Raw genomic sequence first — 44,533 nt, 5'->3', positions numbered from 1 at the left:
AATATGACGAGTAAGTCAGGAAGCATGCTCTCTAAGCAATAACCAAATGGTTTTGCAAGGTGAGGAAGAATTATCCTTCGCTAACTATTCTTAATTCTATTTTAGCATTAGGATATCTCGATTAAACATTGTAATTAAAATTAAATAAAAATAAATATGCTTAGACACCTGAAAATCTGGGTCTAAACATATTATACGAGGTGATTAAAGATGAAGCGAGGATTAGTAACTAGTACAATTGCACCACTAATGCTAAAGCCTAATTTTCATACAGAAACTGCAGACGAAGCCTTATGTGGTATGGTTTTAGAAATATTAGAAGAGCATAAAGAGGACTGGTACTATTGTAAAACGGGCTATAATTATATGGGATATGTTCACAAAAACAATATATGTGTAGATAACGAAGAGGCAAAAAAATGGGAGAAAGAAGCAAAGAACATAATACTCCATAGATACGTGGATGTTATGGCAAAGCCCAAATATCAGTCGCATATTATTCATAATTTAGTTAAAGGCTCAGTAATTAAATTAACTAAAAATACTAGCGAGGCTTGGTCGAAAATAATATTACCAGACAAAAGGGAAGGCTGGATAAAGACCACATATATAGGCGAATATGTGGCTACATTTAAAAATATTCCAGAGGAAAAGCTTAGAGAAAATTTAGTGAGTACTGCTTTAGACTATCTAGGAACCCAATATAGATGGGGTGGAAAATCTCATTTAGGAATAGACTGTTCAGGATTATGCTCCATATCTTATCTAATAAATGGTGCAAAAATATATAGGGATGCTCAAATCAAAGAAGGCTATGACATGAGAGAAATATCTAAGGAAGAGTTAAAAAAGGGAGACCTTATATTTTTCCCAGGTCATGTAGCCATGTATTTAGGTCATGACAAATATGTACATTCATCTTCTAGCGTTCATGGGGTACGAATAAATAGCTTAAACCCAGAGGATTCTGATTATAAAGAAGATTTAGCTAAAACCATTACAAAATACGGGAGTATATTTAATAGTCAATAGAAAGGGATAACAATACTCTAGGAGGTGATTAGTTGATATCCAATAATAGCTTTAAAAACTTAGGAGTAATTTCCTGTAGTGGAGAAATGTTTATAAATGAAAAAGAAGATTTCTATAATGGCTGGGGACAGGGGATAAGTATAAACAATGTAGGAGAAATAGTTCTTAATGAAGGACAATTAGGAGGAATATACCAATCACCCATAATAAATACAGAGGATTTTAAGGATTTAATTTGCTCCTGGAATGGATTAGCAGAAGATAAAAGTGAAATAGAGCTTTTTATTCAAATAAAGCAGAAAGAAAAGTGGTCAGGCTGGCTAACCTATGGTAAATGGTGGTCAAATGGTAATGAAGGCAGTATGAAAAATCAAAAGGATAATTTAGCACTAATTGATGTAGATTTAGTTAAAGTACTGGGAGAAGGAAAAGGAAATGGATTTAGGTATAAAATAAGACTTAAAAGACAAGAAGAGGCCATTGCAAGTCCCAAAATCAGGCTTATAGCAATTGCCTTAAACCTAGATAATGTAACAGAACAAACTTCTATAGAATATAAGGATTTGGAAAGAGAGCTAGATTTGCCACAGCGTTCTCAAATGATAGTCCCAGAGGTAGGAAGTGTCATATGTAGCCCTACATCTCTTTCTATGGTATTAGAATACTATGGACACTTTGAAGAAACAGAGAAGGTTGCAAAGGGAGTATTTGATTATGGGGCAGAGATTTATGGGAACTGGAGCTATAATGTAGCTTATGCAGGCACTAAGGGATTTAAAGCCTATGTAGCTAGATATAAGGAATTAAGTCAAATAAAGAGGATGATTAATAAAGGAATACCTTTAGTTGCTTCCATAAAAACTAAAACAGCAGAAGAGCTTCAAGGATCGCCACAAGGCTACCCTAGTGGGCATTTAGTTGTTATAAGGGGCTTTAAGATAAAGAATGAGATAGAGTATATTATAGTAAACGATCCAGCAGCCTTGGATAATGAAAGTGTAAGAAAAGAATATATAAGTAGCCAGTTTTTAAAGGCCTGGAACGGTGTTGTGTATTGTGTTTTCCCAAGGTAAATTTGTTAGCATTAAAACAAGGAGGAAACTGTGATGAAGATATTTATTTCAGTAGATATGGAAGGAATATGGGGGGTAGTATCTCCAGCCCATATTAATAGTGGAACTAAGGAATATGAACGTATGAGAAGGCTTATGACTAAGGAAGCCAATATAGTAATTGAAGAGGCCTTCAATAATGGAGCAACTGAAGTTATAGTCAATGATTCTCACGATAATATGGATAATCTATTAATAGAAGAGCTAGATCCTAGGGCACAGCTTATAAGCGGATCTCCCAAGCCACTTAGTATGATGCAGGGCATAGACAATACCTTTGATGGTATTATCTACATAGGCTATCATTCTAGATGTGGCACACCAAATGGAGTGTTTAATCATACATACATGGGCTCTACCATATCAAGTATAGCCATCAATAGAAAAGAGATGGGGGAATGTGGAATAAATGCAGGGGTTGGAGGATATTTTGGAGTACCTATATTAGCTATTGCTGGCGATGATTTATTAGCAGAGCAAGCCTTAGAAGAGATAGGTGCTGTTGAAACCATAGCTGTAAAAAAAGCTCTAGGAAGATATACTGCGCATAACTTATCCTACAATGATTTGAAAAAAACATATAGCGAAAAGCTTAAAAAAGCATTTTCAAATATAAAAGACTATCCAATAATAAAATATAAAGATAATATTATTATGGATATAGAATTTTTTACAGAAGTAAAGGCAGAAAATGTAATGCTACTGCCAGAAGCTAAGAGAATAAATGAAAGGACTATTAGAATAGAATCAGATGATTATTTAGAATTATTTATGAAATTTAGAGCATGTATGACTTTAGCAGGAGCTATTAAGTAAGGGGGGGGGTTCCCCCTTTCTTTGATTACATAGAGGTATGTTTATAGTATTTGTATTTTATACAAGAAATGTGGTAAAGTATTAATGAAATATTTTAAAAGGGTGAAGGAAGTGCTTATAGAAAATATTAATCGATACATAGAAGGAGCAAAGGGAGAAGTATCCCTTGTACTTAAAGATTTAACTAATGATAAGTGGATATATACCTTAAATGGAAACAAGCCTGTTCAATCTGCCAGCACCATAAAAGTATTAATAATGGTAGAAGCTTTGAACCAAGTATTACAAGGGAAATACAGCTTAAATCAAATCATAGATATAAGGGAAGAGTATAAGGTAAAATACAGCATAATAACCGACATGACCTTAAAGTCATACCCTTATTTAGACCTTATAATTCTTATGAATATAGTAAGTGATAATACAGCTACAAATATATTAATAGATTTGTTAGGATATGAGAATATTAATGAAATGGCTAGGAAGCTTGGACTTAAAAATACTGTATTGAGAAGAAAAATGGAAGAGTTTAAAGCTATAAAAGAAGGGAGAGACAACTATACTAGTGCTATGGACATGGGGGTTATAATGGAAAGCCTGTATAGAAATTTGATCTTAACTCCTGAAATGTGTAGTTTAGCTCTGGATATACTAAAGCGTCAAAAGTATAAGGATGTTCTCCTTAGACTTATTTCAGAAGATGTAAAAATAGCACATAAAACAGGAGGACTTAGAAACCTTAGCCATGACATAGGAATTTTTTATTTAGATAGTGTTGATTATCTTCTGGGTGTATTTGTTACGGAAGCAGAAAGTGATGTAGAGGCAAAGGAGATAATAGGAAAAATATCTAAGGTCGTATATAATTATTTTACTACTCCTAATAAAGAGTAAATTGAATCTTATAAAAAATGGGTTGAAAGGCTAGATAATATATTAGCCATTTTTATAATAAATAATATTTAATTATGATTATGGGTATGAATATAAAGTAAAACTTTAGAAGAGGAGATGTTTCAAATGAAAATTGCAGTATTAGAGCCCCTGGGAATACCAGAAGCTGAAGTTAGAGCTATTGCCAAGCCTATCATTGACAAAGGGCATGAACTCATAATATATAAGGATAAAAGGGCAGAAGCAGAGGTACTAAAGGAAAGAGTTAAGGACATGGACGTACTAGTACTAGCAAATATGCCATTAAAAGGTGAAATTATACTATCAAATGAGAAAATAAAAATGATTTCAGTAGCATTTACAGGAGTAGACCATGTGAACTTAAAGGTATGCAAAGAAAATAATATTATTGTATCAAATTCAGCTGGATATAGCACCCCATCAGTTGCTGAATTGACCTATGGTTTAATCATATCCCTACTTAGAAATATAGTGCCACTAGATAAAGCAACCAGGGAAGGAAAAACCATGGCAGGATTTACCCAAATAGATTTAAGTGGTAAAACTCTAGGTGTTATAGGAACAGGAGCCATAGGACAAAGAGTGGCAGAAATAGGCTTAGCCTTTGGATGTAGAGTATTGGCTTACAATAGAAGTGAAAATGAAAGCCTTATAAAGCAAGGAGTTACCTATATGTCCTTAGAAGAGCTATTAAAAGAAAGCCATATATTAACTATTCATCTACCATTAACAGACAATACAAGAGGGCTAATAGACAAAGATAAAATAAAGCTAATGAAGAAGGATGCACTACTTATAAATACAGCCAGAGGGCCTATTGTAGATAATCAAGCTTTAGCAGAAGCATTAAAGAATGGAGAAATAGCAGGAGCGGGTATAGATGTATTTGACATGGAGCCACCGCTTCCATCAGATTATCCATTACTCAATTCTCCAAATACAGTTTTAGCTCCACACATAGGCTTTGCAACTAAAGAAGCTATGAAGAGAAGAGCAGAGATTACCTTTGATAATATACTCCGTTGGCTTGAAGGAAGTCCACAAAACAGAGTGATATAGAAAAAATGACCTCGGAGTCATAAATTATTTATAAAAAATACTCTTAAGGAAGCTTATTCCCTAAGAGTATTTTGCTTTTAAAAAGCTTAAATTATTTACTATAGAGCTCAATAATCTTTAATATAACCTTAACTGCACTTTCCATAGATTCAGTACATATAAATTCATATTTTCCATGGAAATTATGACCACCAGTAAATAAATTAGGACAAGGCAAACCCATATAAGAAAGCCTAGAACCATCTGTTCCACCACGAATCGGTTTTATTTTTGGAGTTATTCCTAGCTCCTCCATTGCGCTTTTAGCAGTGTCCACAATATGCATTACTGGCTCTATTTTTTCCTTCATATTGTAATACTGATCCTTTATTTCTAACTGAATAGTATTTTCTCCATATTTAGAATTTAAGAAATAGACTGCATTTTCCATAAGAGCCTTTTTCTCTTCAAACTTATCTTTAAAATGATCTCTAATAATATAGCCCATGTTAGTTTTTTCTACATCACCACTGATGGATGTAAGATGGAAAAATCCTTCATAGCCTTCTGTATATTCAGGCTTTTGATTTTCAGGTAATAAAGAGTTTAATTCCATGGCTATTTCCATAGAGTTAATCATCTTATTTTTAGAAGCTCCAGGGTGAACATTTCGCCCGTAAATAGTGAGCTTAACTCCAGCAGCATTAAAGTTTTCATATTCAAGCTCGCCTAACTCACCACCATCAACAGTATAAGCAAAATCTGCACCGAATTTATCCACATTGAAATAATCTGCCCCTCTACCTACTTCCTCATCAGGTGTAAAAGCAACCTTAATAGCTCCATGCTCCATATGAGGATTTTGAACTAAATACTCTATTGCAGTCATTATTTCTGCTATACCAGCCTTATCATCTGCCCCTAATAAAGTAGTACCATCTGTAGTTATTAAAGTTTTCCCTATGTATTTTTTCAACTCTGGGAAATCCTTAGGGGATAGGATTACATTGTTTTCTTTGTTTAATACAATGTCCTCACCATTATAGTCTTGGATTATTTGAGGATTAACATTTTCTCCAGACATATCAGGACTAGTATCCATATGAGCAATAAATCCTATAGTAGGAACCTCCTTATTAACATTAGCTGGAAGAGTAGCCATTACATAGCAGTTTTCATCTACAGAAGCATCATCAAGACCTAGGGCCTTCAATTCTTCTACTAAAAGCTTTGCAAGATTAAACTGAGACTTAGTGCTAGGAAAATCAGCGGAGTCAAATTCAGATTTTGTATCTATTTTTATATACCTTAAAAATTTGTCTACAACCTTACTCAAAACTATCACTCCTCATAACATTATTATTTTCAGACTAATACTTAATAAGTATTATACTGCATTTAGCGAAATAATTGAAGAAATAATTAGGGAAATAAATTCAGACAACATGTTCTGAATTACGACCATATTTGACAACAAAAATGTTATAATTATAAAAGTAATTTTATTAATGAATTTCATCATAGAATTAGTTATGGCATAAATATTAAATTAATTAATTTTTAGAAAAAGTCTAAGGAAGGAGGGGGAAATGGACAAATATTTTAAATCTAATGCATTTACAACCTTTGAACAAAGTAAAAAAGCCAAAAATAAATGTAAAAAAACAATAATTTTTTTGTCGATTCCAAGTATCATATTAGGGATTTTATTGAATGATATTATTTTTTCAGCCACTTTTGTATTAATGCTCATTGGTATATTTTCATTGCTGATTTCAATTGTCATTTTATTCTTAGAGTCTCATTCCAATAATGAGAAAGGAATCTCTACATGGAACGACAATTATTTCATAGCTTTTAGAGACAAGGATGTACTTATTTCAAGACCATATTGTGCAGGAATTGAAAATGGAGCCGACTCCATGAAATATAATAATGAAAAAGGATTACTTATTGCTAAGATAAACATACCGTATGATCAAATAAAGGAAATTGAATTAGAGGAAAGAGAATTTGGCAGCTTAGAATATGGTATTTGGAAAGCACGAATATTGAATCTAAAACTATATGACTCCCGCTCTTACCATGTTTATCCTACACATTTTTCAAGCACTATGATGGATTTTATAGAAAAGTTATTTGGAGCAAAGCTACAGTATCATATTTCAAGAGATTATCTTAATCAATTTTATGGCAAGGATAAAGTATCGCCTTTAAAAAAACTGCTTTAATGGGAGGAAAAAATGACTAAAAGTTTATTTTTATTGTGTTTAGCTGGATTAGGCTTAGGCGTAATCATTTTCATATTTATAATTAATAAAATCATGAAAACAAAAATAGTAATATTTGATATTATTGTAATTGTTGCATTTGGTATATCTTCTATAGTTTCTGGGACATTAGGCTATTTAAGTTATGAAAAAGGTATAAATTTACATAAAGACAATATATACAAAGCAGTTCAAAATCTAAAATCTGGGGATTTTGATGAAGCATTGAAAAAGGCTGATAACATTTTACATATGGAAAAAAACAATGTTGAAGCTATACAGATAAAAGCCATTGTAAATAATCTTACAGGTAACTATAAAGAGGCAGAGATAGCTGTTTTAAGCTTTATAAAGGCTAACGATATAGACCCAATCAAAGATAAAAGGCTTGAGCAGCTTTTAAAGATGATAAAAGTTGGACAAGGAGAAATTGATGAAGATACTTATATTTCATTAGGAATACCTAAAAATGAAAATGAATATGTAATAAGCGAAGAAAAAAAACAAGAAATCATTCAAAAATTATCAGATGAAGCTATGAAATCTTTTACTAATTTAAAGCTTCCATCTCAAAAGAAAATTGAGATGCTAGATAAAATAATTGAAATAGAAAAAGCACTTATAGACAATAACAATGATAAGAAAGTAGAAGAAGAAATACTTCGGTTATCCATTGAAAATGAAAAGGATGTTGAAATTAATAAGCTTGCAGTAAAGATACTTCTACAAAGTGGTAACTTCGAGCAAGCGGCTAAAACCATGGAGAAAGTAATTATCAACGAAAACACTTTGGAAAACAAATTAATATTATCCGACATTTATGCAAATTATTTAAAAGAATATACAGACACTGACAAAATACCACAAGACAGCATATTTGCAACAGCAGCAACAGATGATGAAATAAAAAAGCTGGAAGAAGTAATGTTAAGAAAACAGGGAGAAATAGCGGAACTAGAAAATAAAATAGAAGAAGAAAAAAATCAAAAGAAAGCAATAAAGCTTGAGGAAAATAAGGAAAAGCTTCAAAATGAAATAAATGATTTAGAAAAGAGAATTGCAGCTACACCTTTGAAGAAAGTTATAAATTATATTGAAGCTCAAAAACCGTTTTTAGGGAAGAATAGTCCTGATTACGAATTACAATTATCTAAACTATACTTTGCCGCTGATAAAAAAGAACAAGCTAAAAAGCATTTACAAAAGGCCTTAAAAATCGTTTCGAAATTAGAGACTAAATCAGAGGTTACAAAAGAATTACAAGAAATAAACAATCTTTATGAACAAGGTACAAACCTTATTGATGATTTTAGAATACCTTCAAAGGTCAATAATGTAGTCAATAATTTAAACAATGGTTTCATACCTGCAACTGATATGAATTTGAATGGAGAATTTGGAAATTTCGTAGTTTCATATATAAAATATAGCAAAGCAGATGTGTTTATTAGCCAAGTGGATACTAGTAATTATCCTCAAATATCCGCATACGTTAATGTTAGTGAAGACAAGCAAGGATTTTGGAAGAACAAATCTGACTTTGCTCAAAAGGATTTTATTATTGAAGACACAGGTTTATCTATAGATAATTTTACTGTTAATAAAAATGTATCCAAAAACATTGATATAGCTTTGGTATTTGATAAGAGTGGAAGTATGGAAGGACGACCTATAGATGATGCTAAAGCTGCAGGAAAAAACTTTATAGACAATATTGATGATAGTCAAAGAGTTGCAATAGTAACCTTTGATACTAGTGCTTATGTTGAAAATTCTTTAACATCACAAAAGGATTCACTTTCTAATTCTATAAACAACATAGTTGCCAACGGAGGAACGAGTATTTACAAAGGCTTAGAAACAGCTGTAGATTTGTTAGGAAACACCATGGGAAGCAAAGCTATTATTTTGCTCTCCGATGGCAGGGATAGCAATAGTACCCCTATAAAAGATACTATTAACGCTGCTAAACGCGCAGGCATATCTGTATATACAGTTGGTTTTGGTGATGTTGACGATGAATATTTAAGGGGGATTGCAGAGGGTACTGGAGGCAAATACCTTAAAGCAAATACTACAACAGAACTTGTAGATATTTACTCTGTTCTTCAAAAATACATAACGAATAACTATATAATAAATTATAATGTTGAAGAAAACCAAGATATAAAAGACAGAAATTTACTTGTAAAATTAAAAAATATTCAAGGGGAAGGAAGCAAGGATTATATAGTTGGCAGTTCAAAAAAAGAAGTTGGAAAAGATGAAGACAATGGGGACCAAGAACAAGAGAATGAAATAGGGAAAGTAGATCTAGTTTCTACAGAAGAATTTATGCTTACTTCAGTAACTAATGGGAGTATATTAGGTACTGATACTAAAAAAGAAATTTTCATAGAAATAAATGGTGTAAATATTCCAAAAAATACTAGAATAAGGTTTGGGAACAAAGAAGCCGTTTCTGTTACCTACGAGAATGATAGAAAAATAAAGGCAAAACTCCCTCAAGATATGATTGAAGGAGAATATGACATTATAGGCATTACACCAGAAGGGAAGGTTTCAAAGCTAGAGAATGCTTTGTCAATATACAATACTGGAACTTTAACATCGCTTAAAGTTGGAAATCTTAAAATAAAGGCTAATAATATCCAAAAGATAAATGAAACAAAATATATGGCTAAGGGCAATGTAATAATTAATGGAGTACTTAGAGTAAATGGGGATTTAGATATCACAGCTCTTAATAAAACATCTAAAGACAATGAATATGCAGCAGGGGATGTAGAAAGTGCTAGCAAAATATATATAGCCTTTGAAAAGGACAACCATAGTTTTATAGGAGGACTTTTAGAAGGAAAAGAGTGGATTATTACAAATGGGAAGTTCAATATATCTTCAAATAATAAAGAGAGAAATAAAACCGTACTGAAACGTAGTTCTGCATTCAATCTAGACATAGTTATGTTCAACTTAGAAGTTGGCACCATATATATAGCGCCAGATGGTTTAGAATTTACTGCCGCAAAGTTTGCTTTAAATGACTTAGGCGGAAAAGATGACAGGGATAAAGGTAACACCAATTTGATAAAAGGTATAGTTAAATCCAATAAGTTCCTCCCTGTAAGCGGCGAGGCAACATTTAGGGTAACCGAAAAAGACATACTTACAAAGGCAGCTTTCAAATTGAAATTCGGTGGCAAAGATGGCCTAAAGATACCATATTTAAAAGCAGTTTTTGCTCAAGAAGCAGGTATTACCTTAGATACTATAGGACCTGTTAGAAAATTCGAGATATCAGGAAAATGTGGACTCCCCTTTTTAAATGTTTCAGCATTTAGCTTCACCTATAATGGATATAGTAAAAAACTTATTATGCCCAATGAATTAACTGTTAAGCTTAGTCTGAAGGAAGGAATTCCTTTAAATGCAACCGGTAATGTTACTCTAAAATCCCTTGGACTTGGAGTAGGCACTATGTATGATGCTATAGAGAAGAACAATTGGAAGGATTTGTCTGTTGTAGGCGTAGGGGATATTGGTTTCAATTTAAGCCCAGTATCATTGCCCTTAGTAGGGAAAATAGATGTATTAACTTTTTCGGACATAAAAGCTTCAGCAAAACTAAATTTAGATAGATTATCTTTAGGAGGAAAAGTTAAAGTACTTGGAATACAACTGGCAGAGGGAACTGCCACTTATGAAGACAAAGATAATAACAAAAGTTTTCTAATTAACACTAAAGGAGAGATAAAGCTTGAATTATTAGTTGCGGGATTCCGTGTTGATGGAGACTATATCCTGTCCGTAAGTAGTGATGGATTTATTTCTGACGGAAAAGTAAATGGCTATTTTCATAATTACTTAAAGGATGTAAAAGGTCAGGGACAAGGCAGTATAAGAATAACTGTTAATAAGGATATAACTACTTTTACAATAATTTTAAAATCAAATGATGATATGTTTAAATTTCGTGTTGCTATGGATAATAATGCCAGCATTTTGAATTTAAAAGAAAAATTCCAAGTGGAATGTAATTAGGAGGAGCAGACATTGAAGAAACATCTTAGTATTATATTTGTTATTTTGTTAATATTGATAAATATTTCTACTGTACATGCTACTGAAAAAAAATTAGAAGTCCCAATAAAGGAGAACATGGAAAGTGCTGTATTTCTAATAAATTGGGAAAAAAATGTGGATGCAGATGTTGTTTTGATAAAGCCCGATGGCAGTACAATGACTAAAGCAGAATTAAATAATGCTTATGTGAAGGAAAAAAATAATGTGCTGATAGTAATAAACAATCCAGAAATAGGAGATTGGCAGGTAATAGTCAAAGGAGAAGATACGGGAAAGGTTACTGTATCCTTAAACGAAATAGAAGAAATATTTGAAATAAGTCAGTTTGTTGTAGAGAAAATTGATGATACAAAATTTAATCTTAAGTGGTCTACAAAAAATATTGAGGACCGTTCAATATCTATTCATGTATATGTGGATGAAGACAATGAAGGCTATAATGGGATAGAAGTCAGCAAATTTACTGGAGACATTAGTGGAAGTAGAGAAATAACAATAGACAAATTAGATTGGGGAAATTATTACTTTTATATTAAGGTTGTAGATAGCTTAGGCATAGACGATTATTTATATTCAGATGAAGCCTTTGAGATAATAAGCCCAAACGTACCAGTGAAAATTTCCGCTGTGAAGGCTTCTGTAGTTGAGGATAATATAAAGATTCAATGGGAAAAACCAGACAATAATTTAAGAAATAAATATAGAATAATGATTTTTAAAGAAGGTAGTAATAAGCCATTTTATACTGAAGAAACTGAACAAAACGAATTTATTACACCTTCTATAGAAGGAGATAAGGTTCAGATAGCTGTGGCTGCTTTAGGAAGAAATAATGTATTAGGAAAATACGAAAAAATATTAGTGGATATGAACAAATCAAAGAATATTAAAGCCAGTGTTAATTTTCCTGAGAATCACATTATAAATACAATGATATTACCAGTACCATTAGAAATGGAAAAGGGCTATAAGGCTAGTATTTATATAAATGGAGAAATGATTAAAGAAAATGTTTTAGAAAGTGGTACAATTACTTTCCAATTAAATGACGGACCTAATGATTTAGCTATTATTGTGGAGGACAATCAAGGCAATGGAAAGATTTTTGCAAAAGAACTATATGTGGATACTTATCCACCACAATTGTACGTCAGTAAGGATTATCAGGGGATATCTACAGCAGAAGGAAGTATTGTATTATCAGGTGAAGTAGAACCAAATTCAAAGTTGTTTTTAAATGATAAAGAAATTGAATACCAAGATAACGGAGTCTTCGTATATAATATGTCTTTATCTATAGGTAAAAATGAAATAGTATTAAAGGCAGTAGATATTGCGGGTAATACTTCATACTACTATGGGAACGTAAACAAAACTATGGGAGCTGAAATTGTATATTATATTATTCTTATTTTTTCAATCATAGTGACTATTATTTTAATGATATTTATATTTATTAAGAAGAAAAAGCAAGAAAGAAGCGGAGGAAATAAGGATGAGGAGTAAAGTTAAATTTATATTATTAGGTATAAGTATTTTGTGTTTTGGATATTTTGCCTACGCATATAACCAGATTTCTGGATTTAAACTTTTATTTATGGACTCGCAAAAAGGAGCTTTTTATTTAAAAACCTATAAGATTTTCTTGATAGTGGGAATAGTATTAACTATTGCTACAGTGTATTATTTTGTGAAGGATAATAGGACAAGTAAAAACTTTAAAACTTTATTAAAATTATTGTTTAAATAAATAATACCAAGGGTAATATAATAATAGATAATTGAAAACAATTATCAATTAAACAAACTACCCCTAAAAAATAATTCCCCCCTTTACTACAGGGTCCCCCACCCTGTAGTTTTTCTTTTTTAAAAGTAACATAATTGTAATTAAAATGTAATCTTATGGTTCTTAAATAACTGATAAAACCTGATATAATATAATCAATAAGCTACGGAGGTAGAGATATGGTAAAAAAAGTAGTGTTGTTCATTGCAACCATTGCTTCAATGACTATTTTTGTAGTAACAGGTATATTATTGCTTAGGGGCATGGGGAACTATAGTACTGTTATGGCGTTTTCCGATAATGAAACGAGTATTATATTTGAGGATAAATATATTGAAGGCTATGAGAAGCCTATTATAGAAGAGGGAAAAATACTTCTTCCAATTAATTTTTTAAAGGATTATATCTATTCTGATATTGAACACAGCAATGAATATGATAGGCTATATGTAAATATAGATAAACCTATTTTCAGTCTTGAAACAGAGGAACTGACTAATAGAATTAAAGATGGAATAAAACTAAACTTTCTAACAGAAAAAATTGAAAATATAAGCTATTTAAACATAATAGGCTTAGAAAAAATTTTTAATATAAAGACTGAATATAATAAAGAAAACAATGTGCTTATAATAGATAGGATAAAGGAAATGGCTTATACAGGCCAAGTTAAAAAAGGAACCAATTTAAGGCTGTCTAAATCTCCAATTGGAGAAAAAATATATAAACTAGAAAAAAATGAAAAGGCAGTTGTGTTTGAAAAAGATGGAAAATGGGTAAAAGCAAGAACAAACAATGGATATATAGGATATGCACTTCAAAAAAATCTAGAGATTTCAGAAGAAAATATAGAAATAAATTATAAGCTAAATGAAATAAGAGAAGCTCAAAAAACAAATGAAAGGATAAATCTAGTATGGACTCATATATCTAAATATTCACCAGATTTATCTAAAGAACAGGTTATTGAAGGATTAGACATAATATCTCCTACTTGGTTTTCTATATCAAGTGATAATGGATTTTTAGTTAATAATGGAGATATTAAGTATTCAAATGATGCACATGAAAAGGGATACAGAGTATGGGGGTTGATTGACAATAGCTTTGATAAGGATTTGACTAAGGGACTTCTCCTAGATGAAAAAGCACAAGAAAATGTAATAAACCAAATACTAGTTTATGCAAGTATATATAATTTAGACGGGATAAACATAGACTTTGAAAATGTATATTATGAGAATAAGGACAATTTTACACTATTTGTAGACAAGCTTACGAAGGCTCTTAAAGAGCAAAATCTAGTAGTTTCAATAGACATGACAGTACCCTCATCCAGCGAAACCTGGTCTAAGTTTTACGACAGAGAAAAACTTGGGCAAATAGTAGACTATTGTATGGTAATGACATATGATGAACACTGGTCATCAAGTCCAATTAGTGGCTCCGTGGCGTCCATAGAATGGGTAGAAAAGGGATTACAGAATACGCTAAAGTATATACCAAATGAAAAGCTTATAATGGGGATTCCTTTTTATACTAGAGAGTGGGAAGAAACTAAGGATAATAATGGAAGGGTTAAAGTTAAATCTAAGGCTTTTTCTATGGAAGGAGTAAATAATATAATAAAGGAAAACAATTCACAGGTAATATGGCTTGAAGAAACAGGACAGCATTATACAGAGTATATTAAAGATGGTAAGAAATATAGGATATGGTTAGAGGATGAAAAATCCATAGAGCTTAAATCCTCCTTAGTTCATAAATATGATCTAGCAGGAGTAGCATCATGGAGAAAGGGCTTTGAAACAGAAAATATATGGCCAGTTTTAAACAGGATATTAAAGGAAGATAGCAGTAAATTGGTTAAAAACAAATAATCATATCAAAAATTGTCAAATAAAGCAAGAAAATAGTGGAATAAAAATAGGTAAAAATATTGTATTTCTCACCAAAAAATGTTACTATATATAACATGTGTGGTTATTTTATCAAAAAATGGTATTTAGCTATATTTAGCCTTTGTTTTCTATTTTATTATAAGGAAGTGATTGTTCATGAACAAGGAGCGTTTTGATAATTTAAAAGATTTGATTATAAAAAAACAGGATGAATTGAATAAGTTTTTAGAAAGCGAAAATGTTAACAAATCTAAGGCCCTAGAACTAAGCCTTGAATTGGACAAGCTTATATATGAATTTTATGTTTATAAAAATCAAGCAAACTAATTTGCAAATTTAAGATTTTTACTTAAAAATAAAATTATATAATTCCTATATAAATGCCACAATAAAAAACAAAAGCTCTTTGGATGTATAACAGTCCAAAGAGCTTATCTTTGTAGTAAAATAGTTTTTCTTATTCAATATAGTTATCCCAGTACAACATCTAAAAACATCATTATTACAAACCCAATAAGAACTCCATAGGTAGCCTGTCTTTCATAGCCATTTTTATGAGTTTCGGGTATAACCTCGTCACTAATAACGAACAGCATTGCACCAGCTGCAAAGGCCAATATAAGAGGTAATAAAGGTCTTGCAATATTTACAAGCATCAGCCCTATGAAGGCTCCTATAGGCTCTACTAAGCCAGTTAGCAAGGCAATAGTAAAGGCTTTTTTTGTAGAATATTTCTCTCTTACTAGAGCCAGTGCTACTGCTAAGCCTTCAGGAAGGTTTTGAAGAGTTATACCAATAGCAAGAATAATACCATTAGATACATTCTCATCACCAAACCCTACACCTACTGCTAAGCCCTCAGGAAAGTTATGAATAGTTATAGCTATAATAAATAGCCACATTCTTGCTAAAGAAGATTTATTTCCTTCTTCACGCTTATCTAAAAGATGCACATGAGGAGAGTGCTTATCTGCAAAATCTAAGAACATTCCTCCAAGAATTATTCCTATTGCAGTAATACCAGCACCCTTGATACCCCCGCCACCAGCTTCAATAGCAGGTATGATTAAAGAAAATGACGTAGCAGCAAGCATTACCCCTGCTGCAAAACCTAGCATAGTATCTAAGGTTTTAGAGGATACATTTTTAGTAAAGAAAATAGGAATAGCCCCTATTCCAGTAGAAAATCCTGCTAATATGCTAGTGATAATACCAATGATTATAACATTTTCAGAATTAATAAATTTTGTAATACAATTCCCCTTTCTTATGTAGTTAATTACTGAAATATGAATCAGAACATAATAATATCCTTATAATTCTTTTATTCCCTATACTTAAACATTATATCAAAAAGTTCACAATTATAATATAATTTGATAATATTTAAATAGATATTGAAAGGAGCTGGTGATATGCCTAATAACCTTTATAAAGTATTAGTCGTTGATGATGATATTGAGATATGCAATATGATAGAGATGTTTTTAAAAAAAGAAATGTTTAGTGTAGTCAAGGCTCATGATGGTGAAGCTGCTCTTAGTAAATTTGCAGAAGAGATGCCAGACATGGTCATACTTGATATAATGCTGCCTAAAATAGATGGTTATGATATATGCAGAGAAATAAAAAAAATAAGCCATGTACCTATAATCATGCTTACTGCAAAAGGAGATACCTTTGATAAGGTATTAGGTCTTAGATTAGGGGCAGACGACTATATAGTAAAGCCCTTTGAGCCAGAGGAGCTTATTGCCAGAATAAGAGCTGTTTTAAGGAGAACCTCTCCGAAGAAACATAGAGATGAGGGGAAAATCATATTCCCATCTCTTATGATAGATATGAATGACTATAGTATAAAAATAAATGATGAGGCTATGAGTATACCTAAAAAGGAAATGGAGCTGCTGCATTTTTTAGCCTCGAACCCTAATAAGCTTTTTACACGAGAGCAGCTTATAGAACAAATATGGGGATACGATTATTTAGGTGAGACTAGGACTGTTGATGTTCATATAAAAAGACTTAGGGAAAAGCTTAAATCAGTTGATGATAAATATGAAATAAAAACAGTGTGGGGAGTTGGATATAAATTTGAGGTGAAAAAAAATGTTTAATACAGTATTTAAAAAGCTAGTATTAGTATACTTAATTGTGATAGTGGTCATATTTGCTGTATTAGGCATATCATTGATGAAAATGTTTGAAAACTACTACTTTGACAAAAAAAGTCAGGTCCTTATTGATGAAGGGCAAAAGCTAAATTTAACAGTAGTAAAATATCTTAACGGTCAAGTAACATATGAAAGACTTGGGTTGGAGCTAGAAGCTATAGAAAGATTTTTAAACACTAAAATATGGGTTATAGATAAAATGGGATATGTCTATGGTGTGTCAAGTAAGTCAGAGACAAAATGGATTGGTAGACAGCTTTCTGAAGAAGATATAATCAATGTATTAAAGGGAAATGTAATAACAAAGCGAAATGGATACGATGAGTATTTTGGCAGCCCTGTAATGACAGTCGGCATCCCAATATTTGTAAATGGGAAAGTGGAAAATGGTATATTTATGCACTCACCAATATATGAGATTAAAGAAACCCTTAATGAAGTATACAAAATTATACTTTACTCTATTGGAATATCTTTTTTTATAGCCACAACAATGCTTTATACAATATCTCAAAAAATTTCAAGGCCTATAAAAGAAATAAACCAGATAACTAAGGTAATAGCTTCAGGAGAATTTCATAAGAGAGTATCTATCAAATCAAAAGATGAGCTAGGACAACTAGCCAGCTCCTTTAATCACATGGCGGAAGAGCTAAGTAAGCTAGAGAACATGAGGAGAGGATTTATTGCAGATGTATCTCATGAATTAAGAACCCCCTTAACCTTGATAAAAGGCTATACTAAAGGTCTTATGGATGTAGAATTACCTGAAAATAAAAAGGATGAATATTTTAAAATAATCTGTGAAGAAACAGATAGACTAACTGAGTTAATAAACAATCTTCTTGACTTGTCTAGAATGGAGTCAGGAAGTAATACCCTAAATATAGAAAGCTTTAATATAAATGAATTGATCAGAAGAAATATATTGAAATTTAGCAATGGGTTGGAAAAAAAGAATATCCATGTAGAAATAGAGTTTAAGAAAGAACCCTTATGGGTAGCTGCAGATAGAGAGAGTATTTCACAGGTAATAGCTAATTTAATAGACAATGCAGTTAAATTTATGAACAACGAGGATACCTTAACCATTGATACATGCATTAAAGATAATAAGGCCCTAATATCTATTAAAGATACTGGAATAGGCATACCTGATGATGAGATAAAAAACATATGGGAGAGATTTTATAAAGGGGACAAATCAAGATCAAGGCAAGTTAAGGGAACTGGTCTTGGACTTGCCATAGTAAAGGAAATAATTAAAAGCCATAATGAAGACATAATAGTAGAAAGTAAGGTTGGAGAAGGAACTAGGTTTAGTTTTACATTAAGACTTTCAGAAAAGCTGTAGAAAAAACACTGCTCTAAGATTATTTAATCTTAAAGCAGTGTTTTCTTACTTACTTTCATCAGTTTTGTCACCTATTCTACTTAAGCTACCGCCCCTAGCAGCAGCTACAGGTACTGCAAACATAATACCTGTATTTGGCTGTGACATATCTCCACCACATATTTTTTCGATTTCGTCCATTACAGTGTCTAATTTTTCTTTTCCTTCTATTAAGGTAAAAAGAGTTTTATTATTTGCAATATCTGTATCTAAAGCCTTCATAACACTGCCGATTAATGGTATCTCCTTGCCGATACTTTTTCGAAGTCTTCCAGCACCAACAGAATCAATAATTGTAGCACCAGATATGCCGATTTCCTTCATTTTTCTAAGTATTTCTTTTAAGCACTCTGGCTTATTAAAAACTACAAATAAAAGATACATACTAACACCTCTTTTAAGCTGATATTTGTTTAATAAAGAATAAGAGAGCTCTAATTTTTGACCATACTATACTAAATAGTATATTGTCTTTAGCTAGTTTTAGCAAATGATTTCTTTAAAAGTGGAGGACTAATCATAGTTGTAGTCAGTATCATAAATATTATAGCCGCAAATAGTCCCTTATGAACTACTCCAAGTCTCAATCCAATATCCGTAATAATTAAAGCAACCTCACCTCTAGGTATCATGCCTAAGCCAATCTGTAGGGATTCCCTTTTATTAAACTTTAAAAGTCTGGCTACAAATCCACATCCAATGAGCTTGCCTAATATTGCAGCTACCATTAAAACTACTCCAAAGCCTAGGTCATTTAGCATATGTGTTATATCTACTTCCATACCAGTTACAACGAAAAATATGGGAGTAAAGAGAAGATAAGAAAGCTCCTGCATTTTATAGGATATTTTTTGTTTGAAGGGCGTGCTAGAAATCATTATTCCAGCTAAATAAGCACCGGTTATAGCAGCAACCCCCATTTCATCAGCAATAAATGAAAATAGCAAACAAAATATTAACCCTATTCCAGCTATACGTTCTGTAGTGTTTTTGAAGCTGAAAAATTTGCTTGACAGCTTGACTACTAAAAATCCTAGGACTAAAGCTAATATGAAAAAGCCTACTAGCTTTACCAATACCAACCAAATGCTTTGTCCTTCCCCTGGACTAATAAAGCCGGCAACTAATGATAGCATTATAATGCCAACAACGTCATCAATTACAGCGGCACTAAGGATTGTAATCCCTTGCTTTGTTCTCAATTTATCAATCTCTCTTAAGGTTTCTACAGTTATACTTACGCTTGTAGCAGCTAGTATTATACCAATAAAAAAGCTTTCTCCAGCATCATTTCCAAATAATAAGCTAGCACCCATGCCAAAGGCTATAGGAACAATAACTCCTCCCATGGCAATGATAAAAGATGACTTGCCAGCACTTATCATTTCATCAATATCAGTTTCTAACCCTGCAATAAACATAAGAAGTACGACGCCTAAGTCTGCCAAATGAATAAAAGTTTCCGAAGGCTCTACCAGCTTAAAAAGTGATGGACCGATTAAAATACCGAAAATGAGCTGGCCAAGAACTGCTGGTTGGTTTATTTTCCTACATAAATAACCACCGAAAGCTCCTGCAGCTAAAATTATTGCAAGTTGATATAAAAACATAAATACACCCCTTAAATAAATAATACTAAAATAATTATGTTGTTATTTATATAAAATTCTACATAAATATACAAATACCTTTGGATACAAACTACAGATATTAAGGGGATGCTTTGTAAATACTTGTAGGAAAAAAGTTTACAATTTATTCATATTTTATTAAAACTTTATGTCTATAATATAATTAAAGAAGGGTAAGATTTAAACAAAGACAATATTTAAAGGAGGTTATTTAATATGGACAACTTTAACCCAAATTTTAATATGGATGATTACGGAAAGAAATACGAAAAGAAATATAAAAGAAGCAGATTGATAAATATTATTCTCCTTTCCATACTTATTGGAGTAATTATAGGAGGGGCCTTTACTTACGGTATACTACAAACTCAGCCTATGGATATTACGAAGCCTGTAGAAGCAGCATCTTCACAGAATAATACCAGCATTACTAATACTTCTGAAGGGCAACCAGTAGCTAGCCAATGGTATACTAGTCCTGTAGTGAATGTGGCAGAAGAAGTTCTTCCTTCAATAGTCATGATTAAAAACAAAGTAAATGTCAATAGAGGCTATGAAATACTTCAAGTGGACAAAGGCACAGGCTCAGGAATCATTTACAGACAAGATGGATATATAATTACAAATCAGCATGTTATAGATGGTGCTACAGAGCTAATAGTTATACTAAATGATGGCACAGAGTATAAAGGCAAAGTTTTAGGCCAGGATTTAAAAACCGACCTAGCAGTAGTAAAAGTTGAGGCTAAAAACCTTCCAGCTGCTAAAATTGGAGATTCAGATAAGCTGAGAGTAGGAGAGCTAGCAGTTGCCATAGGCAACCCCGCAGGTGAAGAATTTTCTGGTTCAGTAACTGCAGGTATAATAAGTGCATTGAATCGTTCTCTAAATGTAGGAGAGAAGAAAATGAAGCTTATACAAACTGATGCAGCTATTAACCCTGGAAACAGTGGTGGAGCATTAGTTAATCAAAATGGTGAAGTTATTGGAATAAATAGCGTGAAGCTTTCATCACCAGAAATTGAAGGCATGGGATTTGCAATCCCAATTAATGATGCATTACCTATAATAAACGAGCTAATGCAAAATGGATATGTTAAAAGGCCTTGGATAGGTATAGGTATTTCAAATATTACAGAATCCATATCTAAACAATATAACCTCCCTGTTGGAGTCTATATAGGAAGAGTATATTTTGGAAGCCCTGCTGAAAAGGCTGGATTAAAGCCTAATGACGTAATCATTAAGATAGATGAAGAAAAAATAGAGAATATAGAGGATTTATCACATATTATTGAAAATCACAAGGCAGAAGACGTGATTAGACTAACTATATATAGAGATGGCAAGTATATGGATATTGATGTAACACTAGATATTATGCCCCCTACAGAATAGAATCCCCATAAGCTATTCTGATAATATAATTACAACATAATAAATACAATAGAAATATATTGCAAATAGCATAAGTGAATAAGCAATATTTCTATTGTATTTTTTCATATTAACTCTTTTTTATTTAATATATAAAGTATTAAATAGCCTACAACAATAAAAGCCAGTGAAAAAACAACTTCAAAAATTAATCTTCTCATAAATATCTCCTCTTATGAAAATGTTTATTTAGAATAGTATTAGCAATATAAGAGCAAAATATAAATAACAAAAGCTTATACCTCCCGTCTCAGAACCACAGCTAACAACTATAACATCTTTATCAGGAGCTGAAAATCTATGAAAACCTTTATAGAAGTAGTAGTGCAAACCCTACTGGCATTCTTTTCTATCTTATATTTAGCTAGAATACTGGGAAGACAGCAGGTATCGCAATTAACCTTTCATGAATACATAAATGGGATTACTTTTGGTTCTATTGCTGCTGCATTAGCTACAGATACGGAACAAAGAACCTGGCAGCATTTGGTTGGTCTTGTTCTATTTGCAGCCTTGACATTTCTTGTGTCATATATAACTATGAAAAGTAGAAGCATAAGTAAGGTTTTAGAAGGAGAGCCTGTACTAGTTATTCAAAATGGGAAAATATTAGAAAAAAATCTAAGACGAACCAGATATCATATGGATGAGCTTAATGTACTCCTAAGACAATCAGGATGCTTTTCTCCAGATGAAGTTCAATATGGGCTTCTAGAAATAAATGGGGGATTAAGCATAATAAAAAGAGGAGATAAAAGAAATGTAACTATAGGTGATTTGAATCTTAAACCTAGCCTTGAAGCAATACCCACTGAACTAGTCATAGGAGGACAAATAATATATGAAAATCTAAGTAAAATGAAAATGGATGGTAAAGCATTGTTAAACGAATTAAAGAAGCATGGTGTGAAAAGGATTGATGAAGTAATGTATGCAAGCATGGACTATAATAGGAAAGTATATGTAGATAAATTTGAAGATAATCTATCAGAAAAAATAGATATGAGTGAGAATAATAAAGGTGTTTAGCTAGATAATTTCCTTGACAAAATTATAAAATAAAACTATAATGTAATAAAATTCAAATTTAAAGCAATGACAGGACGAGTAAATTAGGAACGATCGAAAGAGAGAGGTTGCCGTGGCTGGAAGCACCTTAGATTAGTCTAATTGAAAACTACCCTTGAGTTGTATCTGAAACCAGTATTTCTGGATAAGGATTTCCGTTGATAACGTTACAATTACTTGAGTGGGATTTTATATAATATAAAATCCTAATTAGGGTGGTACCGTGGGATTAAGCTCTCGCCCCTAGATAAGATATCTAGGAGTGAGAGCTTTTTATTTAAATTTAAAAATAGGATTAAATAATTATAAGGAGGTTTTGAAATGTCAAAGATAAATATTACATTACCCGATGGTTCTATTAGACAGTACGAAAGAGGAGTAAAGATAGTAGACATTGCAAGGGATATAAGTGAGGGTCTTGCAAGAGTAGTATTAGGAGCAGAAGTAAATGGTGAATTATTTGGACTAGAGGATAAAGTAAATGAAGATTCAAATATACAATTGTTAAAATTTGAAGACGAGGGTGGTCGTGAAGTATTTAGACATACAAGTGCTCACATGCTAGCTCAAGCAGTTAAAAGACTTTTTCCAGATGCTAAGTTAGCTATTGGCCCTGCTATTAAGGATGGCTTTTACTATGACATAGATGTAGAGCATAGATTTACTCCAGAGGATTTAGAACTAATTGAAACAGAAATGGCAAAAATAGCAAAGGAAGATTTAGAGATAAAGAAATTTGTTCTTCCGAGAAATGAAGCATTAGAGTACGTAAAAAAAGAGGGAGAAATATACAAAGTAGAATTAATAGAGGACTTACCAGAAGACTCAGTTATTTCCTTCTATCAGCAAGGAGATTTTGTTGACCTTTGTAAAGGGCCACATCTTCAAAGCACCAAGAAAGTAAAGGCTATTAAGCTTACAAGCATAGCAGGAGCATATTGGAGAGGTGACGAAAAAAGACCTATGCTTCAAAGAATTTATGGAACATCCTTTGAAAAACAGAAGGATTTAGATGCATATCTAGAATTTCTTGAAGAAGCAAAGAAAAGAGATCATAGAAAGCTAGGCAGAGAGCTAGATTTATTTAGCATGCATGGAGAAGGACCTGGGTTTCCATTTTTCCACCCAAAAGGAATGATACTATGGAATACTATACAGGACTTTTGGAAGAAAGAGCATGTTAAGAGAGGCTATGGAGAGGTCAAGACTCCCCTTATACTAAATGAACAGCTTTGGCATCAATCAGGTCACTGGGATCATTACAAAGAAAACATGTACTTCACAAAAATTGATGAAGGTGAGTATGCTATTAAGCCTATGAACTGTCCAGGAGCAATGCTAATATATAAATCAAAGATGTATAGCTACAGAGACCTTCCGTTAAGATGGGCAGAGCTAGGCCAGGTTCATCGACATGAGCTAGCAGGAGCATTACATGGACTTATGAGAGTAAGGACCTTTATTCAGGATGATGCTCACCTATTCATGCTGCCAGAGCAGGTAAAGGAAGAACTAATAAAAGTAATAGATTTAGCTGATTATATGTATCAGGTGTTTGGATTTAAATATCATGTAGAGCTTTCCACAAGACCAGAGAATTCAATGGGAACAGAAGAGCAATGGGAAAGAGCTACAAACAATTTAAGAGAAGCCTTAGAAGAGAAAGGTATTGAATATATAATCAATGAAGGTGATGGAGCGTTTTATGGTCCGAAGATAGACTTCCACTTAGAAGATAGCATAGGCCGTACATGGCAATGCGCTACTATACAATTAGACTTCCAGATGCCTGAAAGATTTGACTTGACATATATAGGTCAGGATAATGAAAAGCATAGACCTGTAATGATTCATAGAACTATATTGGGAAGCATGGAAAGATTTATTGGAGTCTTAATAGAGCATTATGCAGGGAAGTTCCCTGTATGGATATCACCAGTTCAAGTAAGCATACTACCTATATCAGATAAATTTAATGAATATGCTTATAGTATTCAGAAAAAGCTTGAAGAAAAGGATGTAAGAGTAGAAGTAGATGATAGGGCAGAAAAGATAGGGTTCAAAATAAGAGAAGCACAGCTTGCTAAAACTCCATATATGCTAATAGTAGGAGAAAAAGAGGCTGAGAATAATTCGGTTTCAGTAAGGGTTAGAGACCAAGGAGATATAGGCTCTATGGAAGTGCAAGACTTTATAGATAGAATAATAAAAGAAATAGAAGATAAAAAATAACTAAAGCGGCCATTTTGGCCGCTTTAGTTATTCATAAAGAAAAATCAAAGGGTATTGTTTACAACAATATTAAGTGGTACAATATATGAGACTATATATATAGGTAAGAACTCGTCAAAAAAATTTGAAAGGAAACTCTACATGAACCTGATAATATTATTTGAAAAAGATTTTATTAGCGAAAATAAAGTATGCTTAAAAGACCGTAGATTGAACCATGTACTATCTGTTCATAGGGCAAGTGTAGGAGATACATTAAGAGTAGGACTGTTAAACGGGAAAATAGGACAAGGGCTTATCACTTTCCTAAATGATAAAGAGATGGAAATGGAAATAGAGCTAAAAGAAGAAAGCCCGCCATCATTGAATGTTCAGCTAATACTTGCTATGCCTAGGCCTAAAGCACTTAAAAGGATAATACAAGATGTGACTACTATGGGGATAAAAAAAATATATATAATTAAAACCTGGAGAGTAGAAAAAAGCTTTTGGAGTAGTCCTGTGCTAAAAGAAGAAGCTCTATTTGAAAATATGGTACTAGGACTTGAGCAGGGCAAAGATACTGTACTTCCCAGTATAGAGATTATAAAGCTATTCAAACCCTTTGTAGAGGATAGGGTCTCCCATATAATCAAGGGAACAAAAGCATTAGTAGCTCACCCAGTAGCAGAAAGGAAATGTCCTAAAAATATTAATGAGCCTATAACCTTAGCCATAGGACCGGAAGGAGGATTTATTCCTTATGAAATAGACATGTTAAAGGCACATGGATTTGAAGCAGTTAGTTTAGGTGAAAGAATATTGAGAGTAGAGACTTCAATACCAGTAATATTAGGTAGACTTTGTAAATAAGCTTATATAAAACTTCACATGACATGCGGAGGTAAATACTATATGAATAGGGTATTAAATGTTGGACTAGACATAGGTTCAACTACAGTAAAGATGGTTGTATTAGATGAAAGAGCTAATGTATTGTATAAAAAATACTTAAGACATTTCTCTGATATAAAAAACACAGTAATTTCTATGCTTGAGGAAGCTAAGGCGATATTTGGGAAAAATAAAATTACAATGATGATTACAGGTTCCGGGGGACTTTCTATTTCCAAAAAATTAGCCGTTCCATTTATTCAAGAGGTTATAGCTTGTACAAACACTATAGAAAGTTATATTCCCTATACAGATGTGGCAATAGAATTAGGTGGAGAAGATGCTAAAATAACTTACTTAGGGGATTCCATAGAGCAAAGAATGAATGGAACCTGTGCAGGTGGGACAGGTGCTTTTATAGATCAAATGGCAGCTCTTTTGCAGACAGATGCAGAAGGCTTAAATGAGCTTGCAAAAAATCATAGAACCATATATCCTGTTGCATCCAGATGTGGCGTATTTGCTAAAACCGATATACAACCACTATTAAACGAGGGAGCTTCTAAAGAAGATATAGCTGCATCTGTACTTCAAGCTGTAGTAAATCAAACTATAAGCGGCTTAGCACAAGGTAAGCCAATAAAAGGAAATGTAGCATTTCTAGGAGGACCTCTTTACTTTATGTCAGAGCTAAGAAATAGGTTTGTAGAAACACTACACTTAGAAAAAGACAGCATTATATTTCCTGATGATTCTCAATACTATGTAGCTATGGGTGCGGCTTTGACTTCAAGAAATGAAGAAGAAATACCCTTTGAGTGCTTATACGAAAGAATACCAGACATAAACAGATTAGATGTAGACGAAGAAAATATTTTGACTCCACTATTTAAAGATGAAAGGGAATACAATGATTTTAAAGAGCGACATAGTGCGCATAAGGTAAAGAGAGTATCTATAGAAAGCTATAGTGGCAATGCATATTTAGGCATAGATGCAGGCTCTACAACAACAAAGGTAGCTCTAATAGATGGAGATGGAGGCTTGTTATATTCCTTTTATGGAAGCAACATGGGTAGCCCACTTCAATCAACTATGGAGGCTTTAAAGGATTTGTACGGGAATTTGAACAATAATATAAAGGTTGTTAATTCGGCAGTAACTGGTTATGGGGAGCATTTAATAAAATCTGCTTTAAAAATAGATATTGGTGAGATTGAAACAGTGGCACACTATAAAGCAGCAGAATTTTTTCAGCCTGGTGTGGACTTTGTACTAGATATAGGTGGCCAGGACATGAAGAGTTTAAAAATCCATGATGGCGTCATAGACTCTATTATGCTTAATGAAGCGTGTTCTTCAGGATGTGGCTCATTTATAGAGACCTTTGCAAATTCTTTGAACATGGATGTAAAGGATTTTGCTATGGAGGGTATAAAGGCTAGAAATCCTGTAGACCTAGGGACACGATGTACAGTATTTATGAATTCTAGGGTCAAGCAAGCACAAAAAGAAGGAGCAGAAGTTAGTGACATATCTGCTGGAATATCTGTATCAGTAATTAAAAATGCATTATATAAGGTAATCAGACTTAGAAGTGCTGATGATTTAGGAGAAAAGATTGTAGTTCAAGGGGGAACCTTCTACAATGAAGCAGTTCTTAGAGCCATGGAGCTTATAGCAGGAAAAGAGGTTGTAAGACCAGATATAGCAGGTATTATGGGGGCTTTTGGTGCTGCTTTAATAGCAAAGGACAGATACAAAAATGGATATAAAACAAAGCTTTTGATGAAGGAAGAATTAAATAGATTTACCTCTGAAACTTCTATGAGAAGATGTGAGTTTTGTGGTAATCACTGTTTGCTTACAATAAACCATTTTTCAGATGGACGAGAATATATTTCAGGAAATAGATGTGAAAGAGGAGCAGGTATTGAAAAATTAGAGAATGATGTACCTAATCTTTATGAATATAAATATAAAAGACTTTTTAGCTATAAGCCCTTAAAGACAGAAGAAGCACCTAGAGGAACTATAGGTATACCTAGGGTGTTAAATATGTATGAAGATTATCCATTCTGGTTTACATTCTTTACGGAGCTAGGCTATAGAGTAGTGTTATCTGGTCGTTCTACTAAAAAAATATACGAGCTAGGTATGGAAACTATACCATCAGAATCAGTTTGCTATCCAGGTAAGCTAGTTCATGGACATATAACAGACTTAATAAATAAAGGCGTAAAAAAGATATTTTATCCATGTATAGCACACAATGTAATAGAGGATGAAACTGCTGGTAACCACTATAACTGTCCTATAGTAACCTCATACCCAGAAACCATATATGCAAATGTAGATGAGGTCAGAAGCGAAGGAATTACTTTTTACCATCCATTTATGCCTATAGATAATTCTAATAGGCTTAAGAAAAGAATATATGAGAGGCTAGGGATAGAAGGCTTAAGCAAGAGTGAAATATCTCATGCTGTAGATAAAGCATATACTGAGCTTGAAAGATATAAAGAGGATGTTAGAAGGAAAGGCGAGGAAGCAATTGAATATATAAATAAGCATAACATTAAAGGCATATTGCTTGCTGGTCGCCCTTATCATATAGATCCAGAGATAAATCATGGTATACCAGAAATGATAAAATCCTATGGCTTTGCAGTTCTCTCAGAGGATGCAATATGTCATCTAGATGAAGTAGAGAGACCAACTAGAGTGGTAGATCAGTGGGTATATCATTCAAGAATGTATAGAGCAGCCACATATGTAGCTAAACAAAAAAACATAGAATTAGTCCAGCTTAATTCCTTTGGCTGTGGATTAGATGCTGTAACTACTGATCAGGTACAAGAAATATTAGAGAGATTTGGCAAAATATATACTGTAATAAAAATAGATGAAATAAACAACCTAGGAGCAGTTAGGATACGTATCCGTTCACTAATGGCCGCTATTGGAGAAAGAGAAAAAAGAGATTTCCAGCCTGAGGAGCTATATAGTATGTCTAAAAGGGTCATATTTACTGAAGAAATGAAGGAGAATCATACTATTTTGTCACCTCAAATGTCTCCTATTCATTTTCAGTTCTTACAGACTGGATTTAGAAAAGCGGGCTATAATATCGAAATATTACCATCAGTAGATAAAAAAGCCATAGATGAAGGCTTAAGATATGTTCACAATGATGCTTGCTATCCATCTATTATAACTGTTGGACAGATAATGGAAGCATTAAAGTCTGGAAAATATGACATAAACAATACTTCTGTTATTATATCTCAAACAGGAGGAGGCTGTAGAGCTACAAATTACATTGCCTTTATAAGAAAAGCATTAAAGGATGCAGGAATGGAGCATGTACCCGTAATTTCATTTAATGCTATTGGACTTGAGAAAAATCCTGGCTTTAAGATAACTATTCCAATGCTAAATAGTCTAATGATGGGTCTAGTATATGGAGACTTATTGATGAGAGTTCTTTACAAGGTAAGACCTTATGAAAAGGTAAAAGGCTCTGCCGATAGACTTTACCAATATTGGGCCGATAGATGTATGGAAACTCTTGAAAAAGGCAAGTTTAAGGAGTTTAAGGAAAACATTTATAGCATAGTAAGTGACTTTGACAGCTTAGAAATTCATGAAAACATGATTAAGCCTAAGGTTGGTGTAGTAGGAGAGATATTAGTTAAATTCCATCCAACTGCAAACAATGATATAGTAGGCATACTTGAAGCAGAAGGTGCAGAAGCGGTAGTTCCAGATTTAATAGACTTTTTTCTATACAATGCTTTGAACAGTAAAGTAAGATATAAAGAGCTATCTGGGAGCTTTAAATCATCACTTCTTGGTAGTTTATCAGTAGAGGCAATAGAGTTCTATAGAAAGGACATGAAAAAGGCTTTAATGAATAGCAAAAGATTTACACCACCAGTATCAATAGAGGAATTAGCAGAAAGCGCTGAGAAACACTTATCCTTATGTAACCAAACAGGAGAAGGCTGGTTTTTAACTGCTGAAATGGTAGAACTAATAAACAGTGGGGTTCCTAATATAGTATGCTTGCAGCCTTTTGCTTGTCTTCCAAACCATATAACAGGTAAGGGCATGATAAAAGAATTGAGAAGAGCCTATCCACAGTCAAATATTGCGGCTATAGACTATGATCCAGGTGCTAGTGAAGTAAATCAGCTAAATCGTATAAAGCTAATGCTGTCGGTAGCAGTAAGAAATCTTGAAAAAGAAGAAGTAAAAAAAGCTCAAGAAGAGGCTGCTTATACTTATTAAAACAATTGAGACTTTGTTATAACTAATAGGGGCGGGTACATATACCAGCCCCTATTCCTATTCAAAGCATGGGAAAAGAACCCCAAATTTCACCATATCGAGGACCACGGATTTACATAAACCAGCTATTAGGTTAAACTAATTATGATAAGATTATATTATTATATTAGACAGAAGACATATGTTAACCAAATACCTTAATATTATACTAATATCTTCGAATGTATAAATGATACCCATAAAAAGAGGTGGTACAATGCTTTTTAACAACACTCTAGAGGATAGAGTAGAAGAAGCCAAAACTAATCCAGAAGAAATGAATAAATTGATAGAAGAATACAAGCCCTTTATAGCAAATGCTGTTCAAAAAAGAACAGGAGGCTTTTTAAAATATGGACATGATGACGAGCTGACTATAGGTATGCTAGCTTTTAAAGAGGCAATAGAATCTTATAATAGAACAAAGGGAAAATTTTTAAGCTTTGCAAAGCATGTTATCAATCTTAGGATGATAGATTATTATAGAAAAACTAAAAGAGAAGGAAATTTAGTTTCACTAGAGATGGTTAGCCAGCAGGATGATGAAAATATTATAGACATTGGAATGATTAAGTCAGTAGAAGAACATAAGGCTAAGGAGGAAAATGAAGCTAGAAGGTTTGAAATACTCCAATATAAGGAGGAATTAAAGGGTTGGGAAATAGAATTTAATGATTTAGTAAAGGCATCACCAAAGCAGGAAAAGCTGAGAGAGCTTTATAAAGAAATTGCAAGGATTATTATAGAAAACCAGAAGCTTTTTGATTTCCTATTGTCTAAAAAAAGGCTGCCAATAAAAGAAATTGAAGATTTTACTAAGATACACCGAAAAAAAATAGAAAGAGGTCGAATATATATAATAGCATTAATAGTAGCTATGAAAGGTGATTATACTTACATAAAAGAATATGCAAACTGGAGGTGATATTGTGCGAGGTATAGTAATGGAGAAAAACAATAATGGATTAATTATATTGACTGAAGATGGTCAGTTTTTAGAAGTCCAAAATTATAGTCAATCAGTTGAAATTGGACAAGAAATAGAAACAGGAGTTATTAGAGAAAACAATTTTGGAGCCTATAGAAAAATAGCCTCAATAGCCGCTGCAATAATATTATTTTTTACAGGGGGATATGGAATACTTGGACACTACATGGTTCATGGCTATGTAGACGTAGATATCAACCCAAGCGTAGAGCTTTCATATAATTTATATAAAAGAGTAATTAGCATAAAAGGTCTCAATGGGGCCGGAGAAGATCTAATAGTTGAAGTAAATGATTATAAGAATAAGCACATACAAGCAGTAGTAAATAAAGTCATAGACAGAGCAGTTGAAGAAAAGTATATAAAAAATAATGAAATAAACACCGTTTTAATTACTATAACGGAAAAGGGTAGCAGTATAAATGAGAAGGCTGTATATGAAAAGATAGAGAACCATATGAGAAATTCATCAATTGAGGCAGAGGTAGTAGTTATTAAAAGTGATAAGAAAACCTATGAAGATGCTAAAAAGAATAATATATCTCCTGGAAGATTAAGCTTAATAGAAAAAGCTAAAAGTGTAAATCAGAACTTATCACAAGACGAAATTAAAGATAAATCAGTAAAGGAAATAATGAGCATGATAAATAAAGCAAAGGAAGAGTTAAAAGAACAAGAAAACCTTGACAAAAAAGATGAAAAGCAAATAAAAGAACAGGAAAAATATATCAAGAAAATTGAAAAAGAGATTGAGAAAGAAGAAAAGGAAAGGATAAAAAAAGAGGAAAAGGATAAAAAAGATAATAATAAGAAGAAGCAAGACAATGACGACGATGACGATGATGACGATGATGACGATGATGACGATGATGATGACAAAGAAAAAAAAGGCAAGAGTAAAGAAAAATCTGATAAGGATAAAGAAAAAGAAATAAAGGATAGAGAAAAAGAATTAAAAGAAAAAGAGAAAGAAATAAGAGAAAAAGAAAAGGAAATTAACAAGGATAAACAAGAAGACTCTAAAAGAAAGAATTATGATGATGATGACGATGATGATGACGATGACGATGACGATGACGATGACGATGATGATGATTAAGAAATAAGGAATTAAAAAAAGCTCGCTAGAAAGCTTTAAAAAAATATGAATATTTTCACAAACTCAAGCCCTGGCACAAGCTAGGGCTTTTCTGAAGTATATATTGGTTTATATTGTGTAGGGTTTATAGCATTGACATAATAATTGCCAATGCCACAAGAAAAACAACAATGGCAATTACACCGTATAATACCTTTTTTCTTATGAAGAAAATCTTAGCCATAGCATCACCCCTCATATACATTTACTAGGGTACATTATTCCGTATTATAATCTATTTTAAATGATAAAGATATATTCCTACAATATGTAAATTGTTTAGATTTACATATTGTAGGAAAGTATATTATAATATAATAGTGTAGAATGAAATAGATAGGAGGAGGAATTAATGAATACTAGAATTATAACTGATAGTGCTTGTGATTTATCACCTGAAATAATTAAAAGGTTTGGTATAGACGTATTGCCAATATTGGTTTACCTAGGAGATGAGGAATACAGGGATGGAGAGACATTAAAGCCAGAAGAGCTTTATAATAACATGCGTGAAGGGAAGGTTTATACAACTGCACAAATCCCCCCTCAAATGTTCAAAGAAAAATTTGAAGAGTATGCTAAAAACGGTGAGGCCTGTATATATATAGCATTTTCATCAGGGCTATCAGGTACATATCAGTCTTCGCTTATGGCTAAAAATGAGGTACTAGAAGATTACCCAGATTTTGATATTACTATAATAGATACAAAATGTGCTTCTGGTGGCTTTGGATTAGTAGTATTAAAGGCAGCACAGATGGTTATGGAGGGCTTACCAAAGGAGGAAATAGTAAAAACAGCAGAATTTTATTCTGAACACATGGAACACATTTTTACAGTAGATGACTTAGAATATCTTTATAGAGGAGGAAGAGTAAGTAAAACTTCTGCCTTTGTGGGGACCTTACTAAACATTAAGCCTATATTGCATGTGGAAGATGGAAAGCTAGTTCCTATAGAGAAGATTAGAGGAAGAAACAAGGTATTAAAAAGAATGATGGAGATAATAGAAGAACGAGGAGTAGACTTAAGCAGACAAACAATAGGTATTACCCATGGGGATGACCTAGAAGTCGCTATAAAAGCAAAGGAAATGATAGAGGAAAGATTTAAATGTACTGATTTTGTTATAGGCACTATAGGCTGTGCCGTAGGAGCACATTCAGGCCCAGGCACATTGTCCTTGTTCTTCTTAAACAAAATGGAGTAGAAAAAAGGATAAAAAAATTTCCTAAGAGAAACACTCCAAAGCCTTTATAAATAAATATGCAAGTTTAAATTTTACATAATTCAGGCAAAGACTTCTTTGTGAACCTTAAAACAAAGAAGTCTTTATTTTTCTAAAATTTTTGTAATAATTGTTGATGTGATTATATTATAAACAGGTGAAATACATGCTCATAAGGAAAATAATAATAAAAAGGAGTTTTGATAAAAAAATAACAATATGGTATACTCAATGTATTAAATTTATCTAAGCAAGAAGATTTATAAATTAAAATCAAGAATAACGCACATCTACAATTGTTAAAAAAATAACGAAGGAGGTTAATCATGATAAATATAAATATTTGTATAGGAAGCGCATGTCATCTTAAAGGAGCTTATAATGTTATAAAAGGACTACAGCAGATTATCGAAAACAGGAAGTTAGAAGATAAAATAGCAGTAAAGGCCGCATTCTGTTTAGGGGAGTGCACAAAAGCTGTTTCTGTAAAGATTGATGACGATAAAGTAATATCAGTAGGGGAGGAATCAGTAGAAGAGTTTTTTGAACAGCATGTAGTTAGGAGGCTATAAAATGAAATTTATTAATTTTTCTAGAGAAAACTGTAACAACTGCTATAGATGCTTAAGAACTTGTCCTTCAAAAGCCATAACAATTTTAGAGGATCATGCTGAAATAGTTGATGATTTGTGCATTTCATGTGGAAAATGTCAGGTTGTATGCCAAAAGGATGCCTTGCATATTAAAAGTAGCATAAATCAAGTAAAGGAAGCAATACAAAGTAACAGGAGAGTAATAGCAAGCTTGGCACCATCATTTGCTGGAGCATTCAATATGAATGATGAACACCAAATAGTAACAGCTTTAAAATTACTTGGTTTTGAAATGGTGGAAGAAACAGCTATCGGTGCAGAAATAGTGATAGATTATTATAAAAAATACTACGACGAAGGTAAGTACGCAAATCTAATCACTACTAGCTGTCCTTCCGTTAACAACTTTATTGAGAAATATTATCCTCCCCTGACTAAATATATGATACCAGTAGTATCACCAATGGTTGCCCATGGTAAGCTGTTAAAGCACAGCTATGGAATGGACAGCGTAGTAGTTTTCATAGGTCCATGTCTTGCAAAAAAAATGGAGGCAGAAGAATTTCAGCATAGTGGTATAATAGATTTTGTTTTAACATTTGAAGATTTAACAGATTGGCTGAAAGAGGAGAACATAATACTAAAAGACCTTCGGCCTCAACCCTTTAATCATGTTTCATATAAGAGAGGAAGCTCGTTTCCTACAAAAGGTAGCTTATTTGAAGAAAATGGCTTTATCAAAAACAATTATGAGCTTATGAAAATAAATGGCGTAGAAGGATGTAGGGAATTCTTAGATTGTCTAATTAACAATAATATTACAGGTATATTTGCTGAGTTAAATATATGCAACAGTAGCTGTATAGATGGACCAGGAATGCCCAAGGATAATACTAATTATTTTGTTAGAAAGGATAAAATAAAGAAATATGTAGATAAAAAGAAAACTTATACCCAAGAGGAAATAGAATACAATTACTCAAATATTGATTTTTCTAAGAGATTCTTTAATAGAAAGGCATATAGGAAAACTGCTACAGAAGAGGAATTAAGGGGAATACTAGCCAAAATGGGGAAACACAAACCTGAAGATGAGTTAAATTGCAATGCATGCGGATATCTTTCTTGTAGAGAAAAAGCAGAGTCAGTATTTGAAGGAATGTCTGATGTGAATATGTGCTTACCATTTATGAGGGCAGAAGCGGAAAGTTTGAGAAATGTTATTTTTGAAAATAGTCCTAATATTATATTTCTTCTGGATGAAGAGCTCTGTGTAAAAGAATTTAATCCAAAATCAGAAAAAGCTTTCAGAGTAAGTGCTGAAGCTATAAAAGGGAAACCAATATCAAGCATAATAGATGATAATATTTTTAAAAACGTTGTATTTAAAAAGGATAATTTAATAGGACACAAGGTAATATATTCTGAATATGATTTAGTTTTAATAGTTAGCACAACATACTTAGAGAAGGAAAAAATTTTAATGGTAATAATGACAGATGTTACCTTAGCAGAAAAAAACAAGGAACAGCTAGTTAGAGTAAAAGAAAAAACATTAAATGCTGCACAAGAGGTAATAGAAAAGCAAATGAGAGTAGCTCAGGAGATAGCAAGCTTATTAGGTGAGACTACAGCAGAAACTAAGGTTATATTAACTAAACTGAAAGATATAGCTTTAGATGGAGCAGGTGATATATAATGAGTGATTACTTCATAGATGTTTCGTATGACAGTTTAAATAAATATGGAGAAGAACTTTGTGGAGATAAGGTAGAAGTCATAAATACTGACAATGGTATCATCGTAGTACTTGCTGACGGACTAGGAAGTGGAGTAAAGGCAAATATACTAGCTACTATGACAACTAAAATAGCAGGGACTCTGTTAAAGGAAGGAGTTAGCATATCAGAAACAGTAGACACGATAGCAAACACCTTACCAGTATGCAATGTAAGAAAACTTGCATATTCGACTTTTGGAATAATTAAAATACAAAATGATAGAACCGCACATATGATTGAATATGACAATCCACCTATATTTTTTATTAGAGATAATAAGGAAAAGATAATTGAAAAAAAAGAAACTATAATAAACGACAAGAAAATAATGGAAAGCTATGTGAAGCTAGAAGAGGGAGATGTATTAACTCTAGTTAGCGATGGAGTAATACACGCAGGCGTAGGAGGAATATTGAACTTAGGATGGCAAAGAGACAATGTATCGGATTATCTTAAGAAGCAAATTAAAATTAACAAGAGTGCTAAGGCTATATCAAAAAATCTTATAGATACTTGTAAATGCTTGTATGCTAGCAAACCAGGGGATGATACAACAGTAGTTACTATAAAAATAAGACCTTCTGAAATAATAGATTTATTTACGGGACCACCAGAAAATCAAGAAAATGACTGTAAATTAGTACATGAATTCATGAAGGGTGAGGGTAAAAAAATAGTTTGTGGAGGAACAGCAGCAAAAATAGTAGGCAGAGAGCTGAATCGTGAAATTCAAGTAGATTTAGATACAATGACAGTAGATGTTCCTCCTATGGCAAGGATAAATGGAATAGATTTAGTAACTGAAGGAGTCCTAACCCTTAGCAAGGTAGTAGAAAAAATAAAAAAATATGTAGGTAATTCTAACAGCAAGGATACCATTTATAATTTGAATGGAGTAGATGGAGCGTCACGTATAGCTAAAATGCTTATAGATGATTGTACACATTTAAATCTTTGGGTGGGGAAGGCTATTAACCCAGCTCACCAAAACCCTAGCTTACCAGTAGACTTGAGTATAAAGCTTAATGTAGTAAATGAATTATCAGTATTAATGGAAAGTATGGGTAAAAAGGTAAAAATCAATCACATCTAAAACTGCAACAGAGGAGGAGACTTGAGTGAGAAAATTTGAAAATCAGGTTCAGCTTATTAAATATGAAGTTCTTAGAGAAGTATCAAAGCTAGCAATGGAAGGAAAATTAAATGAAGGTATAGACAGCATTTCAGAAATGATAGACCCAGGGCCAGAACCAAGAACCAGATGCTGTATACATAAAGAAAGAGCTATTACTGCTGATAGAGTAAGGATAGCTTTAGGTGGAGATAAAACTAATGATAATGTAATAGAAGTAATCTCATCTGCTTGTGACGGGTGTCCAATCAATCGCTTTGTGGTGACAGAAGCCTGCAGAGGCTGTTTAGCCCATAGGTGCCAGGATGCATGTCCTGTTGATGCAATATATATTACAGGACAAAGAGCGTATATAAATCAAAACAAATGCATAGAATGTGGAAAATGTAAAGAAGCCTGCCCATACAATGCTATTTCAGATGTAATGCGTCCCTGCAAAAGAGTATGTCCTGCTTCTGCGCTATCAATTAGCGAGGATAAAAAAGCTGTTATAGATAATGAGAAATGTATACAGTGTGGAGCATGCGTATATCAGTGTCCATTTGGAGCAATAGCTGATAAATCCAGTATAGTAGATATAATAGAGCTACTTAAAGAAGCCAAAAAAGATAATAATACTATAGTATATGCAGTTATAGCTCCTTCAATATCAAGTCAGTTTACATATGCTAAAATTGGACAGGTAGTAAATGGGATAAAAAAACTAGGATTTCATAGCATAATAGAAGCTGCTCTAGGCGCAGATATAGTGGCAAAACATGAAGCACATGAATTTGCACAAAACATAGAAGTTCAAAAAATCATGACAAGCTCATGCTGTCCTGCCTTTGTCTCCTATATCAAAAAAAACTACCCTATGCTTGAAGATAAAATATCTAATTCTGTGTCACCAATGATAGCAACTGCAAGGCTAATTAAAAACACCCATAAAAATGCAAAAGTAGTTTTTATAGGGCCATGCACAGCGAAGAAGATGGAAATAAAGCAAAAAGATTTAATAGGAAGCGTAGATTTTGTCATGACATTTGAAGAATTAGCTGCAATGCTAGATGCAGCTGAAATAAAGATTGAGTATTGTAGTGAAGAAGTACTTGATAATGCCTCCTTTTACGGAAGAATTTTTGCTAGAACAGGTGGACTTTCAGAAGCAGTTAGACATGTAATAGAAGAGGATAATGTTAATGTAGTCTACAAGCCTGTAAGCTGTGATGGGATAAAGGAATGTGATAGGTCATTGAAAATGGCCAGAGCAAACAAGCTAGATGCAAATTTTATCGAGGGTATGGCTTGTGTAGGAGGATGTATTGGTGGTGCTGCTTCGCTTCATCACGGTCCGAAGGATAGAAATGAAGTTGATAAATACGGAAAGCTTGCAATAGAAAAAGGAGTTAATGACAGTTTGAGAATTTTCCATATGAATAATCTACAACTCGAAAGAAATATATAAATATATATTACAAAACTAAAAGGGCATGAACAAAAGGAAAATATGTTCATTTGCCCTTTATAGAAAAACTAATGATAACAAATTAAATTAGGAGGCAAATATATGACTGCAACTATAATGAATATTGTTAATAAAATAAATGGAGTCTTGTGGGGACCAATAATGATGTTTATATTATTAGGAACAGGCTTGATGTTCACCATAAGACTAAGATTTTTACAGGTGACAAAGCTAGGAACAGCAATAAAAGAGATATTTGGCAAAGGAGAAAACAAATCAGATGCAGAGGGCCTGTCTTCATTTCAGTCCCTTACAACAGCAATAGCTGCTCAAGTAGGTACAGGAAATCTTGCTGGAGTTGCCACAGCTATAGCTTCAGGAGGGCCTGGGGCTATATTTTGGATGTGGGTAAGCGGCTTCTTAGGTATGGGAACTATATTTGCAGAAGCAGTATTAGCACAGCTGTTTAATGAAAGTAAGGATGGTGTCCTTACCGGAGGACCAGCATACTACATAAGTAAAGGATTAAAAAATAAATTTTTAGCAGGATTTTTTGCAGTTACTATAATTATTGCTCTTGGAATAATGGGAAATATTGTGCAATCAAATTCAATAGCTACAGCAATAATAAATGCAGCTCCTAGAGTACCTGCTATAGTTATAGGAATAGGGATAGCAATATTAGCAGGATTGATTTTCATAGGAGGAATAGGGCGTATAGGTTCATTTACAGAGAAGGTAGTACCTATAATGGCAGCTCTATATATACTAGGAGGATTAGTAATAGTATTCATTAATATAAACATGCTTTTACCAGCACTAAAGATGATAATCTATGGTGCTTTTAACCCAAGAGCTGCTACTGGCGGTCTAATAGGAGTAACAGTAAAGGAAAGTCTTAGATATGGAATAGCCAGAGGCTTATTTTCAAATGAAGCAGGCATGGGCTCAACTCCTCATGCTCATGCAGTAGCAAAAGTAGAGCATCCAGTACAGCAAGGATTAGTATCTATAATTGGAGTAATAGTAGATACTGGAATAGTGTGTACTATTACAGCTTTAGTTGTATTAACTACAGGGGTGCTAGGCTCAGGCTTAACAGGTGCTGCACTGACACAGGAAGGCTTTCGTGTAGGCTTAAGTGGTATTACTAGTAACTTTGGTATTCAATTTATAGCAGTCTGTTTGTTTTTCTTTGCTTTTTCTACTATAATAGGCTGGTATTTTTTTGGAGAACAAAATATAAAATATCTATTCGGTAACAAAGGGATTAAATATTATAGAATTTTAGTTTTAGCAGGAATAATTATAGGAGCCACACTAGAAGTAGAGCTTGTTTGGAACTTAGCAGATATGTTTAACGCCCTTATGGTAATCCCGAACCTTATAGGCTTAATAGGATTATCATCCCTTGTTGTAAAATCCTTAAATGAGTATATAGAGAAATATGAAAAAAGACTTAGGTAAAGAAATAGCTTATTCCATATACTTTTAAATATATAATTGTCTTAGTTCCCCTTTTTTAAATGCTTGAATTGTGCTATGATATGACTGATAGGTCATAAATCATTTATATAAAAAGGGGGAGTTAAATTGCCAAAGAACACATTTTTTAATTTACCCAAAAACAAAATGGAAAAAATAATAGAAGTAGCTCTAGAAGAGTTTGTAAATTATTCATATGAAAATGCAAGCATCAATAGAATAGTAGAGAGAGCAGAAATAGCTAAAGGAAGCTTTTATCAATACTTTGAAGATAAAAAGGATTTATATGGATATATAATTGAAGAGGCCTATAGTAAAAAGCTCCTATTTATGTTAGATGCTATTGAAAATATGAAGTATAATGATTTTTTTAGTTCCTTAAAAGAGCTTTATACGGCAGAGATAAATTTCGCATTAGAATCCTCAAAATTTTCCACAGTAATACATAATTATACAAAGTGCAGCCCAGCTGAATTTAATGGAGAAATACTAAAGAGTAATCAAAAATACAGAGAAGTATTTGAAAAATTAATTTTAAAGGGTATAGAAAACAAAGATATAGATGCTGAAGCTGATGAAAAAAAACGTGTATTTTTACTTATTCACTTAAGTATGTCTATATTAGAATACTATATAAATGAAGTAAACTGTGATTTTAGTAAAACTATGGAATATTTAGATGGTATAATAAACTTATTTAAGGATGGTATCAAGCTTAAAAAAAGATATACTAAAGATGTAGAAGATAGATTTTACTAAATTAGGGGTGGAAATATGTTTGTAGGCAAAAAAGTGAAGTTGAGAGGTTTGAAAATGGAGGATGTAGAGCGAGCATATGAATATATGTCAGATCCAGAAGTATTACTTAATCTAAGTCCTGGAATACCATATCCAATGACTTTAGAAAGAGAAAGGCAATGGTTTGAGAGCCAGATTGAAATGAAGGATACCTATAACTTTTCCATAGAAGATATAGAGACAGGTCTTTATATAGGTGGCTGTGGGATAAACAAAATTGATTGGAAAAACAGTATTGCCACAGTGGGTATTTATATTGGTGATAGGGACTTTAGAGATAAGGGCTATGGAACAGAAGCCATGAGACTTTTAATCCATTTTATATTTAATCAGATGAATATTAATAGAATTCAGCTTTTTGTTTTTTCATTTAATGAAAGAGCTATTAGCTCATATAAGAAAAATGGTTTTATTGAAGAAGGTAGAATGAAGCAAGCAGTATATAGAAATGGGGAGTACCATGATGAAATAGTAATGGCTATTCTAAGAGAAAATTACATTAAATCAATATGATAAAAGTAAACTTTCCTATTAGCTAAAGGAAATGCAGGATATAGATTGTACAATCTATTCCCTGCATTTCTCCTATCATACTTTTTATTAATATAAACTAATCCCATCTACTAGAATTAGGATATCTTGCACCTCGACCTGATTTTTTGACTTTGATTTTCCTTCTAACGAATAAAATTATCAATAATACAACTATGATAACCCCTATTAAAAAATATATTTGGCCAAAGACTATATGTAAGTAATGACTAACTAATTCATTATCACCATCTTCTACTCTTGTATCTCTTAAATCATAAACACCAGTAGTCTCAGATATTGTCTTAACAAATAAAAAGCCATTATAAGCTTCTAAAGGCACTACATTAGAAAAAGGATTGGAGAGCTCAGGAACATATTTAGATGGAACATATTTTCCAGGATACATAATACCAATATTATGTATTGATTGCTCCTTGGATAAAAGCTTAAGTATATTTTCATTCTTTGAAGCAGTATTAAAATCTAAAAAAGAAATAGGTAAGCCTGTTTTTTCTAAATTATATGCCAATGTATTCTTTGATGATGAATTTATGTTGAATTTTGCAAGATAATGAGATATAGGAGTACCCCATAAATTAACAGGGAAAGCCCTAAATCTTCCTTCATAAAAATCAAGACCTATAGCATAATATTTATCTTCATATATATTATTAAGGTGTTCTCCTAAAGATTTATAATTGTTGACCTTCTTAGATATATGGCTATTGTGTGATAGTATTACAATCTGCTGATTATGGAACTGCTCTTCAAAATCGAGTATCCATTTTATATTTTCAGCCATATGATAGCTTCGGCGGCTTAGAGCTTCATTTGCTCCAGAATTTAAGTTTGTGCCCCTATAGTCAATCCATTGCAAAATAGAATTTAAATCCTGATTAGCAATAATATACTCTGTTTCCGAAGAAGCATTAATATATTGTTGTTTGTTGGCTTTAAACTCTTTAGATAGTTCCTCCATCATGCCTGAAAACAAGCCTATTGGTCTATGCTGAGGATGCTTAAAATTAAATCCATGAATAGAGACTAAATCTGATAATCTTCTGCTATATTTTGATCCTGCTCCAGCATCTACAATGTACAAGTATTCAAATAAATCATCAATACTGTTTTCAGGTAGTTCCATGTCTATGCCATAAAACTTTATCTTGGCATCATCTAAGGCATTATGGTTATATGTTTTCATCCATTCAATCATATCCCACATTTCCCTTGTAGTCCAGGATGCCAAATAAGCATAGGGTTCAATTATTGAAATATCTCCTTCTACCTTTGAGGTAGACCATATAAAATGTCTCAATGCCCAAAGAACATCATCCTTACTCCCATTACCGTTTAAAATATAATCATTTACCACCTTAACATCTGCAAATTCTGCGTCTATAGCAAATAATCTAAAATCCATTTCCTCAACCAAGAATTGAGCTAAACGATGCTTAATCTCAACAAATTCCTTTGACCCTAAGGTAGATTCACCTATACCAATTACTTTTTTATCCTTCAGTACCTCCTTCAGAGGTTTAAGATCCTCCATATAATCTTCAGATTTTGTAGTCTCTATAGAAATAAGACTTTCTTTTAAATCTCCATTTAAATCACTAGCTCCATAAGCTTTAATTAACCCAAAGTTAGAGAATATGATGGCTATAGACAAAGCAAAAGTTAATAACATAGTTAGTTTTCTATTGTTGTTCAAATTATTACCCCCTATCTTTTATCACATTACTTCCCCCTGCACCAAATCATGCACATATAAACGAATACCTAGCTTGTCTTTAGAATATAATTATATAGCATACTTAATTATATTCAACCAAAATATAAAAGATAGAATAAAAGAATTGACTTTTAGAGTGTAGACTAATAGAATATCTAATTAAAATACCTTGTTAACTTGTTACAGATTATTAACAATTGCCAAAAATGAGGGTAATAATACATGCATACGATAAGAAAGCAGAATTGATTGACTATTCAATAAAAATAATATAATATTATATATAATTATTAGGCTTAGTTGTTGAAAGGATAAGAACATAGTCAATATCAGTGTTTAATCCTATGTTTCTGTTTTTTTGCTAAAAATAAGTTGAAATTTTCAAAAATATATATTAGAATGTAAACAAAGCATTTCCGTGGACAAGTAGTTATAAACACTATTTGAGAAACATAATTTTAAATTATATAGAATAGTATATGATAAAATATATTATTCAATAAAAGGACTTGCTTTTTGTTAGCCTTATGTATTATCATATTCAACAATACATATAATTGGCTTTTAGAAGAGGTATGATATATCATATCACTTTTAAAATAATAATAATTTATATAAGGGGGAAAAAAAAGAATGATGAAAAAAAGTATTATCTTTTTACTAGTGCTAACATTAGCATTTTCAGCATTTTTAGTTGGCTGTACACCAAAAGAGCAACCAGTTGATCAACCAAAAAATGATCAACCAGCTGATACTGGTGAAAAAACAGAAGATCCAGTAGTAGTAGAAGAACCAAGTGGTACTTTAGTTGTAGGTATTACTGAAGCATCAGGTAACTTTAACCCACTATATTATTCATCAGCTTATGATGGATACGTAGTAGATATGGTATTTGAAGGACTTATTGCTAGAAACTTCGATGGGGAATACGAAGGTGTACTAGCTGAGTCATGGGAATACTCAAACAATGATACAACTATTACTTTCAAAATGCGTCAAGACAAAAAGTTCTCAGACGGAACTCCTGTAACTGCGCATGACATAGTATTTGCTTACCAAGTGTTAGCTGACCCATCCTACACAGGAAGATACGGAGCAGCTGTTAAAGACATGAAGGGCTATACAGACTATGTTGAAGGAAAAACAGAGGTATTCGAAGGCGCTAAAGCACTAGATGATTACACTGTTGAGTTTAACTTTGAATTACCATTAAGAACTAACTTTGCTAACTGTGGTTATCCAGCAATGCCAAGACATCACTATGGTAAAGACTTTGCTTATAACAACACAGCTGGTGTTGAAGCAATTACTGGTGATGTAATGGGTTCAGGACCATACAAAGTTGAATTATTCCAAGAAAAAGAATTCGTATCTTTAACTCGTAATGAAAATTATGTAGGAGAAGGATACTTAATCAAAGATATTATCCTTAAATTCGTTGACCAAACTACTGATATAGTTGAATTAACTACTGGCGAAGTAGATTTATTAGCTGGTATGATTGAGCCAGACAAAATTAACCAAGCTAAAAACGCTGGTAAGCAATTTAACTCATATCCTAGAAGTGGATACGGATAT

Annotated in this window: 35 protein-coding genes and 1 other annotated feature (1 of these 36 running past the window's edge); of the genes, 30 read left to right on the top strand and 5 right to left on the bottom strand. The window is 32.6% G+C overall.

Annotated elements, in window-relative coordinates; all coding sequences use genetic code 11:
• Positions 1–210: 210 nt before the first annotated feature.
• The 5 genes from BLV37_RS04375 to BLV37_RS04355 all read left to right on the top strand — a co-directional run bounded on the left by BLV37_RS04375 (position 211) and on the right by BLV37_RS04355 (position 4,934).
• Complete coding sequence (locus BLV37_RS04375) at positions 211–1,032, top strand: C40 family peptidase (protein WP_091727825.1); 822 nt, start codon at positions 211–213, stop codon at positions 1,030–1,032.
• A 32-nt stretch (positions 1,033–1,064) separates the two neighbouring features.
• Complete coding sequence (locus BLV37_RS04370; protein ID WP_091727822.1) at positions 1,065–2,105, top strand: C39 family peptidase; 1,041 nt, start codon at positions 1,065–1,067, stop codon at positions 2,103–2,105.
• Positions 2,106–2,138: 33 nt separating this feature from the next.
• Positions 2,139–2,960: a M55 family metallopeptidase gene (locus BLV37_RS04365; RefSeq protein WP_091727819.1), complete on the top strand. Its 822-nt coding sequence runs from the start codon at positions 2,139–2,141 to the stop codon at positions 2,958–2,960.
• Positions 2,961–3,044: 84 nt separating this feature from the next.
• Positions 3,045–3,854, top strand: a complete 810-nt coding sequence (locus BLV37_RS04360) for a serine hydrolase (RefSeq protein ID WP_091727816.1) — start codon at positions 3,045–3,047, stop codon at positions 3,852–3,854.
• Positions 3,855–3,980: 126 nt separating this feature from the next.
• Positions 3,981–4,934 carry a 2-hydroxyacid dehydrogenase gene (locus BLV37_RS04355; protein ID WP_091727814.1) on the top strand — a complete coding sequence of 318 codons (954 nt, stop codon included), beginning with the start codon at positions 3,981–3,983 and terminating at the stop codon, positions 4,932–4,934.
• A 91-nt stretch (positions 4,935–5,025) separates the two neighbouring features.
• Here BLV37_RS04355 and pepT read toward each other — a convergent pair whose 3' ends face one another.
• The gene (pepT, locus tag BLV37_RS04350; RefSeq protein WP_091727811.1) at positions 5,026–6,249 is read right to left on the bottom strand and encodes a peptidase T; all 1,224 of its coding nucleotides are present in this window, start codon (positions 6,247–6,249) and stop codon (positions 5,026–5,028) included.
• Positions 6,250–6,502: 253 nt separating this feature from the next.
• On the opposite strand from pepT, the gene BLV37_RS04345 reads away from it, so the two are divergent.
• From BLV37_RS04345 to BLV37_RS04320, 6 genes are all read left to right on the top strand, one after another.
• Positions 6,503–7,144, top strand: coding sequence for a hypothetical protein (locus tag BLV37_RS04345; protein ID WP_091727808.1), 642 nt, complete (start codon positions 6,503–6,505; stop codon positions 7,142–7,144).
• 12 nt (positions 7,145–7,156) lie between these two features.
• A complete protein-coding gene (locus BLV37_RS04340) occupies positions 7,157–11,224 on the top strand; it encodes a VWA domain-containing protein (RefSeq protein WP_091727805.1) in 4,068 nt (1,355 codons plus the stop codon).
• 12 nt (positions 11,225–11,236) lie between these two features.
• The gene (locus BLV37_RS04335; RefSeq protein ID WP_091727801.1) at positions 11,237–12,772 is read left to right on the top strand and encodes a hypothetical protein; all 1,536 of its coding nucleotides are present in this window, start codon (positions 11,237–11,239) and stop codon (positions 12,770–12,772) included.
• Positions 12,762–13,016 carry a hypothetical protein gene (locus BLV37_RS04330; RefSeq protein ID WP_091727798.1) on the top strand — a complete coding sequence of 85 codons (255 nt, stop codon included), beginning with the start codon at positions 12,762–12,764 and terminating at the stop codon, positions 13,014–13,016. The genes BLV37_RS04335 and BLV37_RS04330 overlap by 11 nt, the downstream gene beginning before the upstream one ends.
• A gap of 218 nt (positions 13,017–13,234) precedes the next feature.
• The gene (locus BLV37_RS04325; RefSeq protein WP_091727795.1) at positions 13,235–14,935 is read left to right on the top strand and encodes a glycosyl hydrolase family 18 protein; all 1,701 of its coding nucleotides are present in this window, start codon (positions 13,235–13,237) and stop codon (positions 14,933–14,935) included.
• A gap of 177 nt (positions 14,936–15,112) precedes the next feature.
• The gene (locus BLV37_RS04320) at positions 15,113–15,283 is read left to right on the top strand and encodes a Spo0E family sporulation regulatory protein-aspartic acid phosphatase (RefSeq protein WP_091727793.1); all 171 of its coding nucleotides are present in this window, start codon (positions 15,113–15,115) and stop codon (positions 15,281–15,283) included.
• A gap of 143 nt (positions 15,284–15,426) precedes the next feature.
• Here the strand turns inward: BLV37_RS04320 and BLV37_RS04315 are convergent, their stop codons facing one another.
• Positions 15,427–16,050: a ZIP family metal transporter gene (locus BLV37_RS04315; protein ID WP_244270465.1), complete on the bottom strand. Its 624-nt coding sequence runs from the start codon at positions 16,048–16,050 to the stop codon at positions 15,427–15,429.
• On the opposite strand from BLV37_RS04315, the gene BLV37_RS15280 reads away from it, so the two are divergent.
• From BLV37_RS15280 to BLV37_RS04305, 3 genes are all read left to right on the top strand, one after another.
• Positions 16,019–16,231, top strand: coding sequence for a hypothetical protein (locus BLV37_RS15280; RefSeq protein WP_244270464.1), 213 nt, complete (start codon positions 16,019–16,021; stop codon positions 16,229–16,231). The two genes, BLV37_RS04315 and BLV37_RS15280, sit on opposite strands and share 32 nt — an antisense overlap.
• Before the next feature lie 140 nt (positions 16,232–16,371).
• Complete coding sequence (locus BLV37_RS04310; protein WP_091727788.1) at positions 16,372–17,073, top strand: response regulator transcription factor; 702 nt, start codon at positions 16,372–16,374, stop codon at positions 17,071–17,073.
• Complete coding sequence (locus BLV37_RS04305; protein WP_091727785.1) at positions 17,066–18,484, top strand: HAMP domain-containing sensor histidine kinase; 1,419 nt, start codon at positions 17,066–17,068, stop codon at positions 18,482–18,484. Before BLV37_RS04310 ends, BLV37_RS04305 begins: the two co-directional genes overlap by 8 nt.
• 45 nt (positions 18,485–18,529) lie before the next feature.
• Here BLV37_RS04305 and BLV37_RS04300 read toward each other — a convergent pair whose 3' ends face one another.
• Both BLV37_RS04300 and BLV37_RS04295 read right to left on the bottom strand, forming a co-directional pair.
• A complete protein-coding gene (locus BLV37_RS04300) occupies positions 18,530–18,907 on the bottom strand; it encodes a P-II family nitrogen regulator (protein WP_091727783.1) in 378 nt (125 codons plus the stop codon).
• 89 nt (positions 18,908–18,996) lie between these two features.
• Positions 18,997–20,133 (bottom strand): cation:proton antiporter, encoded by a 1,137-nt coding sequence (locus tag BLV37_RS04295; protein ID WP_091727780.1) that lies wholly within the window; start codon positions 20,131–20,133, stop codon positions 18,997–18,999.
• Between the two features lie 237 nt (positions 20,134–20,370).
• On the opposite strand from BLV37_RS04295, the gene BLV37_RS04290 reads away from it, so the two are divergent.
• The 15 genes from BLV37_RS04290 (at position 20,371) to BLV37_RS04220 (ending at position 41,199) form a co-directional block, all read left to right on the top strand.
• The gene (locus BLV37_RS04290) at positions 20,371–21,552 is read left to right on the top strand and encodes a S1C family serine protease (RefSeq protein WP_091727777.1); all 1,182 of its coding nucleotides are present in this window, start codon (positions 20,371–20,373) and stop codon (positions 21,550–21,552) included.
• A 339-nt stretch (positions 21,553–21,891) separates the two neighbouring features.
• Complete coding sequence (locus BLV37_RS04285; protein ID WP_091727774.1) at positions 21,892–22,620, top strand: YetF domain-containing protein; 729 nt, start codon at positions 21,892–21,894, stop codon at positions 22,618–22,620.
• Positions 22,621–22,677: 57 nt separating this feature from the next.
• Positions 22,678–22,907, top strand: a binding site (T-box leader).
• 73 nt (positions 22,908–22,980) lie between these two features.
• A complete protein-coding gene (gene thrS, locus BLV37_RS04280; protein WP_091727771.1) occupies positions 22,981–24,891 on the top strand; it encodes a threonine--tRNA ligase in 1,911 nt (636 codons plus the stop codon).
• A gap of 141 nt (positions 24,892–25,032) precedes the next feature.
• Positions 25,033–25,743 (top strand): 16S rRNA (uracil(1498)-N(3))-methyltransferase, encoded by a 711-nt coding sequence (locus BLV37_RS04275; protein ID WP_091727769.1) that lies wholly within the window; start codon positions 25,033–25,035, stop codon positions 25,741–25,743.
• A 42-nt stretch (positions 25,744–25,785) separates the two neighbouring features.
• Positions 25,786–30,057: a 2-hydroxyacyl-CoA dehydratase gene (locus tag BLV37_RS04270; RefSeq protein ID WP_091727766.1), complete on the top strand. Its 4,272-nt coding sequence runs from the start codon at positions 25,786–25,788 to the stop codon at positions 30,055–30,057.
• A 256-nt stretch (positions 30,058–30,313) separates the two neighbouring features.
• Positions 30,314–31,021 (top strand): RNA polymerase sigma-I factor, encoded by a 708-nt coding sequence (gene sigI / locus BLV37_RS04265; protein ID WP_091727763.1) that lies wholly within the window; start codon positions 30,314–30,316, stop codon positions 31,019–31,021.
• Positions 31,022–31,025: 4 nt separating this feature from the next.
• Positions 31,026–32,183: an anti-sigma factor domain-containing protein gene (locus BLV37_RS04260; RefSeq protein WP_176967869.1), complete on the top strand. Its 1,158-nt coding sequence runs from the start codon at positions 31,026–31,028 to the stop codon at positions 32,181–32,183.
• Positions 32,184–32,574: 391 nt separating this feature from the next.
• Positions 32,575–33,432, top strand: a complete 858-nt coding sequence (locus tag BLV37_RS04255; RefSeq protein WP_091727758.1) for a DegV family protein — start codon at positions 32,575–32,577, stop codon at positions 33,430–33,432.
• A 344-nt stretch (positions 33,433–33,776) separates the two neighbouring features.
• Positions 33,777–34,022 carry a (2Fe-2S) ferredoxin domain-containing protein gene (locus BLV37_RS04250; RefSeq protein ID WP_091727756.1) on the top strand — a complete coding sequence of 82 codons (246 nt, stop codon included), beginning with the start codon at positions 33,777–33,779 and terminating at the stop codon, positions 34,020–34,022.
• A gap of 1 nt (position 34,023) precedes the next feature.
• The gene (locus tag BLV37_RS04245) at positions 34,024–35,742 is read left to right on the top strand and encodes a [Fe-Fe] hydrogenase large subunit C-terminal domain-containing protein (protein WP_091727754.1); all 1,719 of its coding nucleotides are present in this window, start codon (positions 34,024–34,026) and stop codon (positions 35,740–35,742) included.
• Entirely contained in the window at positions 35,742–36,917 is a 1,176-nt protein-coding gene (locus BLV37_RS04240; protein ID WP_091727751.1) for a SpoIIE family protein phosphatase, read from the top strand. The genes BLV37_RS04245 and BLV37_RS04240 overlap by 1 nt, the downstream gene beginning before the upstream one ends.
• Positions 36,918–36,942: 25 nt before the next feature.
• Positions 36,943–38,403 (top strand): 4Fe-4S dicluster domain-containing protein, encoded by a 1,461-nt coding sequence (locus BLV37_RS04235; RefSeq protein WP_091727748.1) that lies wholly within the window; start codon positions 36,943–36,945, stop codon positions 38,401–38,403.
• Between the two features lie 102 nt (positions 38,404–38,505).
• Positions 38,506–39,870: an alanine/glycine:cation symporter family protein gene (locus BLV37_RS04230; RefSeq protein ID WP_091727746.1), complete on the top strand. Its 1,365-nt coding sequence runs from the start codon at positions 38,506–38,508 to the stop codon at positions 39,868–39,870.
• A 126-nt stretch (positions 39,871–39,996) separates the two neighbouring features.
• Positions 39,997–40,647, top strand: coding sequence for a TetR/AcrR family transcriptional regulator (locus BLV37_RS04225; RefSeq protein ID WP_091727743.1), 651 nt, complete (start codon positions 39,997–39,999; stop codon positions 40,645–40,647).
• A 15-nt stretch (positions 40,648–40,662) separates the two neighbouring features.
• Positions 40,663–41,199, top strand: coding sequence for a GNAT family N-acetyltransferase (locus tag BLV37_RS04220; protein ID WP_091727741.1), 537 nt, complete (start codon positions 40,663–40,665; stop codon positions 41,197–41,199).
• Positions 41,200–41,296: 97 nt separating this feature from the next.
• Here the strand turns inward: BLV37_RS04220 and BLV37_RS04215 are convergent, their stop codons facing one another.
• Positions 41,297–42,934 (bottom strand): erythromycin esterase family protein, encoded by a 1,638-nt coding sequence (locus BLV37_RS04215; RefSeq protein ID WP_091727738.1) that lies wholly within the window; start codon positions 42,932–42,934, stop codon positions 41,297–41,299.
• Between the two features lie 654 nt (positions 42,935–43,588).
• On the opposite strand from BLV37_RS04215, the gene BLV37_RS04210 reads away from it, so the two are divergent.
• Positions 43,589–44,533, top strand: the 5' portion of a protein-coding gene (locus BLV37_RS04210; protein WP_091727736.1) for an ABC transporter substrate-binding protein. 807 nt of this gene lie beyond the right edge of the window; only the first 945 of its 1,752 coding nucleotides appear in the window; it begins with the start codon at positions 43,589–43,591; its stop codon lies off the right edge, out of view.

This window comes from Proteiniborus ethanoligenes, from assembly GCF_900107485.1.
GTDB classification, from domain to species: Bacteria; Bacillota; Clostridia; order Tissierellales; family Proteiniboraceae; genus Proteiniborus; species Proteiniborus ethanoligenes.
Note: the sequence above shows the minus strand (reverse complement) of the source record. Positions and strands in the feature narration are given on the sequence as shown.

Excerpts from the sequence above, each read along its gene's own strand:
- BLV37_RS04300 (WP_091727783.1), bottom strand. The coding sequence starts at position 18,907 with ATGTATCTTTTATTTGTAGTTTTTAATAAGCCAGAGTGCTTAAAAGAA.
- BLV37_RS04295 (WP_091727780.1), bottom strand. The coding sequence starts at position 20,133 with ATGTTTTTATATCAACTTGCAATAATTTTAGCTGCAGGAGCTTTCGGT.
- BLV37_RS04355 (WP_091727814.1), top strand. The coding sequence starts at position 3,981 with ATGAAAATTGCAGTATTAGAGCCCCTGGGAATACCAGAAGCTGAAGTT.
- thrS (WP_091727771.1), top strand. The coding sequence starts at position 22,981 with ATGTCAAAGATAAATATTACATTACCCGATGGTTCTATTAGACAGTAC.
- BLV37_RS04325 (WP_091727795.1), top strand. The coding sequence starts at position 13,235 with ATGGTAAAAAAAGTAGTGTTGTTCATTGCAACCATTGCTTCAATGACT.
- sigI (WP_091727763.1), top strand. The coding sequence starts at position 30,314 with ATGCTTTTTAACAACACTCTAGAGGATAGAGTAGAAGAAGCCAAAACT.
- BLV37_RS04360 (WP_091727816.1), top strand. The coding sequence starts at position 3,045 with ATGAAATATTTTAAAAGGGTGAAGGAAGTGCTTATAGAAAATATTAAT.
- BLV37_RS04340 (WP_091727805.1), top strand. The coding sequence starts at position 7,157 with ATGACTAAAAGTTTATTTTTATTGTGTTTAGCTGGATTAGGCTTAGGC.
- BLV37_RS04290 (WP_091727777.1), top strand. The coding sequence starts at position 20,371 with ATGGACAACTTTAACCCAAATTTTAATATGGATGATTACGGAAAGAAA.
- BLV37_RS04375 (WP_091727825.1), top strand. The coding sequence starts at position 211 with ATGAAGCGAGGATTAGTAACTAGTACAATTGCACCACTAATGCTAAAG.
- BLV37_RS04275 (WP_091727769.1), top strand. The coding sequence starts at position 25,033 with ATGAACCTGATAATATTATTTGAAAAAGATTTTATTAGCGAAAATAAA.
- BLV37_RS04285 (WP_091727774.1), top strand. The coding sequence starts at position 21,892 with ATGAAAACCTTTATAGAAGTAGTAGTGCAAACCCTACTGGCATTCTTT.
- BLV37_RS04315 (WP_244270465.1), bottom strand. The coding sequence starts at position 16,050 with ATGCTTGCTGCTACGTCATTTTCTTTAATCATACCTGCTATTGAAGCT.
- BLV37_RS04245 (WP_091727754.1), top strand. The coding sequence starts at position 34,024 with ATGAAATTTATTAATTTTTCTAGAGAAAACTGTAACAACTGCTATAGA.
- BLV37_RS04365 (WP_091727819.1), top strand. The coding sequence starts at position 2,139 with ATGAAGATATTTATTTCAGTAGATATGGAAGGAATATGGGGGGTAGTA.
- BLV37_RS04230 (WP_091727746.1), top strand. The coding sequence starts at position 38,506 with ATGACTGCAACTATAATGAATATTGTTAATAAAATAAATGGAGTCTTG.
- BLV37_RS04270 (WP_091727766.1), top strand. The coding sequence starts at position 25,786 with ATGAATAGGGTATTAAATGTTGGACTAGACATAGGTTCAACTACAGTA.
- BLV37_RS04310 (WP_091727788.1), top strand. The coding sequence starts at position 16,372 with ATGCCTAATAACCTTTATAAAGTATTAGTCGTTGATGATGATATTGAG.
- BLV37_RS04330 (WP_091727798.1), top strand. The coding sequence starts at position 12,762 with ATGAGGAGTAAAGTTAAATTTATATTATTAGGTATAAGTATTTTGTGT.
- BLV37_RS04305 (WP_091727785.1), top strand. The coding sequence starts at position 17,066 with ATGTTTAATACAGTATTTAAAAAGCTAGTATTAGTATACTTAATTGTG.
- BLV37_RS15280 (WP_244270464.1), top strand. The coding sequence starts at position 16,019 with ATGATTAAAGAAAATGACGTAGCAGCAAGCATTACCCCTGCTGCAAAA.
- BLV37_RS04250 (WP_091727756.1), top strand. The coding sequence starts at position 33,777 with ATGATAAATATAAATATTTGTATAGGAAGCGCATGTCATCTTAAAGGA.
- BLV37_RS04240 (WP_091727751.1), top strand. The coding sequence starts at position 35,742 with ATGAGTGATTACTTCATAGATGTTTCGTATGACAGTTTAAATAAATAT.
- BLV37_RS04220 (WP_091727741.1), top strand. The coding sequence starts at position 40,663 with ATGTTTGTAGGCAAAAAAGTGAAGTTGAGAGGTTTGAAAATGGAGGAT.
- BLV37_RS04255 (WP_091727758.1), top strand. The coding sequence starts at position 32,575 with ATGAATACTAGAATTATAACTGATAGTGCTTGTGATTTATCACCTGAA.
- BLV37_RS04320 (WP_091727793.1), top strand. The coding sequence starts at position 15,113 with ATGAACAAGGAGCGTTTTGATAATTTAAAAGATTTGATTATAAAAAAA.
- BLV37_RS04345 (WP_091727808.1), top strand. The coding sequence starts at position 6,503 with ATGGACAAATATTTTAAATCTAATGCATTTACAACCTTTGAACAAAGT.